The sequence below is a fragment of the Trichococcus flocculiformis genome (genome assembly GCF_900113645.1).
GTDB classification, from domain to species: domain Bacteria; phylum Bacillota; class Bacilli; order Lactobacillales; family Aerococcaceae; genus Trichococcus; species Trichococcus flocculiformis.
Map to the genome: position 1 here is coordinate 1 of NZ_FOQC01000001.1, position 57,671 is coordinate 57,671.

The window sequence follows — 57,671 nt, forward strand, 5'->3', positions numbered from 1 at the left end:
ACAGAGTATTCGTCTTCGGTTTTTCAAGATTGCCGGGAAACTGATCCACAGCGGAAGACGCATGATGCTAAAACTCAGTACCCATCATGTCTATCAAGACGAATTTTTTCATATCTTACGGCAAATTCAATCCTTGTCTTGGTGAGATCCCGCTAATTTAAAAAAATCGTTCGAACAAAGGGATTAGTATGCCCAAAAACACAATAACAATCGCACTCCGTGCTTCTTTTCGTCTCTAAGAGACATTTTGAAAGGGAAAAAATAACAACTCTGCCAAAAATCCAATACTGCAGATGAAATAGGGTTATTCATGTCAAAGTTTCGGGTAGTATGAATAATTCAGGGTGATATTACATGACGAAAGATGACAAATACAAACTGACGGCTTCTGGGACAAAGTTGTTAAAAGTGTTGGTAAATCCAGATAGTTTAGGTAAATGTGTAACTGAGTGTGCAATCTCGCTAACGTGAATTACGGAGATGCCGAAAGCAAAATTGCGTTGGGCATAATTATAGCTGCATCCAAAGATGGCTTGAGCAACGAGCTGACTTTTCAGCCGGTTGGATGCCGCATCCAGAAATGGATTGGGCTGTTAGTCAAAAAAGACTAACAGCCCAATTTGTTCGGAACTGACTAGATTCGGTCTAGGGAGATAGGCCGCCCTAAAATGGGGCACCCTTTAGTTGTCGTACATTTTTGTTCGATAGCTAAAGGGGTTGCGAATGTGAGCATAAATGCCTATATGATTAAATCGAAAAAAACATACCGCTAAGCGCGTTTTGATATTTGATATATAAATTGCTCATAGGCGGGTATTTCTTTCGATGTGGAATATTTGGACGGTCAATGCGATGGAACTACAGGCGAAAGGTTAGCTATCGAATTCAGTCGCGATATGCGACGGTATTATTTGATCTCGGTAACGATTTGTTAATGGTTTCAGGGGACTGTAACGCACCGACCCCTTTTGATTATGAGGTAGCGCGATCACCTGACTAGGCATTCCCCCAGCTCAGAACAGCAGCAGGATGACGCCCTAAAATGGGGCCCCATAGTAGGGTTACCCAAAATTGGGGAGACCTAACAAGGTGTCGTTAATTCTAACAGAATGTTCCATGGGTTGCGGAATATCACGCAGCCTTAAAGATCGGTCAAAAACTGGATAGATTTTTCTGGCCAAACCTTTAGCTCAAACAGGAGAATGTGTGTTTTCTGGTATAATTAAGGAGTAAGTAAGAAAGGTGGTGAACAACATGGAAACATCATATAAATTGGTAGATAGCGTAGACGAGGAAGGGAAATCGATCCTTGTATTTATAAACCCGAATAACCCTAGTAATATCGAAGTAGTCAATCCAAGAGACATTAACAACGAACGAACAAGGTAACAAAAACTGAACAAGCTGATTCTACGTATAAATGCACATCTATTTTCTTGATACTGCATCCAGCTGAATATGTTCAAAACTTCCGTTACTCCTTAATGGATAGCGTTTTTTTATTTTGGGTTGCGGGAAATTACGCAGGGTTGCACAAAACTATGCCGGCCTCTAAAGAGAGTCGTGGTTCCAGATGATCTTGGATGCGAGAGGGTGCTGAAATTTCAGCAAGCCCAAGAGAGGTTACCCAAAACTGGGGAGACCCCGGAAATTTTTCCGACAAGTTCCGTCGCGAAACGCGACTGATCTTTATTCCAGTTTTGGAAGAAAGTGAACCGGCTCAAAATTGAGCGGGTTGCGGACAAAAGTGTCTGTCACTGAAAGGGTGACCCAAAATTGTCCTACCCTAATGCACCGAATTAGTGCACTAGATTCGACCTGTGAAAAGCTGAGTACCTGAAATGGGTATGCAGATATGCTCAAAACTGAGCCGACCTTACAGATGCCTCCAAAATTGGAGAGGTCTATCATTTATTGGTCGATCTTTTTTGAACAACCAACCCGCGACCTAACATAACGTTACCCCAGCCGTTTGAAATAAGATGCCGTTAAAATTAACGAGATCTAAAGTTCAGCCGAAAATTCGGCCGAACTAACGGAATCGCAAAGCGCGACTGCATCCAGGAACCATCTCAGATTTGAGACGCTGAAAGCCGAAAGCAGAATTGCGTTGGGGTGTCCAAAATTGGACAGGCCTAAGCTATCGTACAAAAATGTGCGACAGCTTGCAGAGCCGAGCTGACTTTTCAGCACGGGTCATATTAGATTGGGCTAAAGCCAAAGTTGGCTTTCAGCTGGACAGAACGAAACGTTCCCAACTGTATCTATGAGTCCTTAAAATAGGGAGTCATGCAATGATCGGGCCTGCATAGTTTTATGCCACCCCTGCCGTCGTTTAAAACGACGTCGTCTTTTGGCCAGAACTAACGAACCCTGTCAAATTTGACGAAGTTCAGATCTGGTGGCGTAAAATTGCGCTGGGAGTATCCAAAATTGGATGGTCCTATGAGGCCCTGAAATAGGGCGGCCTTCACAAGCTGAGTCGGTGTTTCACCTGGTCTGGGTGTCGGTGATCTGCAGACCCCTTTTGAATTGCTGTAGTTAATTGGAAAGGCGTCTCATTTTGGCTATTGTTATTTATTTGTATTTTGTCACTAGTGTTGCATAAACTTTTAAAGTGCTTTCCATAAATTACTTTCGGGAAAAAATGCAAAAAAATTCTTATGCTTACGCAGAAAGATGACTTTCTCCAGATTGTAATAATAATGAACTATATCAATGTATTTTTATTTCTTCCTGTAGTTGCAAGCGTCCCTTTATTTTGATTCGGTCGGTTTTCCCCGAATCCTAGTCTCCCAAAGCTCACTAGCTTTCCATAGGAAAGCGAATAGATAGCGCTGGATTGTCAGGGCAGAAAGATCAGAGTGTGTTTCCAACTTTACCAGATAGGTGAGAAGCTGCGCCATCAAAGCAAGATAGATTTGGTTTTTTAGGCCATTTTCTTCCTGCGTGAAGAATTTTTTGATAGTCGTCTGCTGCTTTAGTTGCTTGAAAAACAGTTCTATCTGCCAACGAGAACGGTACATCTGACTGATTTCTTCCGCTGACAAATCGAACCGATTGGTAATGATGCGCAGCCTATTCTCCTGTGTATCCGTTACTTCCACTAAACGATACGGTTCTGTTAGATATCCATTCTTTCCGCCCAAAACGACCATCTGATCTTGGAGGATGTCTCCTCCCGGAGGGACCTCGTATTCGGACATTACATGTACAAGGGTATTCTTCTTGATGCGAGATACGAAGAAGAATCCACCATAGGAAAATTTATCGAACAACTCGAAGTCCATATACCCCCGGTCAAAGATATAGGTGGCCAGCTTCTCGTCAACCACGATTTCCAGTTTATTGACATCATGCACGGAAGCATTCGTGAGGACTGCCTTGTCTGGGTAGGCGTCGCCTTTCCCTATATAAGCGAGACGGAGGTGCAATTTTATGCCTGACTTGGTGCTCCGAAACTCGGCCCAAGGATAGCGGTTTTTATTCAGAGAGACAGTTGTCGAATCGACGATGAACGCTTTAGGAAGCTTGTCATTACGCTTATTTTGGTTAGCGAGAGCTACCAAAAAGTAAAATATTTCCTCCAGAATGGCAGAATCAATCCCACGGATTTTCCGAGAAATCTGTGAAGAACTGAGAGACTCTAAACCAATCGCGGCTTGAAAGTCTGGGTTCAACAGGGAAGCTTGTATATCCCGGAGACTGGCTCTTTGGCTGTATACAGCATTGAGCATCAACTTGAGAAAACGGTCAAAAAAAAGTTTTTTGACATAAGCATCCGTCGGATCGATTTTTTCTTGAAGTCCTACTGGTAGATTTTCAAAAGAGACAGGTTCAGTCCATTTACAAAATGAAGTTTTTCCTATATGCTTATCCATAGTAGTCGTCCTTTATAGTGGTCTTGGATAAGTCATCTTACCAACCATTGTAAAGGACTTTTTATTTTTGTCTAAAAATTCGGTTTGTTTATTTTTTAATGCAACACTAGTGGTATTTTGTTAATATAAAAATAAACAATTCATACTTTTGAGGAGTTGCCTAGTGGAGAATGCCATAGATAACCAAAAAATTACATTTAAAATTGCTGGAAATGAGTTGCAAAAGGAAGAAGGCTACAATCTAAGGTTTATTTTAGAATCTCTTTCCAGTTTTGAAACTTTGCTGGATAAAACCTATTTACATTTTGAAAATAAAAGTAGAATGTCTGAAAATGATAAAGAAAATTTAAGTATCAGATTGGTTGAGGTGAGGGAGGGGTCTTTCATTGCTGATTTAGTTATTCAGATGAGGGATCTAGCCTTGCCGATTGCTCCGTTAGTAGCAGAAAATTCCGAGCATATTTGGAATGCCGTTAAAACATCTTATTCTTATATTAAAACAGTACTAAAAGCGCGAGAGGAGGGGAAAGAAGTGGAGTTGAATATGGATAATACTCAGCAAGGTATTCAAGTTGTAAATACAGGTTCGGGGAATGTTACGATCAATATTAATCCAGAGATTCCACCTCTTGCGTCGAAACTTGCACCAACATTTTCGGAAATGGCCAAAAAAGTTGATGGGGAAAATGTATCCTCAATTCAATTTTCAAGTGAAGATCATGTTGAGGTGACTTTCACAGAAGAAGAAAAAGTCCTCTTTAAAAAAAGAAATTATTTAGACGAAACCGTTTTTGAATTAAGTGGGAAAATTACGGGATCGTATTTTAGTTCATTATCTGGTCAGATTCAAATTTTAGAGAATCAACATGGAATTCCTGCAGGTGTATACCGGTTTAAAGCAACTGAGAATTTTCGTGATGAGGATCAGTGGAAAAGTATGTATTTAGAGGAAAAACGTTATTCATGTCAAAAGCGTATATCTCTTGATCCAACAAAAGGGTTTGAAGAAAAAGTAGAAGAGCTGCAGATTCTCGCTGTAATTGATGATGTTTAAATAGATGCAATAAAACTTCTGCCCCGTGGTTTTTAATGTCTAAATCCACGTCTATATGCACGTCTATTTGATTCTTATCGTTTAGCATTACTTATTCGGTTGAAATTTTATCTTCTATAATATAAGCAATTTTTTTGTAGTCGGTTGGAATTGATTGCAATCGCCACGGATATACCCATCGTCTCCATCAAATTAAATTAACAGACCCTAGGAAATTTGATACAGAGCCATTTCTGTGTTTTCTAAGGTCTGTTTTTTTGATCATGCAATGGATCATGTAAGACTAAAAATTCATATATGCATAAATATTCATAAGCACGGGTGTATCAATAACTCAAAGAGGCTAGCTAGAGGGAAGAGATGAAATGATGAGAAAAACAAAATATTATATAACAACGAGGACGAATCGGAAAAATTTCCTTTTGAAATACGGTGACTGGATGTTTAAGTATGTTCCGGAGAGCAAAACCTGGGAAGCATCCGATTATTGGTACGAAGAAATCATCATGAACGCTTCTGCAGATTTTGAGGAGATAACCGAGGAGCGCGCGAAAGAGATAATCGCGGACGACGGTGTCTTTTAAATTTGAACACAAAAATGAGTAGCTAATTTTTAAAATTAGCTACTCATTTTTGTGTTCAAAATAAAGTGGAGCAACCTCTAAGGAAACTCCATATTACAATTATTGGCAAAAAGGGGAGGCGGGGGCACAGAGCGGTTTAAGTGTGTGTGTATATCCGCGAATGGAACTTTCCAAACTGCCACGCGCATCACAACCGCGAGATAAACGCTCGCTGGACAAGCTATGGGTGTTCCCGGAAGATCGGTATTTCAATGCCGATATAGTTCGCCTGTTTATTTTTGCTTCTTTTTCAAGTACTCCGCACGTAATTTTTCAAGTTGTTGCTTTTTGTCAAATTTGGCAGGCGTCTGTTTTTCATGATACTTCGTCACAGCTGCCTGACCTTTGTAATCCAATTGGTATTTTCCCATTTTGTTCACCTACTTTTCTCGTCCTTGAAGATAATCTCTTCAACAAATAGATTATACCTTATTTTAGTGGAGTTAACCTTATTACTTTATTGTCACTGAATATAATGAATTCACTCTACTGAAGTCGGTAGGTGGTCGGCTATCTAAATGTTATTTTTTTGTCCAAGCCTATTTCTGCTGCAGTCCAATCGAAATATACAGTTGTCGTGACAATTGGCTTTATTCGTAGGGCTTCCAGTTTCAAAAAGTAGTTGACATTATTCCCTGCAGAACGTAATGTGTGAATAATATATTATATTTGGATGAAGAGAGGATGAGGATTCGGGTGAAGAAATCGGTTTTGACTTTCCGCAATGCCAAGCAGAAGAATGAGCGTTTGACGATGCTGACTGCCTACGACTATTCCACTGCCAAACTGATCGATGCTTCGGGCATCGACTCGGTACTGGTGGGGGATTCGTTGGGGATGGTGATGTTGGGCTATGAAGACACCTTATCGGTAACGATGGAGGATATGATCCACCACACCAATGCTGTCGCCAGAGGGGTAAAGGACGCCTTGGTCGTAAGCGATCTGCCGTTCATGTCTTATCAGACATCCGTCTATGATGCGGTCGTCAATGCCGGCAGGCTGATCAAGGAAGGCCGGGCACAGGCAGTCAAACTGGAAGGTGGTCTTGAAGTCTGTCCGCAGATCAAGGCAATCGTGGAAGCTTCCATACCAGTCATGGCGCATCTCGGTTTGACGCCGCAATCCGTCAATGCTTTCGGTGGATTCAAGGTCCAAGGCAAAGATGAGGAAGCGGCGCGTAGTCTGATCGAGCAGGCGAAGGCTGTCGAAGCGGCTGGCGCCTTTGCGGTGGTGCTGGAATGCATCCCAGCCAAATTAGCTGAGTTGATCACAAAGAGCATTTCGATACCGACCATCGGCATAGGCGCGGGGAACGGATGCGACGGCCAGGTGTTGGTCTATCAGGACATGCTGGGACTCTACTCCGATTTCACGCCGAAATTCGTCAAGCGTTATGCAGAAATAGGGCCGCAGATGGAGAACGCCATCGAAGACTATATATCTGAAGTGAAAAGCGGCGCGTTTCCGGCAGCGGAGCACACCTTTGCGTTGTCAGATGCGGTCATCGAAAAATTATATTAGAGGAGTAATCACGAATGAAGATTGCAGCAACGGTTGAAGAAATCCGCAGTGCCGTGAAGGCCTGGAAAAAGGAAGGTTTGTCGGTTGGCTTTGTTCCGACGATGGGCTATCTCCATGAAGGCCATCAAAGCTTGATGCAGAAAGCCGTCAGCGAAAATGATCGGGTGGTCGTCAGTATTTTTGTGAATCCGATGCAGTTCGGTCCATCCGAAGATTTGGAAAGCTATCCAAGAGATCTGGAAAAGGATGCCTCTTTGTGCGAAGCCAGCGGAGTGGACCTGATTTTCCATCCCGAGCCGAAAGAAATGTACCATCCCGATTTCAGCAGCTTTGTGGATATGCATGGTCTGACGGAGAGTCTATGCGGGAAAAGCAGACCGGCCCATTTCCGGGGCGTCTGCACAGTCGTGACAAAGCTATTCAACATCGTGCAGCCGGACTGTGCCTATTTTGGACAGAAGGACGCCCAACAATTGGCGGTTATCCAGCAGATGGTCCGCGACCTGAATCTGGACGTCACCGTCATCGGCTGCCCGATCATCCGGGAAGCGGATGGATTGGCTAAAAGTTCGCGCAACAGTTACCTGTCAGCAGATGAGCGTAAGGCCGCACTGGTGCTGAGCCAAGCGCTCGAAGTCGCCAAGCAGTTGCTTGCGAACGGAGAACAGAATGCTGCCAAAATCCGCAATGCGATTTCGGAAACGATCCAAGCCGAACCGATCGCGAAGATCGACTATGTGGAGTTGGTGGATGCGCGCACGCTGCAGCAAGTGGACACTGTCGAGCGACCTGTATTAGTGGCTTTGGCGGTATATATCGGAAAAACGCGTCTGATCGATAATTTTATCACGGAATAAGTGGGGGGAAAAACAATGCAACTCAATATGCTAAAAAGTAAAATACACCGCGCCGTTGTTGTCCAGGCGGAGCTTTCCTACGTGGGCAGCATCACTGTCGACAAGGATCTGCTTGACGCCGCAGGGCTGATCGAATATGAGAAGGTCCAAATCGTCGACATCGACAACGGTGCCCGGTTCGAAACTTACGTCATCGCAGGCGAACGCGGCTCGGGCATGATCTGCTTGAACGGTGCCGCTGCCCGTTGCGTTCAGGTGTCCGACAAAATTATCATCATGGCTTACTGCATGATGGATGAACAGGAAGCGAAGGAACACAAACCGCTGGTGGTGTTTGTCGATGAGCAGAACGCCATCACAACAGTCACACGCTATGAAGAGCATGGCAGACTCAGCATGTAGGCTTGTCTATATAGGAACAAAAAGAAGCGCAACCGCATCCGGCCAATCAGCCCTGATGCGGTTGCGCTTTTCCTATCTCACGGATTGCAGCGTAAATTGAATATCTTTGATGGAGAGTTGCAGTTTTTCGTATTCCTCATCATCCAGCGGCAAAGGGATCTGTTTCTCCAAGCCGTTCCTGCCGATGATGCAAGGCATGCTGAAGGCCGCTTCGCCGTGGCAGTTGTATAAGCCATTGACAGTTGCGGTCACAGGGAAGATGCTTTTCTCGTCTAGCATGACAGCGCGGGCCAAGGCCGCTGCGACTTCCCCGATGCCTGAATTGGTCCAGCCTTTCCAGTTGAAGACATCAGATGCCGTGTGGACCACTTCTTGGCTGACGAATTCCTGGTCCAATGGTATCGCGGGCATTAATAAAGCATCGCTTTGGGAAAGGGTGAGCGCACCCACAGTCGTGCTGCTGAAAGCCGGGAAGGCGGTACTGCCGTGTTCGCCCATGATGTATCCGCTGACGTTCTTTGGATCGACCTGATAGTGGGCAGCAACAATCTGACGGTAGCGGAAAGTATCCAAAGTCGTTCCGGTGCCGAAAATCTTGCCTTTCGGATAGTTGAACTCATTTTCGGCGATGTAGGTGATTGTATCGACCGGATTCGTTATCAGGATGATGATGGCATCTTTTGTGTACCGGGTGATGCCTGTCATGATTTTGCGTATTTCAATGGCATTCTCTTTGCCCATCAACGCTCTTGGCGGCATATCTTCACCCGGGCGCGGCTTCTCACTGACGCCCGCGGAAATGATGATGATGTCGGCATCGGCGCAATCCGCGTAATCGCCGGCGTATATTTTACTGTTTGTCCGGTAGCTGGCGGCCAACGCATGGCGGTGGTCAAGAGCCTCGCCTCTTGCCGTGTCCTTGTTGCTGTCGATCAGGATGATATCGGAAAATAAGTTGAGGTGACTGCAGTCGGTCAATACCTGGGAACCGACATGGCCGACCCCGATGATGGCTAATTTTGTCTGGATCATAGGTCACATTTCCTTTCGTTTTGAGATGTTGTCATTTATGGCTTGGTGCATTTCCGCAACAGAATAGAAGGTTGGCTCCAGCACCATTTTTTCATCCTCCTGCTTGCGGCGATGGTTGTACCACAAGGTAGTCCAACCGGCAGCCTGACCGCCGATGATATCCGTTTCATACGTATCCCCGATGAAAAGCAGCTCGCCGGGAGTTGCGTTCAAAGACTCCTGAACATGCGCGAAGGCTTCGGCATAGGGTTTTGGGCAACCGATATTTTCGGAAATGAAGATGCGTGCTGGCGGCACCCATCGCTCCAGATTCAAGGCGTTGAATTTTTTCATCTGGTGTTTTTCAGGACCGTTTGTGAAGACGGCAATTGGTATATTTCTATTTTCCAGTTCATTCAAAAGCCGCTCGATACCGGGACTCAACACAATCTCCCCTTGCCTTTTTTGATAGGATTTCTGGAAGTGCATCGCTTCTTCGGCGGTGAGCGGAAGACCCAAGTCGGCGAATGTATGCTGTGTGCGCATGATGTGTGACTCGGCTAGCGTCAGCTCCCCGCTGGAGAATAGGTCGAAGGCGTTGTCACAATGCTCGCGGAAAAGAGCGAAGCTGGCTTCGTTACTGTAGTTGTTCCTAAAGCTGTAATCTGCCAATGTTTGGAAGAACGGCCTTGATGTGTCGTATAGGGTATCATCCAAATCGAATAGAATAGTAAACATTATTGAAACAGTTCCTCCCTTTTGTTATTAAAGTCAGTATAGCATCCAAAATCGGTATTTAAAATGAAATAAAACAAGGACAGCCAGTGCGTGAAGGGTACTGGCTGGCTTAGCAAAGCTCTTTTTGTTGCAAATTAAAATTACGTACAGTATAATAGCATACAATAATGTCATACGATCATACAATAATGGAAGAGGCTGCGGACATCAAGAGTAAAATGCCCATTTGAAAGGGGTGTTCGCCGAAATACAGCATTGGCTGTGTTGGGGTCAGGATTAAGAATCCTGGCACTGTCAGAACGATTTGCCCAAAATCGTTTGTGGAGTACTTTCGGTATTGCGGGCAGAAGGAAGCTGGATTATAGGGCCTTTTGCTTTATAGTCTATTTTTTTGCACAAAAACGGACTGAATTATCGTTGTTATGACGCTCTATGGGTAGAAAGGTGGACAAAAACGTAGTTGGACAAGAGGGTTGTTTAATTTTTTTGAGCATGTAAATAGGACTATAAACATTAGGAGGAACTAGAGATGAAAGTAAAAACATGGAAAACAACAATGGCGGCTTTGATGGGTTTGTTTATTTTAGCGGGTTGCGGTAACGGAACTACTGAGGATTCATCGGCAGCAGATGGTTCGGCTGAATCGGATGCATTCGTAGTCGGAATGGAAGCGGGATATCCGCCTTTTAACTGGACACAAAATGATGACAGCAATGGCGCAGTGAAAATTGATGGCGCTGACGGTTACGCAAATGGCTATGATGTTCAGATGGCCCAAAAAGTGGCGGACGGCTTAGGCAAGGAATTGGTCATCGTCAAAACAGAATGGGATGGTCTGGTTCCGGCATTGGTTTCATCTAAAATCGATGCAATCGTTGCAGGTATGTCTCCGACAGATGAACGCAAAGAAGCAATCGATTTCTCGGATTCCTACTATACAACTGAATTGGTAATGGTCGTAAAATCTGATGGGGCTTATGCAAATGCAACAACTTTGGCTGACTTCGCTGATGCAAAAGTCACTGCACAGTTGAACACGTTACACTATGGCGTCATCGATCAGATTGAAGGCGTGCAAAAGCAACCGGCAATGGATAGTTTCACATCTATGCGCGTCGCATTGGAGTCAGGCACAATCGATGCTTATGTCTCGGAACGCCCGGAAGCAATCAGCGCTTCAGCAGCCAATTCAGCTTTTAAAATGATCGAATTGGATCAAGCGGATACGTTTGAATTATCCGTGGCTGATTCAGAGATCGCAATCGGCTTGATCAAAGAAAGCGAATTGAAAGATCAGATCAACGAGATTCTGAGCGGTATCACCGAAGAAGAACGAATCCAAATGATGGAAGAAGCAATCAAAAACCAACCATCAGCTGAATAATTCTGGTGGATGGGACATCAAAAAGGGGCATAAATTAAATGGAGTTTAGTTGGGTTATCCGCATCATCGAAGAAAACTGGAGACAGTTTTTATCAGGTGCGTGGACAACATTATATATAGCTTTAATCGGGACCATCATTGGGTTGGGAATCGGTCTTATGATTGGTGTCATCCGTACGATTCCGGTTGCTGAATCGGGATGGAAAAAACATGTGTACAATATGGTGAATTTTTTGCTGTCATGCTACATCGAAATTTTCCGTGGTACGCCGATGATCGTTCAAGCAATGGTCATCTATTATGGCGCGGCTCTGGCGTTTGATATTGACATGAACCGTATCTTCGCAGCGTTGCTTATCGTATCGGTCAATACAGGTGCTTACATGTCGGAGATTGTCCGCGGTGGAATCATTTCCATCGACAAAGGGCAATTCGAAGCAGCCCAAGCAATTGGGATGAACCACCTGCAAACGATGCGCAATGTCGTCATGCCTCAGGTCATCCGGAATATCTTGCCGGCGACAGGGAACGAATTCGTCATCAATATCAAGGATACGTCCGTGTTGAACGTCATCTCCGTTTCGGAATTGTTCTTTACGACCAAATCGATTTCCGGAAATAATTTCCGTTATTTCGAATCATTCTTCGTGGCTTCACTCATTTACTTCGTCATGACCTTCACGGTGACACGCATTCTGCGTGCCATCGAAAGAAAAATGCAAGGCCCTGATAATTATCAGATGATGGGTGCGGGTCAAGACCAATTGACTACACCAGAATTAATGGCTCGCAAAAAACAAGCAGAAAGAGACAGAGCAAATTAATTGCCACGGGAGGAATCATTTGATGGAAAAAGTAATCGACGTACAGCATCTGAAGAAGAACTTCGGTCAGCATGAAGTGCTGAAGGACATCGATTTCAGTGTGAATAAAGGGGAAGTTGTTTGTATCATCGGTTCATCAGGGTCCGGTAAATCGACGCTATTGCGCTGCATCAATCTACTTGAAAAACCGACAGCGGGAGAAATCATCTACAACGGCGAGAACGTTTTGGACTCGAAGCATGATATCTTCAAGTACCGCAGTAAATTAGGGATGGTATTTCAGCAATTCAATTTGTTCAACAATTTGGATGTGCTGCATAATTGTACTGTAGGACCTGTGAAGATTCTGAAAAAGTCCCAACAGGAAGCCGAAAAAATCGCCATGGGTTATCTGGAGCAGGTCGGAATGGGTAAATTCATCAATGCCAAACCGGAGCAGCTGTCAGGCGGCCAAAAACAACGCGTTGCCATCGCCCGCGCGTTGACGATGGAGCCGGATGCGCTATTGTTCGATGAGCCGACATCGGCTTTGGATCCGGAGATGGTGGGCGAAGTATTGAAAGTCATGAAGGATCTTGCCAACAGCGGCTTGACGATGATCGTCGTGACGCATGAAATGGAGTTTGCGAGAGAAGTTTCCGATCGCGTCATCTTCATGGATCAAGGCGTCATTCTGGAGCAGGGAGCCCCTGAAGAAATCTTCTATCATCCAAAAGAGGATCGGACGAAGCAATTCCTGGAGAGATATCTTACAAAATGAAAAAAAGAAGAACGGTTCTGCACTAAATGCAGGTCCGTTCTTCTTTTTTATTCATTTCTTCCTATTCGATGATGATGACATCGTCTGCAGCTGCAAAGGGTGCCTGTTCATTGATGTGATCGTAGAACATAACGCCGTTAAGATGATCGATTTCGTGCTGGACAACAATGGCTGTGTATCCTTTGTAGCGCGCTTTGTGGGTCACACCTTCGGCATCCTGATAGGATACCGTAATGCGGCTGTGTCTGACGACAAATCCCGGAACTTCGCGGTCCACTGAAAGGCAACCTTCTCCGCCCTTAAGGCAGGCGCTTTCGATGGAGTGGCTGATGATTTTAGGGTTGAACATCACTTTAGCCAATTCAGGAGGATCATCTTCATATTCCCCTGGTATCAGCAGCGCAATGATGCGTTTGGATACGTCGATTTGCGGCGCCGCCAAACCGACTCCTGCGCGCAAGTTGAGTTGCTCGGCGATTTTTTCGTCCTGACTGTTCGAAAGGAACTCCATCATTTCTGCGGCGACTTTCCGATCCTCCGCAGATAAAGGGAAAGCGACCAAGTCGGCTGACTTCCGCAATGTAGGATGACCTTCACGGATGATGTTATCCATAGTGATCATGCATGCATTCCTCCTTTTACTGGTTTTTATATTGAAATGATTGGACTTGCAAACTGCAAAACACTTCACGTTACATAGTACACGTTTCGAAAAAAAAAAGCTAGACTCATCTTTTCTCTTGTAATATAGAATGGGTATGTGTAAAATAGAAAAATGAAAAAATGATTACACAATGGTGTGAGGTTTTTTTAACTCTATAGCGAAAGAAGAGATGATTTTTATGACAGCTGCTAAAGATTATATTGAAAAAGTCTATAAAAAGGTTGAAGATAGAGGCCCGCATCAAAAAGAATTCTTACAGGCGGTAAGAGAGTTGTTCGATACGATCGAGCCTGCTTTGGAAAAAAATCCGCACTATATAAAATGGAACATTCTTGAAAGAATGGTGGAGCCTGAACGCATCGTTTCCTTCCGAGTTCCTTGGATGGATGATAAAGGGGATGTTCAAGTCAACAAAGGATTCCGCGTCCAATTCAATTCGGCTATCGGACCCTATAAAGGCGGTCTGCGCTTTCATCCTACCGTCAATGAGAGCATCCTGAAATTTTTAGGTTTTGAACAGATCTTCAAAAACAGCCTGACCGGATTACCGATCGGCGGCGGAAAAGGCGGATCCGATTTCGATCCTAAAGGCAAATCCGATGCTGAAGTGATGCGTTTCTGTCAATCATTCATGACTGAGCTGCAAAGACATATCGGCCCTACGCTGGATGTTCCTGCTGGCGATATCGGTGTTGGTGGACGTGAAATCGGTTATATGTACGGCCAATACAAACGCTTAAACGGTGCTGAAACAGGTGTTCTTACCGGTAAACCAGTCGTCATGAACGGAAGTTTGGCGCGTACAGAAGCGACTGGATACGGCTTGGTGTACTATACACAGGAAATGCTGAAAGCAAATGGTAAATCGTTTGCCGGTCAAAAAGTAGTTGTTTCCGGAAGCGGAAACGTAGCTATCTATGCTATCCAAAAAGTTCATGAATTTGGCGGAACTGTTGTAGCTTGTTCCGACTCGAACGGTTATATCTACGATGAAACAGGTATCGATGTCGAATTGCTACAGGATATCAAAGAAGTTCGTCGCGAAAGATTGACGGTCTACGCTGCCGAAAAAGCGACAGCGGTATACAAAGACGGCAGCGTCTGGGACTTCGATCTGAAATATGATATTGCCTTGCCTAGCGCTACGCAAAATGAAATCGATAAAGACCAAGCTGAAAGATTAGTAAAAGCTGGCGTTTATTGTGTCAGCGAAGGCGCGAACATGCCGAGTACGTTGGAAGCTGTGGAAGTCTATGCGGACAATAATATTTACTATGGTCCGGCTAAAGCGGCCAATGCAGGGGGAGTCGCCACTTCGGCACTCGAAATGGCACAGAACAGTGCTCATAGCCATTGGACATTCGAAGAAGTTGACGGTAAGCTACAGGCTATCATGGCAAACATATTTAAGACAGCTGAAAAAACAGCTGAAGAATATGGCATACCGGGAAATTATTTGGCAGGCGCCAACATCGCGGCGTTTGTGCAAGTTGCCGATGCCATGATTTATCAAGGCTTAGTGTAATAAAGCGCAGTACAAATTCAAATAAAAAAGGTCATTTCTTAAAATTGAAATGGCCTTTTTTCTGTTCATGAGATGAATGAGGAGTTATTTTAATCAAATTTTCATAGTGATGAGATTGTGATTTCATGAATGAATGGAACAACTGGATATGATCCGAGAAAAGATAAAAAATCAACTGTGAAAAACGGAAGAAAATCGATATTTAAAAAGAGGTAGTTGTAACGAATGGACTGTTATACTTTTGAAAGCCCATGCCATCAATGCTTGCTGTTTTGTGTAACAACAGTTTTGTTTTGGTTATAATACAGAATCTTTGTATCTGATTGCGACAATCTGTAAACATACATAATAATGATGTTTCAATATAAAACAAAATAGCGTGATTTTATCCTCGTTAAAAAATGAACAATAAAGAATTGCTAAACGCTTACAATTAAGCAGTGGTGGATTTTCTGTGCACAAAAAATGAAAACTGTCCTTTTACCTTGCATATATCTCGGATGCGTGGTAAATTATTCATGTAACAACTGTGAATTGATACAGTTGAAATCATCTGTATAAACCTCATCCAAAGAGATGAAATATCAAGGGAATAGAGAGGAAAGTGTTAGCATGGCTACAAAACAAACAAAAATCGACATTGACGCATTACTAAGCAGCACGAACACAGATTTTCGCATGGTCCAAATCATGGACGAAGAAGGGAATATTGTAAACCCTGATCTAATGCCAGATCTTTCTGATGAACAATTGGTTCAATTCATGACAGATATGGTATGGTCCAGAATTTTACATGAACGTTCAACTGCGTTGAATCGTCAAGGTAGATTAGGTTTCTATGCGCCGACAGCCGGCCAAGAAGCGAGCCAGCTAGGCAGTATTGCAGCAATCGAAAAAGAAGATGTATTGTTGCCTGGTTACCGCGATGTTCCTCAATTGGTCAAGCATGGATTACCATTGACGCAAGCTTTCCTTTGGTCGAGAGGTCATGTGGATGGCAATAAATATGCTGACGACATCCAAGCTTTACCACCGCAAATCATCATCGGCGCACAATATGTGCAAGCTGCAGGAGTAGCATTGGGATTGAAGAAACGCAACAAGAAAAATGTTGCCATCACATATACTGGTGACGGCGGAAGCTCGCAAGGGGATTTCTATGAAGGAATCAACTTTGCCGGCTCCTACAAAGCACCTGCCATCTTCTTCATTCAAAATAACGGATGGGCGATTTCAACGCCTCGCCACGTGCAGACCGCTGCTCAAACTTTAGCGCAGAAAGCTATGGCTGCCGGAATCCCTGGTATCCAAGTCGACGGGATGGACATCTTGGCTGTCTACGCGATAACCAAAAAAGCAAGAGAATATGCTGTTGCCGGAAATGGGCCTGTCTTGATCGAAACAATCTGCTACCGCTTCGGTCCGCATACTTTATCAGGTGACGATCCGACACGTTACCGTGACACTGCCGAATTGGAAGGCTGGCAAGCAAAAGATCCATTGATCCGCATGCGCAAATTCTTGACGGCAAAAGGTCTATGGTCTGAAGAAAAAGAAAATGAAGTCATCGAATCAGTCAAAGAAGAAATCAAAGATGCCATCAAGGAAGCTGACCAAGCTCCTAAACAAAAAGTATCTGACTTCTTGAAGAGCATGTTCGAAGAACCAAATCAAACTTTAGCAGAACAAATCGCATACTACGAAGCAAAGGAGACTAAATAATCATGGCACAATTAACTATGATCCAAGCCATCACTGATGCGCTTGCAATTGAACTTGAAAACGATCCAAACGTTCTGATCTTCGGAGAAGACGTTGGTAAAAACGGCGGTGTATTCCGTGCGACACAAGGACTTCAAGAGAAATTCGGCGAAGATCGCGTGTTTGATACTCCTTTAGCTGAATCCGGTATCGGTGGTTTGGCATTCGGTCTGGCCTTAGAAGGTTTCCGTCCTGTCGCGGAAATTCAATTCTTCGGTTTTGTATTTGAAGTAATGGATACAGTTGTAGCGCAAGCTGCACGTACACGTTACCGCATGGCGGGCACGCGTAATCTGCCTATCGTTTTCCGCTCTCCTTTCGGTGGCGGAGTGCACACACCTGAATTGCACTCGGATAACTTGGAAGGCTTGATGGCCCAATCACCAGGTTTGAAAGTGGTTATCCCTTCGAACCCATACGATGCAAAAGGTTTGTTGATTTCAGCTATCCGTGACAACGATCCCGTTGTCTTCTTGGAGCACATGAAATTGTACCGTTCATTCCGTGATGAAGTTCCTGAAGAAGCGTACACGGTTCCTATCGGCAAAGCTGCCATCACAAAAGAAGGATCTGACGTGTCTGTTATCACTTACGGCGCAATGGTCCGCGAAGCTATCAAAGCTGCAGAAACACTTGAAAAAGAAGGCATTTCGGTTGAAGTAATCGATTTGCGGACGGTTGCTCCACTTGATATCGAAACGATCATTGCCTCAGTTGAAAAAACAGGCCGTGTCGTAGTTGTCCAAGAAGCGCAGCGTCAAGCTGGTGTAGGCGCAATGGTCATGTCCGAAATTTCTGAACGTGCAGTGTTATCGTTAGAAGCTCCTATCGGACGTGTAGCTGCTCCAGATACTGTCTTCCCGTTCGGCCAAGCAGAAAACATTTGGTTACCGAATGCTACTGATATCGAGAATAAAGTAAGAGAAACTTATCATTTCTAAGAGCTGAAAGCTTGGACAAATACAATTCCATATCCCATAGAATTGTATTTGTCCGCTTTTGTGCGTCGGAAATCAAAAATAGACAAATGAAGGGAAGTTAAGAAAATGTCTTTTAAATTCAAGTTGCCTGCTCTAGGCGAAGGTATCATGGAAGGTGAAATCGTTTCTTGGTCAATCAAAGAAGGCGACACCATCAATGAAGATGACACATTATTAGAAGTTCAAAATGATAAATCAGTCGAAGAAATCCCATCCCCAGTATCTGGGAAAGTTTTGAAGATTGTTACACCGGTAGGTACGGTTGCGGTCATCGGAGATGTATTGGTGGAAATCGACGCTCCAGGTCACGAGGATGAAGGTTCTGCAGCTCCTGCACCAGCAACAGCTTCAGCGGCATCAACTCCAGCAGCACCTGCAGCTTCAACAGGCGGACTGTTCCAATTCAAATTGCCTGCTCTAGGCGAGGGTATCATGGAAGGCGAAATCGTTTCTTGGCCTATCAAGGAAGGCGATATGATCAACGAAGATGACACCTTGGTTGAAGTTCAGAACGACAAATCTGTTGAAGAGATCCCATCTCCAGTGACAGGTAAAGTTGTCCGCATCGTAGCGCCAGTAGGTACAGTTGCGGTCATCGGTGATGTATTGGTTGAAATCGATGCTCCAGGCCAAAACGGTCCGGCTTCAGCAACACCAAAAGCAGCGGCAGCACCTGCAGCAGCTTCAAATGCACCAGCCTCATCAGGCGTAGTTGAAGCAGCAAATCCAAACAAACAAGTCTTGGCTATGCCGTCTGTTCGTCAATACGCACGCGAGAAAGGCATCGACATCACTTCGGTTGCGCCGACTGGAAAAGGCGGCCGTGTACTGAAGGAAGATATCGATAACTTCAGCGGAGTAGCTCCAGTGGCAGCAAAAGCAGTAGCTCCAGCAGTCCAAGCTCAAGCTTCAGCACAAGCAGCAGTCCAAGCGGCTCCTGTAGCAGCTGCTCAAGCAACACAAACGGCAGCACCAGCTCAACCATTCTCTTCCAATATGGGCGAAGCGGAAACACGCCAAAAGATGTCTCCGATGAGAAAAGCGATTGCGAAAGCAATGGTCAACAGCAAGCATACAGCGCCTCACGTAACCTTGTTTGATGAAGTTGAAGTGTCCAAATTATGGGATCACCGCAAGAAATTCAAAGATGTTGCTGCAGCGCAAGGAACAAAACTTACTTTCTTGCCGTATGTCGTTAAGGCTTTGGCAGCGACTGTACGTGACTTCCCTATCCTGAACGCTTCAATCGACGATGCTGCACAAGAAATCGTATTGAAGAACTACATCAATATCGGTATCGCTACAGACACAGACAATGGTCTATACGTGCCGAACGTTAAAGATGCAAATACAAAAGGCATGTTCAAAATTGCCGATGAAATCAACAACATGGCTGCTCAAGCCCACGACGGCAAACTGGCAGCTGCAGACATGAGAAACGGTTCTGTAACTATCAGCAATATCGGTTCTGTTGGCGGCGGATTCTTTACGCCAGTCATCAACTACCCTGAAGTGGCCATCCTAGGTGTTGGAACGATCGCGCAACAAGCTATCGTCAATGCAGAAGGCGAATTGGCAGTCGGTCGCGTTATGAAACTTTCATTGAGTTTCGACCACCGTATCGTTGACGGCGCAACTGCTCAAAAAGCAATGAACAACATTAAGAGATTATTGGCTGATCCAGAATTATTATTGATGGAAGGGTGAAAATAGACAATGGTAGTAGGCGATTTCGCAGTTGAATTAGATACAGTTGTTGTTGGAGCGGGACCTGGTGGCTATGTAGCTGCCATCCGCGCTGCACAATTAGGACAAAAAGTAGCAATCATCGAAAGAGAATGGATCGGAGGCGTTTGTTTGAACGTCGGTTGTATCCCTTCAAAAGCATTGATTTCTGCTGGACATCATTATCAAGAAGCTTTGGATTCTTCTGTTTTCGGCATCACAACTGAAAATGTGAAACTGGACTTCTCGAAAACGCAAGAATGGAAAGACAACAAAGTCGTCAAAACATTGACTTCCGGTGTCGAGTACTTGCTGAAGAAAAACAAAGTTGAAATCATCCGTGGAAATGCATTCTTCAATGACGGAGAAACATTGCGTGTCTTCACCGAAGATGCAGCACAAACATATACTTTCAAAAATGCGATCATCGCTACCGGTAGCCGTCCGATCGAAATCAAAGGTTTCAAATTTGGCGGACGCGTTATCGATTCCACTGGCGGATTGAATTTGACTGAAGTTCCTAAGAAATTAGTCATCGTCGGTGGCGGTGTCATCGGTACTGAACTGGGCGGAGCGTACGCTAACCTAGGTGCTGAAGTGACTATTCTTGAAGGTTCTCCGCAAATTTTACCGACATTCGAAAAAGATATGGTCAAATTCGTTGAAAAATCATTCCAAGAAAAAGGTGTCACAGTCGTCACGAAGGCAATGGCTAAAGAAGCCATCGACAACGGAGACAGCGTAACCGTTAAATATGAAGCGAACGGTAAAGAAGAGGTTATCGAAGCTGACTACGTAATGGTTACTGTCGGTCGCCGTCCGAATACGGATGACTTGGGTCTTGAAGTAGTCGGAGTTGAAATGACTGACCGTGGTTTGGTCAAAGTCGATAATCAAGGCCGTACAAATGTAAAACACATTTTTGCGATCGGCGATATCGTTCCTGGTGCTGCTTTGGCTCATAAAGCCAGCTACGAAGCTAAAATCGCGGCTGAAGCAATTGCGGGACATCCCTCTGCAATTGATTACCGTGCTATGCCAGGGGTTGCCTTTACGGATCCTGAATTAGCTACTATCGGCTTCACTGCTGCCGAAGCAAAAGACAAAGGTATGGATGTCAAAGCATCCAAATTCCCATTGTCAGGTAACGGACGCGCATTGTCATTGAACCAGACAGAAGGCTTTGTTCGTTTGGTTACGACAAAAGAAGATAACGTTCTTGTCGGCGCGCAAGTTGTCGGTGTGAATGCCAGCGAAATCATTGCTGAGCTTGGGTTGGCGATTGAAGCCGGAATGAACGCAGAAGATATCGCGTTGACGATCCACGGTCATCCATCCTTATCCGAAACAATCATGGACGCTGCCGAATTGGCTTTGGGCATGCCGATCCACATCTAATTCCAAAATAGTAACAGGTAAAGAGAATCCGGATCCGGATTCTCTTTATTTTTTTTGTCAGGTATAATATAGTAGAAACAAGAATAGATGGAGGGAATAAGATGCAACATTATGACTATCCGTTCGAAGTGGAGTGGTCCAAAGAAGAGATTGTTAAAGTCATCTCCTTGTGGAATGCTGTCGAGCGCGCTTATGAAAGTGGAATCAGTAAAGAGGATTTTATGCAAGCTTACCGTGAATTCAAAACGGTGCTGCCTTCAGTCGGGCAGGAAAAGAAATACGGCAATCAGTTCGAGAAAGAATCGGGTTATTCTTTGTACAAAGTGCTACAGGAAATAAAGAAAAGTGAAAAGAATAAAATCTTTCTAGGGGAGCGTTAAACGACTGGATAAGTCGCGGGTAGAGGAGCGGTAGAAGGGAGGAGCCGGATGGATCAGATCGATAGAAGGCATAGCCTGATCAAGTCTTGGTTACATGAAGCTGCAGACTTGCTGCGGGAATCGTTCAACAAGGAGCTTGAGATTAAAGAAAAAACATCGCGAACGGATCTGGTAACAAACATGGATCGGGAAATCGAGGTGTTCCTGTATGAAAAAATCACTGCGCATTTCCCGGATGAGCGTATTTTGGGAGAAGAAAGCGTAGGACACGATATACAGGATCTGGATGGAATTGTCTGGATCATCGATCCAATTGATGGCACACTTAATTTCATCAAGCAGCGAGCGAATTTTGCCATCATGATCGGCATCTATAAAGACGGTGTTGGTCATTTAGGCTATATTTATGATGTCGTAAGAGACGAGCTCTATTTTGCGATACGCGATAACGGGGCTTATTGCAATGATCGTAGACTGCCGCGGGTGGAGGATCTACCGTTATCGGAAGGGCTGGTCGCAATCAGTAATCGATTGGTTGTTTCCGATGCGGACGAAGCGCGTAGAATCGCCAGAAACAGTAGTGGGTTGCGCGTCAATGGCTCTGCCGGACTGGAAACGGCTTGGGTTGCTTCTGGAAAATTAGTGGCTTATATCGCGCCTTCCTTGGCACCGTGGGATATAGCGGCAGGGTTGGTCATAGCTGAAGAGGTAGGTTTGGTCTATAGACAAGTTACGGGAGAAAAAATAAATCTGCTCCAGAATAATGCGGTAATTGTAGCCAATAGCTTTGCTTTCCTGGAAATTCAAAATGAATGGCGCTTCATTTTTGGACCTCATTCAGTATAAATTGAAGTGGACAAGATACAGATCAGTGTATTTTGTTCACTTTTTTTGATTGACGAAAGATGTTAGAATTCCTCACATCAAAAGGCAAGGGTTATGCGATTCTATTATCATATGTTGAAAAAAGATATTATTTTTCTCAGAAAGAGAATGAGACTAAAAATAATAAATGTGAGAAAGATGATTAAAATGATAAAAAAATGAGTATATGAGAGTTTTTTTAATGTTTTTTAATGAGAACGAATCTCATTTTGGTATCGGCGGAAGGTGGTTCTCTCATTTTTCTAATGAAAAATCTTACAAATCTATGTAAGGTTTCTCCGATTGTCAGTGCTTGTCTGCGGTATTTTTTTTAGCTAAAACATTTACATTTGATTAAATTATGGTTATAATCTTCGTATTAAGTGAGATGTATGTGAAACAGATGATAAACGGGGGTAATAAAATGTCGGATTTTAATCAAAATGCCATAGCTTCTTTTAGTTTGCATGGTCATCAATATGACTACTATAAATTAAAAAAATTAGAAAATAATGAAAAAATAAAAATTTCTAAATTGCCTTACTCGATTCGAGTTCTTCTGGAATCGTTGTTACGTCAAGTGGGAGAAAGCGGCATCAAAGAAGAACATGTTGTCACTTTATCTAACTGGAGTGCAACGGAAACGAATGAAGGCGAAATACCTTTCAAACCATCCCGCGTTATCCTTCAGGATTTCACAGGGGTACCGGCAGTCGTTGACTTGGCTTCATTAAGAAAAACGGTTCATGATTTAGGCGGAGATCCAGCGCTCATCAATCCGGAAGTGCCTGTTGATCTGGTCATTGATCATTCTGTGCAAGTTGATAACTTCGGGTCACCACAAGCCTTGATCGCGAACATGAAGATGGAATTCCTGCGTAATCAAGAGCGTTATCAATTTTTGAGTTGGGCCCAAAAAGCCTTCGACAATTACCGGGCTGTGCCGCCCGCTACCGGTATTGTCCATCAAGTCAATATTGAGTATTTGGCGTCAGTCGTCACGGAAAAAGAAATAGACGAAAACAGAAGCTTGGTTTTTCCTGATACATTGGTGGGTACGGATTCCCATACGACTATGGCGAACGCTCTAGGAGTATTGGGTTGGGGAGTCGGCGGAATAGAAGCGGAAGCCAGCATGCTTGGCGAGCCTTCCTTCTTCCCGGTTCCTGAAGTAGTGGGTGTACGTTTCATCAATTCGCTGCAGGAAGCAGCAACCGCAACTGATCTGGCCTTGAAAGTGACTCAGACGTTGCGCGAAATGAAAGTAGTCGGCAAATTTGTCGAGTTTTTTGGTCCTGGGTTATCTTCCATGACTTTGGCAGATCGTGCGACCATTGCCAACATGGCACCTGAATATGGTGCGACTTGCGGCTTCTTTCCGGTCGACGATGAAGTGCTTAACTACTTAACGCTGACAGGCAGAGATGAAAAGCATGTTTCTATAGTAGAAGCATATGTTAAGGCAAACGACTTATACTACCGTGTCGAGAATCCGGAGCCGGAATATACTACAGTCGTAGAAATAGACTTGAGCACAATCGAGGCCAATGTTGCAGGTCCGAAGCGTCCACAAGATTTGGTACCTGTGTCAAAATTGAAAATAGATTTCCAGAGATCATTGATTGCGCCAAAAGGCAATGCCGGATTTGGACTATCCGAAGAGGATGCACAAAAAGAAGTTTCATTTGTCCTCGATGGGGAAGAAGTGAAAATGAAGACGGGAGACGTAGCGATTGCTGCAATCACAAGCTGCACGAACACATCTAATCCATATGTAATGTTGAGTGCCGGATTATTGGCGAAACGAGCAGTCGAGTTGGGGTTGAACGTGCCGAAATACGTCAAGACTTCGTTGGCTCCAGGATCCAAAGTAGTTACCGCCTATTTGGATAATGCTGGTTTACTTCCTTACCTGGAAGAACTGGGCTTCAATACTGTCGGGTACGGTTGTACGACATGTATCGGAAATTCAGGGCCGCTTTTGCCGGAAGTGGAAGAAGCAATCAAAAACAGTGATTTGTTGGTTTCTAGCGCACTGAGCGGAAACCGTAACTTTGAAGGGCGGATTCATGCTTTGGTCAAAGCGAACTATTTGGCATCACCGCCATTGGTAGTCGCTTATGCGCTGGCTGGTACGATGAACATCAATCTGAAATCCGATCCGATCGGAAACGGTAAAGATGGTCAACCCGTCTACTTGGCTGATCTGTGGCCGGAAAGACATACTGTGGAAGCGATGATCCGAGATTTTGTAACACCTGAGATATTCAAAGCAGAGTATTTGCATGTTTTTGATGATAATGCTGAATGGAACGCAATCGAAACAAATGATGATGCTTTGTACCAATGGGAAGAGGGATCGACTTACATTGCAAATCCGCCATTCTTCAACAATTTATCGCCTGAACCAAAAGCGATTGAATCCTTGAAGGAATTGGCAGTTTTGGGTAAATTCGGTGATTCGGTTACGACCGATCATATTTCTCCAGCAGGAAGCATCGGAGTCAATACACCGGCGGGGCAATATTTGTCTTCGAAAGGTTTGGGAGTCCGCGATTTCAACTCATACGGAGCTAGACGTGGAAACCATGAAGTAATGATGCGTGGAACGTTAGCAAATATCCGTATCCGCAATCAATTGGTCCCTGCCAAAGAAGGCGGTGTCACTATCTACTGGCCGACAGGTGAAGAGATGAGTATCTTTGATGCATCCGAAAAATACCGCGAAGAGAGTGTTGGGCTGATCATCCTTGCCGGTGATGATTACGGAATGGGTTCATCCCGTGATTGGGCTGCCAAAGGTGTCAAGTTGCTCGGGGTCGAAGCGGTCATCGCGAAGAGCTATGAAAGAATCCACCGTTCGAATCTTGTCATGATGGGCATATTGCCTTTGCAATACCAAGCGGGTCAAGATGCAGAAAGCCTCGGGCTGGACGGATCGGAAAAAATTACGATTGATTTGAACGATAGTGTCGGTATCCATGCTGAAATTCCTGTGACGGCAGTCAAATCAGATGGTCAAGAAATCAAATTCACGACTATTGCCCGTTTTGATTCTGAAGTGGATATGACTTACTACCGTAACGGAGGCATCCTGCCGATGGTAATCCGTAAAAAAATGGGGCTTGCTTATTAAGCAGCAAGCCATCCAATTTGCTGAAGAGAGGTTTTTGAGAGGAGAGAAAAATCATGGAAGTACATAAAGGATTAGCAGATGTTGTCGTATCAGAAACCTCCCTAAGCGCAATTGTTGAGGGACAATTATCCTATTCAGGATATAATATCGACGAATTAGTGGAAAAAGATGCATCGTTTGAGGAAATCATCTTTTTGTTGTGGAATTCAAGAATGCCTAGCCGTGAAGAATTTGCGCAGTTGCAGCACGATCTTCACACGCATATGGCCTTATCTGAAAGTGTCATTGCTTGCCTGAAAATACAGTGCCGTCAGAATCTGCACCCGATGAGTGTCTTGCGTACGACGGTCTCACTATTGGGCGTATTCGATCCGTATGCGGAAGATATGGATGAACGTTCTGTCTATATTCAAGCAATCTCGATACAAGCTAAAATTCCGACGATTGTCGCCGCATTCGCACGATTACGCAAAGGTTTGGATCCGATTGCGCCTCGCGAAGACCTTTCGTTCGGAGCCAACTTCCTGTATATGTTGACAGGCGAAGAAGCGAATCCGGATTTGGTCAGAGCGTATAATCATTGTCTGGTACTCCATGCCGATCACGATCTTAACGCATCAACCTTCACCGCACGCGTTGCAGCTTCTACGCTGACGGATGTCTATTCGTGTATCACAGGTGCCATCGGAGCTCTCAAGGGTCCCTTGCACGGCGGAGCGAATGAGCGCGTATTCGATATGCTTTCCGAAATCGCTGAATCCGAAACCAGAGATGTTGCTGGCTACTTGAAAACAAAATTGGACAATAAAGAAAAAATCATGGGATTCGGTCACCGTGTCTACAAAACGGAAGACCCCCGCAAGAAACACCTGAAACGCATGGCAAAGGAATTGACCCAGGAATTTGGGAAAGAAGATTTATATGATCTTTCTTGCGAAGTAGAGGACTATCTGTTGCAGGAAAAAGGCTTGATTCCGAATGTGGATTTCTACTCTGCCACAGTTTATCACTGCTTTGGGATAGAACATGACCTCTTCACACTGTTGTTTTCGATGAGCCGTGTTGCCGGGTGGTTAGGACATGTATTCGAGCAGAAACGTGAAGCGACTTTGATCCGTCCACGTTCAAAATACGTGGGACCCGTTAATCTGACCTATATCCCTTTGTCTGAAAAAGAAACTATTGGAGGTACTGCGCAATGACAGTTGGCGAAAAAATTGTTATGAATGAAACAGGTTTGCATACACCTGATTTTCCGATCATCCCTTTCATCGAAGGGGATGGAATCGGTCCGGAAATTTGGCAAGCATCCAAAAAAGTATTTGAGGCTGCAGTTGAAAAGGCCTATGGCGATTCCCGTAAAATAGTCTGGAAAGAAGTGCTTGCGGGCGGAAAAGCTTTTGATTTGACCGGTTCATGGTTGCCCGATGAGACCATGGATGTCATCAGGGAGCATTTGGTGGCCATCAAAGGACCGCTGACGACACCGATCGGTGGAGGGATCCGTTCCTTGAATGTCGCTTTGCGCCAGACGTTGGACCTATTCGTTTGCTTGCGTCCTGTCCGATATTTTGAAGGCGTACCGACCCCTTTGAAACACCCTGAAAAAACTGACATGGTCATCTTCCGCGAGAATACTGAAGATTGCTATGCAGGGATCGAGTTCGAAGCACAAAGTGAAGAAGCGAAACGGATCATCGAAATTCTGCAGACCCAATTCGGTGTGGATAAAATCCGCTTCCCTGAGACATCGGCAATCGGTGTCAAACCGGTTTCGATCGAAGGTTCGGAACGGTTGATCCGCAGCGCCATCCAATATGCCTTGGAAAATGGCCGTACTTCGGTGACGTTGGTACACAAAGGCAACATCATGAAATTCACGGAGGGCGGTTTCAAGAAGTGGGGCTATGCTCTAGCGGAACGTGAATTTGGCGATAAAGTCTTCACTTGGGCCCAATATGACGCCGTAAAAGCTGCGGACGGCAGAGCGGCAGCTGATCAAGCTTACGAAGATGCGGTTGCGGCAGGTAAGTTGATCATCAAAGACCGGATCGCGGACATCTTCCTGCAGGAGATTTTGATGAACCCTGAGAACTATGATGTCATCGCGACCTTGAACCTGAACGGTGACTACATTTCCGATGCATTGGCTGCTCAAGTCGGCGGAATCGGGATTGCGCCAGGAGCGAACATCAATCAGAACACAGGCCATGCCATCTTTGAAGCGACTCACGGTACCGCGCCGGAATATGCTGGTTTGGATGAATTGAACCCTTCATCGGTGTTGCTATCAGGCGCTATGTTGTTCGATTACATCGGCTGGAATGAAGTCAGCGACTTGATCACCCGTGGCATCGAGAAGACGATTGCGAACAAAACGGTCACACGCGATTTCTATTACCTGATGAAGGATGAAGCTGCCCAAAAAGTCAGCTGCTCCCGATTCGCGGAACTGGTCATCGAAAACATGTAGGAACCCTTCGGAAAAGCAGAGGCATAATCACTCCGGATTATGCCTCTTTTTGCGGACAATTCCAGAAACGAGACAGCTTCTAGAATCCTTGCCGCCTAAAGACATCCATGGTGCAGTGGCAGCCGGAAGAAAAACTTTTTTAAGAAAGCCGTTACATTGAACTTTTTTCTTTCCAAATGGTTCTGGAGGTGATAGACTGGACAAGTTGATAGTTGTCTTCATGAGTTTTCAGCGGGTTTTCACCTATTCCGCAAATGAAAGCTGATGGGAAGTTCAAATTCAGAATTGTGATCGACTATATAATGGCAGTAGCGGTTGGCATATCAAACAGCAGTGAAAAACAAGTAAAATTTTGGAGGAAAACAACAAATGGAATTTAGAAAAGATATTCGTAATGTTGCAATCATCGCCCACGTTGACCATGGTAAAACAACATTAGTAGATGAATTGTTGAAACAATCGGATACATTGAACGCTAGAACTGAGCTCATGGAACGCGCAATGGATTCCAACGATATTGAGAAAGAACGTGGTATCACAATCTTAGCAAAAAATACTGCGGTACAATATAAAGGCACACGTGTCAACATCATGGACACACCAGGACACGCGGACTTCGGTGGTGAAGTAGAACGTATCATGCGTATGGTTGATGGCGTAGTGCTTGTTGTGGATGCTTATGAAGGAACAATGCCACAAACACGTTTCGTACTAAAAAAAGCTTTAGAGCAAAAACTTATTCCAATCGTTGTAGTAAACAAAATTGACAAACCGACTGCTAGACCAGCCGAAGTTGTGGATGAAGTCCTGGAACTATTCATCGAATTAGGCGCGGATGATGAACAATTGGAATTCCCGGTTGTTTACGCTTCTGCGATGAATGGTACATCAAGCATGTCAGACGATCCAGCTGATCAAGAAGATACAATGGACAACGTGTTCAATGCGATCATTGAACACATACCAGCTCCAGTTGACAATTCAGCTGAACCGTTACAATTCCAAGTAGCTTTACTTGATTACAGTGACTTTGTTGGCCGTATCGGTATCGGACGCGTATTCCGTGGCACAATCAAAGTTGGAGATCAAGTATCCTTACTTAAATTGGACGGATCATTCAAGAATTTTCGTGTATCAAAATTGTTCGGTTACTTCGGTCTGGATCGCGTCGAAATCGAAGAAGCAAAAGCGGGCGATTTGATTGCCATTTCCGGTATGGAAGACATCTTCGTCGGTGAAACGGTGACTCCTGTCGACCATCGCGAAGCTTTGCCGGTTCTGCATATCGACGAACCTACATTGCAAATGACTTTCTTGACAAACAACTCTCCTTTCGCAGGCCGTGAAGGTAAATGGGTTACTTCCCGTAAGATTGAAGAGCGTTTGATGAAACAATTGCACACTGATGTATCCTTGCGTGTTGATCCAACCGACTCTCCCGATGCTTGGGTCGTTTCCGGACGTGGCGAATTGCATTTGTCCATCCTGATCGAAAATATGCGTCGTGAAGGCTACGAATTACAAGTATCCCGTCCAGAAGTTATCATCAGAGAGGTTGATGGCGTAAGATGCGAGCCTTTTGAGCGTGTTCAAATTGACACCCCTGAAGAATATATGGGTTCCGTAATCGAAACGATCAGCCAACGCAAAGCTGAAATGCAAGATATGCAAAACAGCGGCAACGGCCAAGTCCGTATCATTTTCCTTGTTCCTTCACGTGGACTGATCGGTTACTCTACTGAATTCTTATCCATCACTCGCGGATATGGTATCATGGCGCATACGTTCGAAGCGTATTTGCCAGAGTTGCCAGGAAAAATCGGCGGACGCAGCAAAGGCGCACTTGTTTCTACTGAAACAGGCAAAACAACAACCTACGGCATCATGGGCGTTGAGGATCGCGGAACGATCTTCATCGAGCCTGGTGTGGATATTTACGAAGGTATGATTGTCGGCGAAAACGCTCGTGATAACGATATCGCTGTAAATATCACAAGAGCGAAGCAAATGACGAATATCCGTTCCGCAAATAAAGATTCTACTAACGTAATCAAACGTCCGCGTACATTGACGCTTGAAGAATCGCTTGAGTTCATGGGAGAAGATGAGTATTGCGAAGTAACACCTGAAAGTGTGCGACTGCGTAAACAAATTCTGGATAAAAATGAGCGTGAAAAAGCTGCTAAACGCAAGAAAAAAGCAGAATAAACCTATAACAATTTCTAAGAAAAGCTGAACGGGTTCGTTCAGCCCTGAAAGAAATTTAGGAAATCTGTCCTACTGAGCATCGAAGAGCGCAATAGGACAGATTTATCTAATTTCCGAAGGGCTAACCCGTGAAGCTGGACATCATTTTAGATGCATGAAACATGTTGCAATCTTGTGAAACACCTACGGTGATGCACTTCTGAGTTGAAAAAATTTATAAATTCCTATATGCTGAAAAAAGGTTTCGTGGCAATGGTTGCCACGGACCTTTTTCTCTTTTATCAGCCGGAATCGACTGGTTGTAGGCGACAGCCTATTTGTTTGGTATAATATACTTGAATGACCATATGTTTTTTGTATCGACCGCAAGAGCTGCGGGGGAGTTCATGATAGAATGCATTAACTTTTGATGGGAGGAATTAAAATGGATAGCATCAATAAAACAACTGCTTTGGAAATCTTGATGCAAGACGCTGAAAAGATCTACAAATTAATCAATAGCCAAAAAGAACACCTTTGTTTTGCGAACTGTCCGGCCTTTGAGGATGTGGTGGATACGCAAATGTACGGATTCTCACGTGAAGTTGATTACGCCGTAAAATTGGAGATCATCTCGAAGGAAGATGGACACAAGATATTGAGTGACTTGGAGGCTTCCTTGAACGCCATGTACACGAATTATTTTGATCAATCGAAAAACGATTCCGCCGACAAAGGGGTTTAGTTGTCCATATGATTAAAAATGCAATCAAGAAAAAATTCTCCTGTATGGATTGGCGCCTGCTGATTCCATACATCATCCTGTCGGGTTTCGGGATTCTGATGGTTTACAGTTCCAGCAGTTATCGAGCCATGACTGATTACAACAATTCGGAATATTTTTTTTATAAGCAAATCATTTTTGCTTCATTGGGTTTGCTGGGTGCGCTGATTGCTTCCTTTCTGTCCAAGCGAATATTCAAAAATGAGAAAACTTTGCGTTATGGTTTGAGAGTTCTTTTCGCCATATTGGCTTACTTGCTTTTATGGCCGGGTACCGCAACAAAAGGCGCGCGCGGCTGGATTTACTTCGGGACAATCGGGTTCCAACCTGCGGAATTCATGAAATTGAATCTGATTCTTTATCTGTCCTGGTTCATTTCCAAACACCAATCCCGCATCAATGCTGTTTTTTACGATACGATGAAGAAACCGCTCCTGATAACGGCGGCAGCAGTGATGATGGTGTTCCTGCAGCCCGATCTTGGTGGTGCTGCCATCATCGCCTTTATCTGTCTGGTCATGTTCCTCCACTGCGGCATCAAAGTCAAATATGGCATCATGACTTTCGGGGCTATCGGAGCGATATACGGACTGATCATCGTCGTGGTGAGGACATTCGGAAGCAGCATCCCTTTCTTCCATTCCTATCAGATAGAAAGGATCACATCATTCATCGATCCTTTTGCCGACATACAGGATTCCGGTTATCAAGTAGTGAATTCTTACTACGCTTTGAGTAGGGGGGGCCTTTTCGGTGTAGGCATCGGTGAAAGCATCCAGAAATCGGGCTATCTGCCGGAACCACACACCGATTTCATCTTGTCCATTGTAGGGGAAGAGCTAGGCTTGGTGGGAGTTGCGTTCGTTTTGGTGCTGTTTTTCTATATGGTCTATCGCATTTTTAAGAATGCGATCAAAATCAAAGATCCTTTTGCCCAACTGGTCTGTACCGGGATCGGTACGATGTTCCTGATACAGGGAGTCATCAATGTCGGTGGTGCGACCGGCTTGATGCCGTTGACTGGAGTCACTTTTCCGTTCGTCAGTTATGGCGGATCCAGCTTGTTGGTATCGGCCGTTTCGATTGGACTGGTCAACAATATGTACATCAATGATCAGATTTCCAAACAACCAAAATAAACAATAAAAAGAGCCGATTTTCGGCTCTTTTTATTTGAGTGGTTGCCCCGGTGGATAAACGTCCGGAATGCTTTTTGTATCTGACAAAAATAGAGTATAATAGTAGGTACCATGGTATTCTTTACCATATTCAACAATCAGAATTCACAAGGAGGGGTAGGCGTGAAATTTTCCATCAAAGTAGTGTCATTGTTCATTGTATTTATATTCATAGCTTATGCACTCCCTCTTTATTTGGACAATGATGAACGTATTGCGCCAACTTCAAGCATCGCGAGGAACGAGCAAACGGCCATTGATGAAAATGAAGGGTATCCTTTGCCGGTTACCGGCTATGAATCCTACATCGGTCAATCTATTACAGCCTACACAGCGAAGCACGGGCAGCCGAATCGCATTGGAAGAGCCTATGATGACAGTGAATGGTGGGTATTCGGGACAAATGCTGCGGACTATATCCAGATTGGTGTCAAGGAGGATGTCATCCGCTCCCTGTATATTTTGGGAAGCAAAATCGAAACGGGTATGTACACAATCGGTATGACCCAGGATAATGTACTCGATGAGGGTTATCTGGCAAGAGATTTTCATCTTACTGTCGGTGATACGCCTTATGAGTTAGCTCTATCGAAGCAACAAAAAGAAAGTACGCCGTTGATTCAGTTCGAGAACGACAGCTTTGTTATTTTGCTGTTTGATGATGTGACGAAGACAGTTTATGGGATGTATTTCCTTTCGAATGAGGCATTGTTGGATTTGGAATATTATTCTGTCGTTTCGGAAAAGGCATACGAAGTCGAGCATGATGACTGGGAGCGAAACATGGCTGCGGATTTGGAAAATATCCTTCAAATCAAAAGTATATTGGGCATATTGCGGGAGCGCAGGGGACTGACGATGTTCGAGGAATCCGAAGAGTTGATTATCGCTGCAAACGAGCTTATGCCGAGTGAAACAGACATCAATGATTTTACGGCAGCCTTCACTTTATCGGATCAACGCATCGAAAGAAAATTAGTAGATGTTGTCCCGGATAGACGAACGGCCTTTGTTTTTGATGATGACTGTTACAGTGTTCCCGCGCTTTTCCTGAAGGCTCTACAAGTGGATAATGTGATTTTCGACGACTATCTGACTCGTTACGCCGTCACAAGCAATGAGCACTATCAGTTGATCCTATTGAGCGAACAGCCTATCGAACCCTAAATAACGGTTGAGTCGGCTGCATTTTCGAGCTATACTACAAAGTAGACGTCATCAACATACACGAGGCAGGAGAATCAGATGATAATCAATGAAGAATACTTCGCGTTGGAAGACCAAGTACTCCAGCTGGTGGAAACAATCTGCAGCGGAGAAACTATGGCATCTTATAAGGAAGCAAGGCGACTTCTTTCACAAAATAAAGCGGCTAACGCCAAGATTAAGGCATTCAATGAAGCGAAAGAAGCATACGAGAGGGTAGAAGCCTATCCTGATTTTGCGCCGGATTATGCTGAAATAAAACAGCGCGTTTACCAAGCCAAACGAATCATGGACTTGGATGAATCAGTCTATCGCTTTCGGACAGCGGAACGCGAATTGCAATTGCTTTTGGATAAAGTTTCCGAGCGGTTGGCGCATGCCGTTTCACCAGATATATTGGTTTCTGCAGGAGACCCATTTTTTCAATCAGGGGATTCTAACATGCCTGCAGCTTGCCAGATACATATTTCCAGTAGGGGGTAAACATATGAGCTTAGAAGTGACCAAAAGGCAAGGCATCGTCGTCTGGGTCTATACCTTGAGACAAATCAAAAATTTAAAGAGATACGGTTATATCCATTATGTTTCCAACAGAATGAAGTATGTCCTGTTGTATGTCGACCAAGAAGAGGCGCAAACCACGGCCGAAAAATTGAACAGTCTGCATTTTGTCCGGAAAGTGGAAGTGTCGCATCGTCCTGAGATCGACATGACCCTGAAGAATGCTCTTCCTGACAGGAAAGATCGTAATAATCCTGAAGTGGAATACCACGAGTCGACTTTTGAAACAAAGACTTATTCTTTTTAGTGGTGATCGGAAATAAAAAATACTTTTTGTAGGTGAGTGCAGATGCGGGTTATCGCAGGAGAATATAAAGGACGCAGATTAAAAAGCGTTCCTGACAGCAATACGCGGCCAACAACGGATAAGGTAAAAGAGTCCTTGTTCAACATCATCGGTCCATTTTTTGAAGGCGGAGTCAGCTTGGACATGTTCGCGGGCAGCGGGGGCTTATCGATCGAAGCAGTATCCCGCGGGATCGATCGAGCGGTGTTGTTCGAAAAGAACCGAAAAGCACTTGATACGATCAAGGAAAATATCGCAATCACGAAAGAAGCGGAGAAATTCACTATTTATGCAGGTGATGCGCGGAAAAATCTGCGTGTCTTCGCGGTGGAAAATCCGAATATACAATTTGCGCTGGTCTTTCTTGATCCGCCGTATGCTGATGAAAAGACAGTTGCTGACATCAATGAAATGATCGCCTTGCAATTGGTCAATGAAGAGACCGTATTTGTCTGTGAAATGGCAAAAGAAAATACGTTGCCTGAACAGATCGGCCCGTACGGAAAATGGAAACGTGCCGTTTATGGGACCATCGCTATCGAAATGTTCGACTACAATCAGGAAGGGTGATCCCATGAAAAAAACAGCGCTATTTGCGGGGAGTTTTGACCCTTTGACGAACGGGCACATCGATACGATTTCGCGTGCAGCGATTGTTTTCGACGAAATCGTTGTTGCAGTATCGACCAACACATCCAAGCAGTCTTTATTTGACGGTGAGGAAAGAATCCGGTTGGTCGCCGAAGCTTTGCGTGACTTTCCGCAGGTCCGCGTCGTCCGCCATACCGGGGGGCTTACCATTGAAATGGCAAGGGATGTCGGCGCCTGCGCGCTTTTGCGAGGGGTGCGAAACGTGAAGGATTTCGAGTATGAGCACAGCATTGCCTCGATGAACAAGTTGCAGGCCCCAGATCTGGAGACGGTGATCCTGTTGTCTTCGGAAAACTATCGCTACCTCAGTTCCAGCCTGATCAAGGAAGTCGCGATGTTCGGCGGGGATGTATCCACCTTGGTGCCGGCCAACATCAACGCCGCTATCCTTCAGAAATTCCAGGACAGCGCGTTCAAGGGTAAAAAAATATCGGAGTGAATCGAGTATTTGCATAAGGTTGGAAGAGGAGCCGTTGGGTTCTTTTCCCAACCTTTTTGTTTTGGTGAGCAGATGGATCATTATTTCGGACGGCTGAATGTTTCTGCGTCTTTTTGCGTATGTTGTCAATGGATGCGAAAGGAGGGATAGTTTGGATGCTATTCGGGAATGGCTTGCTTGTCATAAACAGGAAGTGATCCGGTTTGCCGTCTTGTTTATGTTTATCGCCCTATGTCTCTTTGGCTTGGGCAGATTGATATACGGCAGCACGGCAGGAACCGACACAGGGGAGCTGCTGTTGGATGAAACCTACCTGGCGGTAAGCGCTGCTGAGTCTAATCAGTCGCCAGAGCAGCCGGAAGAGTCGGAGCCGGTCCAGGAAATTATCATCGTCGACATCAAAGGGGCCGTAAAAAATCCGGGTGTATACCGGGCTGAGGCCGATATGCGCGTCATTGACATCATTGATTTGGCGGGTGGCTTGAGTGAAACGGCTGATGCCGACACAGTGAATCTATCACAGCGTGTTGCGGATCAGATGGTCATCTATATTCCTGCTGTCGGGGAAGAAGCGGATCGGCCGATTACGGTGGCGGAAAATCCGCTGGCCGAACAAGAGAGCGGAAATGGGGTGGCTGGAACCGAGAAAGTGGACATCAATACGGCGGATGCGGTATTGCTGCAAACATTGAATGGCATTGGTGAAAAAAAAGCCGCGCTCATCATCGCGTACCGTGAAGAGAACGGCTCTTTCCAGACGATCGAGGATATAATGGAAGTTTCAGGAATTGGTGAAAAAACCTTCGAGGGGTTAAAAGATCTAATCACGGTCGGCGCAAAATAAAATTGAATCAAGAGAGCAGCTCTTGTATACTTAATTTTATATATGGATGGAGGTAACTACTGCATGGAAAGAATTCCTTGGAATCAATATTTTATGGCACAAAGCGTATTGCTCTCGCTGCGGAGCACATGTAAACGCTTGGAGGTCGGAGCCACAATCGTCAGGGACAAGCGCATCATAGCCGGAGGATACAACGGGAGTGTTTCCGGCGATGTGCACTGTATCGATGAGGGCTGCTATGTCGTGAATGGGCATTGTGTCCGCACTATCCACGCGGAAATGAATGCAATCCTCCAGTGCGCCAAATTCGGCGCCCAGACAGAGGATGCGGAAATATATGTGACGCATTTTCCTTGTCTACAATGCACGAAGATGATTTTGCAGGCTGGGATCAAGAAAATCTACTATTTGGAAGACTATCACAATGACTCCTATGCCATTCATCTTTTGGATGCAATGGATATTCCTTATGAACAAGTCCCCCTCGATCCGGATTATTTTTATCAATTACTGAAACGAAAAGATCAACAAGATGATGACTCTGCTGCTTGTTGCGGTCATCATGACTGACCATTAAAGGCTATCTGCTTTTGCCTGCCTTGCTCGTCTTCCCGATAACTATAATTGGTTTCGACAAAAATAATTATTTTGCATGGTTACTGCTAATCGTTATGTTTGTTCGTCTCATTTTAATGCAAGAAAAGAGTCTGAATATTATTGCTGGCGCGGTTGTGATCGCAACACTTGCAAGCTTGTTGCTCCATTACTGGTCAAATGCATCTGAGTTCACTTATCCGGAAGCGGAGAGAATCAGAACGGCTGCGCTCCAGTTGGACCCGAACGATATGCGGATCAACGGCGATTTGTTGACAGGGGAAGCCTTGTTGCAATCGGAAGACAAGGAAGAAACCGTTTATTTCTATTACACGATCGAAACGCAAGAGGAGAAGTTCAATTGGGAACAACAGCGATTTCCCCAGCAGGTCGTTGCCACAGTCCGGCTGGAGGAGCCGGAAGCTGAACGGAATCTGCACCAATTTGATTTTGAGGATTATCTGAATGCGAAAAGCATCCATTGGGTCGTCACGGTCGAAGCGATGCAGTTCCGGAGCGAGGATCGTTCTTTCCGGGCCTGGCCAAGCAGCATCAGGAGATCCATCATCTTGATGTTGGAAAAGTTGCCTGCTGTCCAGACGACCGACTACATCCAAACCATGTTATTCAATCAGTCGCATGCTATTGCGGGGGACACTTTGGATGCCTATCGCGGGATCGGTTTATTGCATCTTTTTTCCATCTCCGGTATGCATATCCAGCTCTTGTTGACCCAGGCGCGCTTTATCCTGCTGCGGATGAAAGTCAGCCACGAGACCACAAATAAGCTGCTGGTTGTGTTTCTGCTCGCTTATGGCGTATTGACCGGATGGGGAATCGGTGTCTTCCGGGCTATCTGCACGCATTTTATTCTTTTGATGGGGAAAATCACTGGGCATCGGATTGAAGCGAAGGATGCCTTTGCGCTTACGGTGATGATTGTTGTTTTATACAATCCGCTGCTGATTTATTCGGCAAGTTTTCAATTGAGCTATCTTTTGGCCGGAGTATTGTATTTCGTGGCTCCGGTCAGCTCGGAATGGGAAATGAACGGGCTATTGAAGGACGTCTGTTTGACGGCACTGATGACATTGGCGTCCTTTCCGGTCGTCGCCTATCATTTTTTTGAGGTTTCGTGGCTCGGGATTTTTGTGAATGTGATCTTTTCGTTCTTTTTTTCTTGGTTGCTTTTTCCGCTGTTTTGGTTGTTGTTCTTTGTCGTGCTTTTTTTTCCGGGAACTCCGTTGCTGGGATTGCTTTGCACCGTGTCCGATAGCTTGCTCACCTTGCTGGAAAACTTCGCTGGAGCAGCCGCGGATTTGGATTTCGCGTCATTGGTTACTGGAAGACCACCCGCTGTTTATTTTGCGCTGGTCTGGATCGCTTTGATTCTGCTCTTGCTGAGCGTTGAAAAGAAACAAAGGGATATCCGGGTGCTCGGTTTCCTGATGGCGGCGGTCGGTTTGTTTTTTTTCGCCCATCAGCTTGATCCTTCCGGAAAAGTCGTCATGCTTGATGTGGGGCAGGGGGATGCCATTTTGATCATAACGCCTTTTCATCGTCGGGCTGTGCTTATAGATACGGGTGGCATGCTGACTTTTGAAAAAGAAACCTGGCAAGTCCGAGAAACAGCGACCACCGCCGGCGAAAAGCTTGTGTCGATCATAAAAGCGGAAGGCGTGAAAAAATTGGACAGGGTCTTTCTGACGCATGCCGATCAGGATCATGTCGGTTCGTTGCGGGAACTAGCCGAAGGGTTGCCGATCGATGCGGTTTATTTCCCTAAAGGAGCGGAGGGGAATGCGGCTTTCGCCGCAGTGCTCCTTGAACTGCAAAGCCAGCATCAAGTGGGTCTCTTCCCTTTATTGGGCAAGGTCGATCTAGAGATTGATGCCGATTTTGTTTTTCACATCCTGGCACCTTTAGCGCCGGGTGAAGGCGGAAATGAGGATTCATTGGTCATCCAAACCAGCATAGGCGGTTTGGATTGGTTGTTCACAGGCGATCTCGGAGAAGAAGGTGAAGAGGTGCTGATGCGGACTTATCCTGATCTGAAGACCGATGTCCTGAAAATAGGTCATCACGGTAGCGCAACATCCAGTTCGGAAGGTTTCTTGGATCATGTCCAACCTGAATTGGCCTTGATATCGGCTGGAAAACAGAACCGGTATGGACATCCGGATGCGCAAATACTGGAACGTCTGGAATTGCGGAATATCCCTATATTTCGTACGGATCGACAGGGCGCTATCCACTTTTTGTATGGGTCAGAAGAAACAGAATGGCGAACCATTTTGGAGAACAAAAAATAAAAATGATGAATGGTGGTCCAAACGTGAATTATACAACGGAGATGTCCAAAATAAAAAAAGGTCAGCTTCAGCCGGTCTATTTATTTTTGGGCAAAGAAGATTTTTTTATAGAAGAAGCGAAGCAGCTGTTGCTGCGTACGGTGGTTGACGAAGCCGACAAGGATTTGAATGTCGGCATATTCAATATGGATGGGACGTTGTTGGATCGGGCTCTTGAAGATGCGGAGTCGCTGCCTTTTTTTGGGGAAAGACGTTTGGTCATTATCGAGAATCCGCTCTTTTTGACGGCCGAAAAACCCAAAAATGGACTGGAACATGATCTTGGTTGGCTGGAGAGCTATCTGGAGAATCCGGCGCCTTCAACGGTTCTGGCTATTTTTGCGCCTTACGAAAAATTGGACAGCAGAAAAAAAATAGCAAAACTTTTGACGAAGAAGGCTGTCACTGTGGATGTTTCTCCATTAGCGGAGAAAGAAGCCCGTAAATTTTTAGGGGACATGATCAAAAATGAAGGTTACCAGATGAACCGCGACGCACTCGAATTATTTTACGAGCGGATCGAAAATCAACTGTCGCGGGGAATGAGAGAGTTGCCCAAGCTATTTCTTTCTGGATTTGAAGACAAAAAAATCACCAAACAAATGGTGATCGACTTGATTCCTCGAAATCTGGAACAGAATATATTTGAATTGGTGACACAGGTTCTGAACAAGAACACGTGTCTGGCTATCCAGATCTATCGGGATCTATTGCTCCAAAAAGAAGAACCTATCAAAGTCAACGCTATCCTTTTAGGGCAATTCCGGTTGTTGCTGCAAGTGAAGCTGCTTTCAAAAAATGGGTACCAACAAACCGACATCACCAAAGTATTGAAGGTCCATCCTTATCGTGTGAAACTTGCTTTCCAACAAGTGAGGCACCTATCCGAAAAAGTCCTGGCGGATGCTTTTCAGGGATTGGTCGAGACGGAATACAACATGAAGACAGGGCAAGGGCTGAAGGAAATACAATTTGAGTTATTTCTGATCCGCTACGCAAACGCAATGCCCAAGCAGTGAAAAATCATACGAAAAAGGCCGAAGACGGACCAGCTAAGCGGGTCTGTCTTCGGCCTTACGTTTTGAAGTCTCTTAAATCAAAAAATTATTTTGCTAATTTTTTAGTTAAACGAGAAATGTCGCGAGACGCTTTGTTTTGATGAATTAAGTTTTTAGAAGCTGCTGAATCGATAGATTTAACTGCTGCCTTCAATAATTCTTCGCTATTTTCAGCGCCTTCTGCTACTGCAGCTTCAAATTTCTTGATAGCTGAACGCATAGCGCTCTTTTGAGCGTTGTTTTTTAGGTTAGCTTTTTCGCTAGTGCGAACACGTTTGATTGCTGAATCGATATTTGGCATTGGGTTCACCCCTCTTTCCTTATTTCTATAACTATTAGGCTGTTTTGCCAACATGCCATATTATACATAATTTTGAGGGGTTGTGCAATAAAAAATGAAAGAGATTCCCTTTTATTCCTTGCGACACGGAATTTCTGTACACATATTTCGTAATTTTTGCGTCAGAATCAGCCAAGGCCATGGTAAAGACTCCAGAGTGTACGAAAGTATGTTTGGGTGGTAAAATAATTGTAACAGTGAGTGAAGAGGTGAATCAGCTATTATGAAAGATCATTTTGAATTAGTTTCCCCATACAAACCAAGCGGGGATCAGCCGGAAGCCATCAAAGAGCTTGTTGATGGGTTGAATCTGGGCAGACGGGCGCAAACGTTGCTGGGTGCTACGGGGACCGGCAAGACTTTTTCGGTAGCAAACGTCATCCAAGCAGTGAACAAGCCAACGCTCGTCATAGCGCATAATAAAACGCTGGCAGGTCAACTGTATGGCGAATTGAAGGAGTTTTTTCCGAATAACGCCGTCGAGTATTTTGTCAGCTACTATGACTATTATCAACCCGAAGCGTATGTTCCCTCGAGTGACACTTATATAGAGAAAGAATCCAGCGTAAACGATGAAATCGATAAACTTCGTCATTCTGCCACCAGTTCCTTGTTGGAAAGGCACGACGTGATTGTGGTCGCTTCCGTTTCCTGCATCTATGGTCTGGTGAACCCGTTGGACTACAAAGAGCATACGCTATCGTTAAGGCAAGGAATGGAGATGGAACGGAATGAACTATTGCGCAGGCTTGTTGAAATGCAGTTTGAACGCAATGATATCGATTTTCGGCGTGGAACGTTCCGTGTGCGCGGGGACGTTGTTGAAATTTTTCTGGCATCCCGCGACAACGAGGCCATTCGAGTCGAATTTTTTGGTGATGAAATCGATCGGATCAGAGAAGTGGATGTGCTGACCGGAGAAATCAAGAACGATGTCGACCATTTTCCTGTTTTCCCAGCCACTCACTTTGTGGCGAATGAAGAAAAAACCTTGCATGCCGTCGATATGATTCGGGCAGAATTGAAAGATCGCCTGAAGGTGTTGCGCGCTGAAAATAAACTATTGGAAGCCCAACGGTTGGAGCAACGCACCAACTACGACATGGAAATGTTGATGGAAATGGGATATTGCAACGGAATCGAAAATTATTCCAGACATATGGACGGGCGTGCTCCCGGAGAACCTCCGTATACGTTGCTTGATTTTTTCCCGGATGATTATTTGACCGTCATCGACGAGTCGCACATCACGATGTCTCAAATTCGCGGCATGTACAACGGAGACCGTTCGCGAAAGGAACAGTTGGTGGCATACGGCTTCCGTCTCCCGAGTACTTTGGACAATCGCCCATTGACGTTGAAGGAATTCGAGGAGCGGGTCAACCAGATCATTTATATTTCAGCGACCCCTGGCCCATACGAGTATGAACAAAGCCCATATGTTGCCCAACAGATCATCCGTCCCACCGGTTTATTGGATCCGATTGTGGAAGTGCGGCCAATCAAAGGTCAGATCGATGATCTGATTAGTGAAATCAATTTGCGCGTCGAACGGAATGAGCGGGTCTTCATCACAACTTTGACGAAGAAGATGTCCGAAGATTTGACTGATTATCTGAAGGAAGTCGGCATCAAGGTAAATTATCTGCACAGCGAAATCAAAACGATGGAGCGAGCGGAAATCATCCGTAATCTCCGTTTGGGAGAATTTGATGTGTTGATCGGTATCAATCTGTTAAGAGAAGGGCTGGATGTTCCCGAGGTTTCGCTCGTTGCCATCTTGGATGCCGATAAAGAGGGTTTTCTGCGCAGTGAACGTTCACTTGTTCAGACAATTGGTCGAGCAGCAAGAAACGAGAACGGAAAAGTAATCATGTACGCAGACCGCATAACAGATTCCATGGAGCGGGCGATTAACGAAACCAACAGGCGCCGTGCGACGCAGGAAGCCTACAATGTTAAGCATGGTATCACGCCAAAAACAATCATCAAAGAAGTGCGTGATCGCATCCGTATCTCTCACGCTCCTGAAGAAGGCGACGGTGACGTAAGCATTCTAAGCATCTATAAAGCAATGACGATGGAACAACGCCGCGAAGCACTCGATCAACTGGACCGGGATATGCGGGAAGCGGCAAAAGCCCTCAATTTTGAAAAAGCTGCCGAAATCCGTGATATGGTACTGGAGCTGAAAGCCGAATACAAAGGATTATAAAAAAAGTGATTTTCACTTGCAATCGGTAAGGAATTACGATAAAATAATCCTTGTATTATATATACGACCTTCAACTTGGTTAAACGATTCACCAACGTTCTACTCAGTTAAAGGTAACTTTATGAAAGAGGTGAAAAAAATGGCAATTTCAAAAGAACTTAAAAATGAAATCATCAAAGAATACGCTATTCACGAAGGAGACACTGGATCCCCTGAAGTGCAAATTGCAGTTCTTACGTATGAAATCAACCACTTGAACGAGCATGCACGCGTTCATAAAAAAGACCACCATTCTTACCGTGGTTTGATGAAAAAAGTTGGACACCGTCGTAACTTGTTGGCTTACTTGCGCAACAAAGACGTTGCACGCTACCGTGAACTGATCCAAAGATTAGGTTTGCGTCGTTAATTTCGTGGCTAAGACATATTAAGCGAGATTCCACTGTGAATCTCGCTTATTTTTTGGGATTTTTCGGACAATGAGTGCAAAAATGCTGAGCAATCAGCTATAATGGAATGAGGCTCCCGCTCTACAGACCGCTACTATACAAATGTGAGCTTATAAGCGTCGGTAGGTTGACATTTGTTTAGTAGTTGGTAGATGGGAAGCATCGCAAAAGGAGAATGATAACATGTCAGAAAAAAAAGTGTTCCAAATGGACTGGGCAGGTCGTTTGCTGCAAGTCGAAATCGGCCAATTGGCTAAGCAAGCCAATGGTGCGGTATTGGTCAGATACGGGGATACTGTCGTATTGACGGCTGCTGTCGGTTCAAGAGAACCAAAAGATACCGATTTCTTCCCATTGACTGTGAACTATGAAGAAAAAATGTATGCAGTCGGTAAAATACCTGGAGGATTCATCAAGCGTGAAGGTCGTCCAAGTGAAAACGCAACATTGACTGCACGTTTGATTGACCGTCCGATTCGTCCGATGTTCCCTGAAGGGTTCCGCAACGAAGTGCAGATCACAAACGTTGTTATGTCCGTTGAACAGGATTGCGCACCGGAAATGGCTGCCATGTTCGGTTCTTCATTGGCATTGGCGATTTCCGACATTCCGTTCTACGGACCGATCGCTGGAGTGAATGTTGGCCGTGTAGACGGCGAATATGTTTTGAATCCAACCGCTCCACAAAATGAAGCATCCGATATCGAGTTGACCGTAGCCGGTTCGAGAGTTGCCATCAACATGGTTGAGAGTAGCGCTGCGATGGTTAATGAAGAAGATATGCTTGGGGCATTGATGTTCGGCCACAAAGCAATCCAGGAATTGTGCGATTTCCAAGATAAAATCGTAGCCGAAGTCGGCAAGGAAAAAATGACCGTCAAGCTTTTGACTTTAAACCCTGAACTTGTGGCGGAAGTGACCACTGCTTACGGTGAAAAAATGACGACAGCCATCATGACAGAAGAAAAATTGGCTCGTGAAGCCGCTATTGAAGATGTGAAAGCTGAAGCAATCTTGTTCTTCAACGAAAAGTATCTGGATGACGCCAACTTTGCTCAAATCTCCAAAGAAGTACGCCAAATCGTGGAAGACATGGAAAAAGACGAAGTGCGCCGTTTGATCACAGTCGACAAAATCCGTCCAGATGGCCGAAAAATCGATGAAATCCGTTCATTGGCTTCCGAAGTCGGCTTATTACCGCGCGTACACGGTTCCGGCTTGTTCACGCGTGGACAGACGCAAGCGTTGTCTACTTGTACATTGGCTCCACTGGGCGAACATCAGATCATCGACGGCCTTGGCATGGTCGACAGCAAGCGATTCATCCACCATTACAATTTCCCGCAATTCTCGGTCGGCAGCACTGGTAGAGCAGGAAGTCCTGGACGCCGCGAAATCGGCCATGGTGCTTTGGGTGAACGTGCGTTGAAACAAGTTATCCCGACAGAAGCTGAGTTCCCTTACACAATCCGTTTGGTTTCGGAAGTATTGGAATCCAACGGGTCCTCTTCACAAGCAAGCATCTGTGCCAGTACGTTGGCAATGATGGATGCGGGTGTGCCGATCAAAGCACCGGTAGCGGGTATCGCGATGGGCTTAGTGATGGAAGGCGAAAACTATACAGTTTTGACGGACATCCAAGGACTTGAAGATCACTTGGGCGACATGGACTTCAAAGTTGCCGGAACAAGCGAAGGTATCACTGCGTTGCAGATGGACATCAAAATCCAGGGGATCACAGAACAAATCCTGACTGAAGCGTTGATGCAAGCGAAGAAAGCGCGGATGGAAATCCTTGCTGAGCTGACCAGCACGATTGCAGCCCCACGCGAAGAACTGTCCCAGTATGCTCCGAAGATCGAAATGATGCAAATCAAACCAGATAAGATCAAAGTCGTCATTGGTAAAGGCGGAGATACAATCAACAGCATCATCGAAGAAACCGGCGTGAAGATCGACATCAATCAAGAAGGTAACGTGAGCATCGCTTCAGCTGATACTGCGATGATCGCCCGCGCTAAACAAATCATCGAAGAGTTGACGCATGAAGTCAAGGTCGGTGAAATCTACGAGGGTACTGTAAAACGTATCGAAAAATTCGGTGCATTCGTTGGAATCACAAAAGGCAAAGATGGCATGGTCCATATATCTGAATTGGCTAACGAGCGTGTCAAAGAAGTTGAAGATGTCCTAGCCATCGGAGACAAAGTGAAAGTCAAGGTCATCGAAATCGACAGACAAGGCAGAATCAATCTTTCCCGTAAAGCGTTATTGCCTAAGGAAGAAAAATAAACTGCTGGTTATAAATTGAAACGGTTCAGAACACTCTTCTGTAAAGAAAAACTTCTAAAGGCTGTTTTGAAGCGGAAAAACAGGCACTCCCCCACAAAGGGAATGCCTGTTTTTTGTTGGCGGTAGACTTGGGCCAGATAAGTGATAAAAAGCTTGCCACAATTATTCTAATAATCCTGACTTGTAGAGTAATATTGATTAATTATAGATTTTAATATTAAATCAATGAATTTTTTTCATAAAAGCGTTATTATAAGGTAAAGAGAAATATATTTTTACGCCAACAGTAAACAGATATATTTTTTACCTATATCGTCCTCGTTAATGTAAGCGCTTTTAAATTTTTTGTGTAGTTCGTGAAGCTTCTGTGTAAGTTTTTGTAACAAAGAATGGTATCATCAATATTATCGAAAAACCTGTTGCTCAATCACAAATAAGCACAAAATCGATACTCGGACAGCGCGAAGAAGCAGAGAAATCAAACGGAGCAAGCAGCAAAGTGGCTGATCTGGTTCCATTTGACAGAAGGAAACAACAATAAAACAGTAAAGGATGAGTGCAATGGTGCCAGAATCTATTTTCTCGCAGGGTCAAATGCCGACGCTTAAAGAAGTGTTGGCTTCAAGGGAACAACGTGCCTTTTTTGAAGAGGAAATCAGCAAGACGAACGCAAATCAGACATTGATCTCCCTTAAATGCAATATTCCTGGACCCGTTAAATATAATGCCATCGTAAGACAAATTTCTGAAATCGGTATCCAAGAAGTTAAAAATGCAATCCAAAAAAATAAGTGGAAAGTTACTTATGAAAAATTGATGGATTTGGATACAGGACCAGAGTACTTTGTTGTCGTTGATACCTATCCAACAGCCGTGAAGCAAGCCGCCATCATGATAGAAGACGGCAGTTTACTCGGGCAGCTGTTCACGATCAATGTATTCTATCTCGAAGAAGGCAAGATGATCGAGGTGCAGCGAATGGAAATTGGCTATGAACCGAGAAAGTGCATGATTTGCGGGGATGAAGCCTTCGAATGCGAAAATAAGAATGTACATACCAGGGAAGAAATCCAGAAAAAAATCGAATCCATTCTGCAGGAGGATGGGAGAGTCCGTTTGGATTAATAGCCTTATTAATACCCGTATTTCCGTTTTAGACAAATAAAGGCATAGCTTATGAGCGTCTAAACGGATAAAACTAAATCAGTATCCATTTCGCATTCCAATCAGAGACCTTCGATAAGGACTCTGATTGGAATGTTTTTTACGTAAATAAAAAATAGATTAAAAAATTCTAATAAAGTGTGGTAAAATGCTTAAGTGAAGGATCTTTAAATCCTAAAAAATAGGTAATACAGAAAATGAATGAGTGAGGGATCAATGATGAAAGAGTATAATGTTGCCATTGTAGGTGCTACGGGTGCCGTTGGAGAAAAAATGCTGGGCTTGTTGGAGAATGCTTCTTTTCCGATAAAAAGTCTGAAGTTGTTGGCTTCTAAACGTTCTGCTGGGAAAGTTAAGACATTCCGAGGACAGGAACTGCAGATTGAGGAAACGACTGACGAGTCATTTGAAGGCATCGACATTGCATTATTCAGCGCTGGGGGTGGCATAACGAAGCAATTCTCCCCTGCCGCGATCAAAGCTGGAGCCGTTGTCATCGACAATACGAGTGCTTTTCGTATGGATCCGGAAACGCCATTGGTTGTTCCTGAAGTGAATCCGGAAGACTTGCGCAAACATAAAGGACTGATCGCTAACCCAAACTGTTCCACTATTCAGATGGTGGTAGCTTTGCAACCACTCCGTGAAAAGTTTGGTTTGGATCGTGTCATCGTTTCCACGTATCAAGCGGTAAGTGGCGCAGGATTGCATGCATTGGAAGAATTGAAAGCTCAAACCCAAGCAGTCCTGAACGGTGAAGAGCCGGTTGCGAATATTTTACCTTGTGGTGGCGATAAGAAGCATTTCCCGATCGCATTCAATGCTTTACCGCAAATTGATGTGTTCAGCGAAGGCGGCTACACGTATGAAGAGTGGAAAATGATCAATGAAACTAAAAAAATCATGGGAGACAACGAAATTAAAGTCTCTGCTACCTGTGTGCGTATCCCTGTAATGTCCGGACACTCGGAATCCGTCTATTTCGAAGTGGACGACAAAAACGTTTCTGTCGCAGATATCTGGGAAGTGTTGAAAGATGCTCCAGGAGTTGTGCTTCAGGATGACACAGCTAATCAAGTTTATCCCACAGCACGTGAATCAGTCGGAAAGAATGAAACATTTGTCGGACGTATCCGTAAAGATGTGGATGTCGACAATGGTTTCCATATGTGGGTTGTTTCCGATAATCTATTGAAGGGCGCTGCTTGGAATTCTGTGCAGATTGCGGAAAAAATGATTGAAATGGGTCTACTGTAGAACCTTTGAATAACGGATGAGCAAAGCCTCGTCAACTGAAGAATCGGATATGACTGGGCCTGTCAAAGGATGGACTGGGAAGGGTGTTTGGTTAAACCTCGTTCCCGTTCCGTTCCTTTTGGCAGGTCTTTTTTCGTGCAGAAATTTATTTTACATTTTAACTTGTAGAGTGCTTCAATGTAAGTGTTCCACACACTTGCAAAATGTTTGATGCATCTAAGATATTGTCTAGCGGTCCAAGCCTGCCTCTCGGAAATTAGATAAATCTGACCCATTGCGCTCTGCGATGCTCATTCAGGGCCAGATTTCCTAAATTTCTTTCGAGGCAGACCGGGCTTGTCCCGCTTTTCTCACACTTTCAGAAAACCGGAACAGAAACTGAAGCAAATGCTACAATTTTGCCGATAATCATGTATAATGTAACAGAGAGGATATCGGTCACGTTTAGCCGGATGCGAAGAAAACGCATTCGCTTGTAGACTCTGAAGACAATTCGGCAAAGTAGCTGCGCTGATTTTCAGGGACGAAAATACGGAGGAAGGCATTCAAACGATCAATATAGATAACAGCATAGAAAGCTGAAAAATAAGAGGTGGTACAATGAGTAAAGTAAGAATAATTTCTCTCGGAGGTGTGAGAGAAAGCGGTAAAAACATGTATTTAGTGGAAGTGGACGATTTAATTTTTGTATTGGATTGCGGTCTTCTTTATCCGGAAAATGAATTATTGGGAATTGACGTCGTCATCCCTGATTTTAGTTACCTGGAGGAAAACAAAAATAAGATAGCGGGTATTTTCCTGACGCATGGTCATGCGGATGCCGTAGGAGCATTGCCTTATTTGTTGCAGAATATCGATGCACCCGTGTTCGGTACAGGATTGACGATTGCGTTGGCTAAATTGGCGGTCGATTCCACCGGATTGGCTACGGGATTTGAGGATTATCACGTTATCGATGAGAACACCGAAATTGAATTCGAAAACACCAGTGTCCGGTTCTTCAGAACCACGCATACCATCCCTGATTCTGTAGGGATCTGTGTGAAGACGGAAGAAGGCAGTGTCGTCTATACAGGTGATTTCAAGTTTGATCAAAGTGCATCCCCGATGTATCAGACCGATTACGGCAAAATTACGGATATCGGAGAAGGCAGAGTATTGGCGCTGTTGAGCGATTCCGGTGATGCCGAATCGACTACGGAAAACGTCAGTGACCGCAAGATTGAAGAAGAAATGCTGGATACTTTCATCAACGCTGAAGGCCGTATCATCGTCTCCTGTGTTGCAAGCAACATTTTGCGCATCCAGCAAGTTTTTGATGTCGCTCTCCAAGCGAATCGTAAAATCTTTTTGACAGGACCGACTTTGGTTGAAACAGTCGATGTCGCCATGAAATTGGGGAAACTGGTCTTGCCGACTCCAGATCTGCTTGTGAATGTGAAGAACATCAATGATTACCGTGATGGTCAAGTGTTGATTCTGGAAACCGGCAACAGTGGGGAACCCTTGGAAGCTTTGCAGCGGATGTCCAAAGGCAGACACAAGCAAGTGAACCTTAAAGAGGGTGATTTGGTTTATATCACGACTACACCTTCAACAGCTATGGAAACGACAGTCGCAAAAACCAAAAATTTGATTTATCGTGCCGGTGCGTCCGTGCGTGAAATATCAGGAACATACAAAGCATCCGGACATGCTTCGCCGAACGATCTGAAATTGATGATCAACCTACTGAGACCTACTTATTTCGTGCCTGTCCAAGGTGAATACCGAATGCAAGCTGCACATGCCCAATTGGCGAATGAAGTCGGCATTCCGTTCAAAAATATTTTCATCCCTGGTAAAGGTGACGTGATCGAATATGCCAAAGGCCGTATGCACATGACGGGACAGGTCCCAGCCGGGAATGTTCTGATCGATGGGATCGGGGTTGGCGATATCGGCAACATTGTCTTGCGCGACCGTAAACTATTATCGGAGGATGGGATCTTCGTGGTCGTTGTGACGATCTCCAGAAGATTGAACAAAATTTTGTCGGGTCCGGAAATCGTTTCGCGTGGTTTCGTCTATATGAAGGCGAGTGAAGAGCTTGTCAAAGAAAGTTCGAATATCGTCCGGGAAGTAGTGGAAGATAACCTGCACACGAAAGACTTTGATTGGGCCAAGTTAAAACAAGAGATACGTGATTCGTTGAGCCGTTATCTTTTTGAAAAGACGAAGCGCAAACCGGTCATTTTACCGATCATCATGGAAGCATCCAATTATCAGAAGAAGAGCTGATGCCCGTTTGCCGTAAAGGCAATGAAACGGATCGTTGTTGAAAAGGAGAGATTCATCTTTATGGGTTCTAATAGTACGAAGGCTTGGATCGAGGCAGCTCTGTTTGCTGTCCTCGCAATCGCCTTGGCATATGTGGCCATGCCATTTGGAGAATACACTATTGTTTTTGCTTTGTTGCCGTTGCTTTTCATTTCTCTCCGCAGAGGAATATTGCTTGGACTGGTTTCTGGAATACTGACCGGCCTCGTTTTGTTTGCGCTCAAAGGAGAGGGAGCGGATGTTGCTGCAGATATCCTGAACCAAGCCGCACCGTTCGTTTTCGTGGGCATCGCCGGTTTTTTCGCGAAATTCACGCAACGCACATTGAACAATAAACGTTTCCCGAATGCAGCCTTGAATATAGTGACGGCATCCTTTTTCGGAACGCTTGTCTATTTTGTCTGGGTGCTGATCTCGGACATATTCCTCAGTGAGGAAGCAGTTCCAGCTGGTGTTTCTGCTTTTGCGCATTTTCTTCCGGAACAAGCGCTATCGTTTGCGGCAACTTTTGCCGTCAGCGCAGTCGTTCTGGTGTTGATTGCAAAATTCGCTCCTAAAGCGTACATTCCAAAAGGCAGCCGTTTCCTGAGCAGAAAAGAAAAATCGAAACTATTAAATGATTAAAAAATAGAAGGCGAAGGACGGATTTGAATTATCCGGTCTTCGCCTTTCTGTTTTTGTGGGCTCGTGTGCTATGATATGTAGGTAACATGTTTTGTCATTTTATTGATTTGGAGTGGTCTTATGGGTATTTGGTCAATGATATTTACGGCAATCATCGTTTTAAATACAATTGGTGCAATCATCACCGTCTTTAAAGAAAAAAGAGATGTCGCTGCCACCTGGGCCTGGCTGTTGACGTTAAACCTCTTGCCGGTGGCGGGTTTCATCATCTACCTCTTTATAGGGAAAAAGATGTCAAAAGAAAACATCTATGATATGCGCACGCAAAAAAGCTTGGGCATGTCCCAGTTGGCGAAGGTCCAGATTGAAATGTTGGAGGATGAGGATCTGGCGCAAGGTTTGGTCGAAACCGACTATGCACAAAAAACAGCTATCCTGTTCCTGGAAAGTGATGAATCCATTTTGACGAAAGGGAATAAAGTTGAAATATTCAAAACTGGCACAGATGTTTTCGATTCCCTTGTGCAGGACATCTATAAAGCAGAAGATCATGTGCATATGCTTTATTATACTTTTCGCTCGGACGACTTGGGGAAGCGGATTCTGTCGGCGTTGGAAGACAGGGCGGCAGCTGGAATTGAGGTTCTGGTCGTTTACGATGCAATGGGCTGCAGAGGGAATGATCCGAGATTTTTCAATAATCTTGAAAAATTAGGCGGAAAGACGGAAGTATTTTTTGGTTCAAAAATACCTTTCGTTAATTTGCGGATGAACTATCGGAATCATCGCAAAATAATGGTAGTGGATGCAAAAGTTGCTTATCTCGGCGGGTTCAATATAGGCGATGAGTATCTAGGGAAAGGGGAACTCGGCGAATGGAGGGATACGCATATGAAAATAGAAGGCAATGCAGTCTTGACGCTTCAGAGCCGTTTCTTCATGGACTGGAATGCGGTTGCCAAAGAAAAGAACAGGAAAGATTATGCAGAAGCCTATTTCCCGATCGCCGATAAAAAAGGTAACACGGCCATGCAAATTGTGGCAAGTGGACCGGATGACGAAGATCAGACGATCAAGATGGGTTTCTTGAAGATGATCAGCCAAGCTAAAGAATCCATTTATATACAGACTCCTTATTTTATACCTGACGAGAGTCTGCATGAAATGCTCAAAATCGCAGTCCTATCCGGTGTAAAAGTCAAAATCATGATACCCTCGAAGCCGGATCATCCTTTCGTCTATCGGGCAACGGAGTATTTTGCCAAAGACATCGTCGAGTACGGTGCGGAAGTCTATATGTACCAGAATGGTTTCCTGCATTCAAAGGTGATGGTGGTCGATGATGAAATTGTATCGGTAGGCACGGCAAATATGGATGTGCGCAGTTTCAAATTGAATTTTGAGATCAACGCTTTTATTTACGATCGTGACGTAGCTGAAGAATTAATCGCAAATTTTGATGAAGATCAGAAGAGTTGCATCCGTGCAACCCATGATTATTTCGCAAAACAGTCGAAGGGGCGGAAATTCAAGCAAGCTTTTTCCAGATTACTTTCACCGATACTGTAGACCGAAAGCGTATGGAAATTGATCGACAATCAGAATTCAGAAGAAAGGCCCACAAGCAGTCAAAACAAGCGAGAATGCAATTGTGTGAGATGCATTCTCGCTTGTTTCAGTTGTCATAGTTTTTTACGTTAATGACTTTACCTTGTGCTCCTGATTTCTATAGATGGGTATGCCACCAACTGATTGAATTTAACCAAGTTGGATAGCCAAGACTTGACTGATGTTCAGTAGATAAGTCACTTTTTTATCGGCAGTTGTGAACATGATTTGTCTTTTTGGAGTTACGCGGGAATTGAAAGAACCCCAAACGAGTGATCTGGTATACGATTTCGGTCCATGCTTTTCTTCAATCACGACATACACAGGGTTGTTATTTTCAAAAGCCTGGTTAGCAAAACGGATAACTTGATGAATCGGCATTACTTTGTCCAAGATGGCTTCATTGATGGAATGGACGGATGAGAGCGGGCGCAAGTATGATTTATTTGAAGGATTCTCATTATTAGTGGATACTGGGTAGATGTAGTTTTGCATGTATGTTCCTCCGAACGTGTGTTTGTCTTGTGTCTTTATTATAAGAACATCTGTTCTTGTTTGCAAGCTTTTTATTTTGCGATCGAACAAAAATTTGAGAGTGCAGATATGTAACTCCACCCACAATTATGTCATATCGGCCGAATATGCCCCTATTTCTTGCATTTTCGAGTAAAGTAGTAGTATGGAAAAGAACGTGTCGGGAGCACATTAATTTTGCAGGCGAGGGGAAAATTACATCTATTATCCGGCGGAATTATCGAAAAAAATAGGCTATATAAAAGACTCTCCAAGAAGGTTCTGGATCGGTGCAGCGTGCTTGGAGAGTGCTGTTCACAAAATGTTCATTTAATATTTTTGAAGAAATTTCAGAAAGTTTCTTCCTATTAATGAAACTGTAATGATTGTTGAAACCACTGGGAATTGCGTATAAATAGATTTGAACGGCCTTTACATTAACTGTATAATGAAAATACTGATCGGAAAGTTTTTTTCCTAAGGAGAATCAAATGAAGGACGGAGGTGGAATGAAAGATGCAAATATTTGATGAAGTAAAAAAGATTGAGCAGGAAGCAGCTGATCTGGAATTGGATTACCAGAATAAGCTACGCAAACTGGAACAGAACACGCAAGATAAAATAGGCGAAATGAAAAGGAATATCGAAAAGGAATTAGCTACTTTTCAATCCGAAGAACTTGCGAAAAAATCAGAACAACTGGCAATTCTTAAGAACGCTTCCGCAGAAAGTGAAAAATCGGAAATCGAGAAGTTGCAAACTCGGTTTAAAGCGAAAGAAGAAGAACTTGTGAATGCCGTAATTGGGGAGGTGATGAGGAAATATGGCAATCGCTAAAATGAAAAAAGTTACTCTCATTTCTTTTCACGAAAAAAAAGAGCAGTTATTGACGGCTATCCAGACATTGCAAAGCTTAGAAGTCATCGATTTGCCTGCTGCAAAAGAAAATTTACAATCCTTATCGCCTAAAGAACGAGAGTCAATTGAGCAAAACATCAAGAAAAACGAAAGTTATCTGGAGAATGTCACGGAAGCCTTATCTTTCCTGAAGTCGTATCTGAAGAAAGAGTCTTTGATCAAACAGTATACAAACCCTCGACAATCCTTGTCTTTGGAAGAACTGGAAAAGGCTGTGGGCGAATTTTCTTCCGACAAACTTCTGGATAAAGTGTTGGGTCTGAAAGCCGAACAAAAGAAACTCGAAGATGCTAAAAAACATCTTTATGAACAAGAGGATTTCCTGCTTTTATGGAAAAAATTATCATTCAATCCGAGAGATACAGCAGTATTTGAACACATCGCAGTCAAAGTGGGCACGATTCCTCAGACGCTCTCCAACGATTACATCACAAACGTGACTTCCAATCCCTTGGTCTATACGGAAGAAATCTTCCAGAACAAAGATTCATTTGGAGCGGCGATTTTCTATGATCCGTCACATGTTATTGATGTAAACGCTTTGTTGGACAGCAATCATTTCCAAGCTTTAACATATGAGTATGATTTGCCGCCTGCAGAGGCATTGGCCGATGTTCAAAGCCGCATACAGGATAACCGTGAAGCAAACAAACAGCTGTTGGCGGATCTTTCCGAAATGAAAGCAGAAGAGTGGCAGTTGATGCTACTGTCCGAATTTTATTATGCAAAACTGCAACGGATCAAGAGCCAACAATTATTGATCAATGAGAAACATCTCTTCGTAATCCAAGGATGGCTTGAGGAAGATAAAGTCAATGAAATCAAGCTGGCGCTGACTGATACTGTCGCAGAGAATGAATACGCACTAACGGTTGATGATGCTGACGATTCGGATGTTTCGGTCATTCCAACCGTTTTGAAGAACAATAAGCTCGTCACTCCTTTTGAGAGTATCACTGCCATGTACAGCTTGCCGAAATATGACGAAATAGACCCGACGCCACTATTGACGCCTTTCTATCTTTTATTCTTCGGAATGATGATTGCGGATGTCGGATACGGTCTGTTGCTCCTTATCGGAACATTGCTGGCATTGAAGTTCCTGAACTTCAATAAAGGTATGCGCACCAATCTTCTGTTCTTTCACATCCTGTCCTATCCAGCTATATTGTGGGGGTTGGTCTACGGCTCCTTCTTTGGTCTTGAACTGCCGTATGTGCTCCTGTCTACGAGCAATGACGCCAATACGATCTTGTTGATTTCGGTAGTGTTTGGTGTAGTCCAGATCATGTTCGGTTTGGGCATCAAAGCCTATCTGTCCTTGCGCGACAAAAATCCGCTGGGTGCGATTTCCGACAGTATCGGATGGTTGGGGATTTTTGTGGGACTCATCTTTATCCTGTTCGGACAGATGCTTATCCCGAGCCAGGTCCTTGTGACCGTCGGAGCAGCCGTCGCCATCACAAGTGCTGTCGCGATCGTGCTTGCTACAGCTATGGCATCGGATAACAAAGCGTTGGGTGCAGGTGCCGGGTTGTACAATTTGTATGGAATCACCGGTTATATTGGCGACATGGTCAGCTATACGCGACTGATGGCCTTAGGGGTATCAGGTGGTAGTATTGCGGTTGCCTTCAATATGATCATCGACTTCTTGCCGGTATGGGCGAGATTCACCATTGGCGCGGTGCTTTTCGTGTTGCTCCACAGCATCAATTTCGGCTTGTCCATGCTGAGTGCTTATGTGCATGGTGCTCGACTTGTGTTCGTTGAATTTTTCGGAAAATTTTATGAGGGCGGCGGAAAAGCATTGGAGCCGTTGAAAACAGAAGAGAAATATATTTACTTAAAAAATAAAAAAGAAGCTTAGTTACTGGAGGAATTATAAAATGGAAAATATGACATGGTTACAATATTTCATCGACAACAATGGTGGTATGATGTTCGCAGCTTTAGGCGTCGCTTTGGCTGTTGGATTGGCTGGTACGGGTTCGGCAAAAGGGGTTGGTATGACCGGTGAAGCGGCGGCTGCTTTGATTAAGGAACAACCGGAGAAATTCGGTAAATCACTGATTTTGCAACTGTTGCCAGGTACGCAAGGGTTGTACGGTTTCGTTATCGGATTCCTGATCTATCTGCAAATGGCTCCTGAAATGTCTGTTGCACAAGGTTTGTATTATCTGATGGCTGGTCTTCCTATCGCAATCACTGGTTTGACTTCAGGTATCGCGCAAGGCCGTGTATCTACAGCGGGTCTGCAAATCTTGGCTAAGAGAGAAGAGCACAACACAAAAGGGATTATCTATGCTGCCATGGTTGAAACGTACGCAATCCTAGGATTCGTTACATCATTCTTATTGGTATTGAACGCTTAATTCTCAAAAGCTCCAGAAGAATGAAAGAAAAAGTAAGGAGATGAGAAAGCGTGAAAGATCTACAATCCTTGTCTGAACAGATTCTGAACAAGACAAAAGCAAAAGGACAAAGCAAGCTGGAGGCTGCTGAAAAAATTTCTGCCGCAAAGATAGAAGAGAGCAGATTGACTCTGGTTGAACAACAAAAGGCGCGCAAAGCTGCCATTTTGAAAAAAGTTGGCAACGATTTTGATCGTGAGCAACAAACGCTGAAGAATAAAGAACGCAATGCTGTTTTGAAAGAGAAACAGGTCATCTTGAAATCGGTCTTCCAACAGGCTTTAGAAAAAATGAACACGTGGGATGAAACCCATTTTGCGCAATTCCTGAACGGTGTGCTTGCTCAGGCTGGCGATTCGAAAGCCTACAGCATTGTTCCGGGCGCAAAATCGATCGCCCACTTTAAAGGGAATGCGTTGCAGCAGCTGTTGGTCAAATATCCAGCTGTCAAGATTTCTGAGGAGTCCATTCCGAATAAAGCCGGATTCATCCTGCAGGAAGGCGGAGTCGATTACAACTATTGCTTCGATGATCTGATCGAAGATGTAAAGAACGACTTTGCAGCAGAGCTGGCGACTTTAGCATTCCAAGACGAAAAGTAAAGGAGGGGCACTATGCAAGAGATTGATTACAAAGGCGTCAATACGATACTTCGCACCTATGAATTAAAATTATTGGCGGAAGCGGATTACGATCGGATGCTGAAAGCCTCTTCTCTAAAAGATGCCTTGGATGTTCTGAAAGGTACCGGTTATGAGTTTGATGAGAAAGAAACACTGATGAATAAAAATTTTGAAGGTTTTCTCATAAAACACCTGGCGGAAGTCTATCAGGACTTGTTCAGCATCACGCCGGTTGCTGAGATTGTGGAATTATTCGCGTTGCGCTATACCTATCACAACCTGAAAGTGTTGCTGAAACAACGTTTTTCGGGTGAAGATCTGGAGCAGCTGTTGATCCCTATCGGCAAATATTCCATAGCCAGTCTGAAGAAATTGGTCGAAACCGGCGACGGCAACGACGAACATCCGATTCTGATAGAAGGGGTTCAAGAAGCGCTCCGCGATTTCGATGAAGGGCATCGTATCGAAGCGGCTACTATCTTTATGGACACTTATTATTTCAGGCATCTGCGTTCCATCAGCGACAAACTTCAACATCCGAGCATCGCGAAAATGGTAGATGGCATGATCGATCTCTATAACCTTTCGACCATTATCCGAAGTCTGAAACAAAATAAGCCCCGCGGTTTTCTCTATACGGTTTTATCCAGTTCAGGTTCAATTTCGAAACGCGATTTGATTGAAGAATCGATCAACGGACCAAGCGCGGTCATGCGCAAGCATTATTTCAGCAAAGAATACGGCGCGCGCTTATCCAATATGATTTCCGATACAACAAATGAAGTAGACACACAGAAGCTGGATAAACTCGTTGATGAACTGACCTATGAAT

At 44.5% G+C, this 57,671-nt stretch carries 49 protein-coding genes, 1 pseudogene and 1 riboswitch (1 of these 51 running past the window's edge); of the genes and pseudogenes, 43 read left to right on the top strand and 7 right to left on the bottom strand.

Features of this window, described 5'->3' with window-relative positions:
• A partial coding sequence (locus BMZ71_RS15415) for a transposase (protein ID WP_177187434.1) occupies positions 1-145 on the top strand: 145 nt, incomplete at its 5' end.
• 2,611 nt (positions 146-2,756) lie between these two features.
• On the opposite strand, the gene BMZ71_RS00010 is transcribed toward BMZ71_RS15415, so the two are convergent.
• Positions 2,757-3,881 carry an IS4 family transposase gene (locus BMZ71_RS00010; RefSeq protein ID WP_093234103.1) on the bottom strand — a complete coding sequence of 375 codons (1,125 nt, stop codon included), beginning with the start codon at positions 3,879-3,881 and terminating at the stop codon, positions 2,757-2,759.
• A gap of 163 nt (positions 3,882-4,044) precedes the next feature.
• Here BMZ71_RS00010 and BMZ71_RS00015 point away from each other — a divergent pair, with 163 nt between their 5' ends.
• Together BMZ71_RS00015 and BMZ71_RS00020 are read left to right on the top strand one after the other, a co-directional pair.
• Positions 4,045-4,935 (top strand): hypothetical protein, encoded by an 891-nt coding sequence (locus BMZ71_RS00015; protein ID WP_086988379.1) that lies wholly within the window; start codon positions 4,045-4,047, stop codon positions 4,933-4,935.
• A gap of 365 nt (positions 4,936-5,300) precedes the next feature.
• Positions 5,301-5,519, top strand: a complete 219-nt coding sequence (locus BMZ71_RS00020; protein ID WP_068560214.1) for a hypothetical protein — start codon at positions 5,301-5,303, stop codon at positions 5,517-5,519.
• A gap of 272 nt (positions 5,520-5,791) precedes the next feature.
• Here the strand turns inward: BMZ71_RS00020 and BMZ71_RS14770 are convergent, their stop codons facing one another.
• A complete protein-coding gene (locus BMZ71_RS14770; protein WP_177187433.1) occupies positions 5,792-5,938 on the bottom strand; it encodes a hypothetical protein in 147 nt (48 codons plus the stop codon).
• Positions 5,939-6,242: 304 nt separating this feature from the next.
• Here BMZ71_RS14770 and panB point away from each other — a divergent pair, with 304 nt between their 5' ends.
• The 3 genes from panB to panD are packed head-to-tail and all read left to right on the top strand — an operon-like array spanning position 6,243 to position 8,341.
• Complete coding sequence (panB, locus tag BMZ71_RS00030) at positions 6,243-7,082, top strand: 3-methyl-2-oxobutanoate hydroxymethyltransferase (RefSeq protein ID WP_370684629.1); 840 nt, start codon at positions 6,243-6,245, stop codon at positions 7,080-7,082.
• 14 nt (positions 7,083-7,096) lie between these two features.
• A complete protein-coding gene (panC, locus tag BMZ71_RS00035) occupies positions 7,097-7,939 on the top strand; it encodes a pantoate--beta-alanine ligase (RefSeq protein WP_086988382.1) in 843 nt (280 codons plus the stop codon).
• Between the two features lie 15 nt (positions 7,940-7,954).
• Entirely contained in the window at positions 7,955-8,341 is a 387-nt protein-coding gene (gene panD, locus BMZ71_RS00040) for an aspartate 1-decarboxylase (RefSeq protein WP_086628237.1), read from the top strand.
• A 72-nt stretch (positions 8,342-8,413) separates the two neighbouring features.
• Here the strand turns inward: panD and BMZ71_RS00045 are convergent, their stop codons facing one another.
• Entirely contained in the window at positions 8,414-9,373 is a 960-nt protein-coding gene (locus BMZ71_RS00045; protein WP_086988383.1) for a lactate/malate family dehydrogenase, read from the bottom strand.
• A gap of 3 nt (positions 9,374-9,376) precedes the next feature.
• The gene (locus tag BMZ71_RS00050; protein ID WP_068562524.1) at positions 9,377-10,090 is read right to left on the bottom strand and encodes an HAD family hydrolase; all 714 of its coding nucleotides are present in this window, start codon (positions 10,088-10,090) and stop codon (positions 9,377-9,379) included.
• A 184-nt stretch (positions 10,091-10,274) separates the two neighbouring features.
• Positions 10,275-10,429: riboswitch (Lysine riboswitch) on the top strand.
• 217 nt (positions 10,430-10,646) lie between these two features.
• Here BMZ71_RS00050 and BMZ71_RS15505 point away from each other — a divergent pair.
• Both BMZ71_RS15505 and BMZ71_RS00065 read left to right on the top strand, forming a co-directional pair.
• Positions 10,647-12,298: pseudogene (locus tag BMZ71_RS15505) on the top strand (ABC transporter substrate-binding protein/permease).
• A gap of 19 nt (positions 12,299-12,317) precedes the next feature.
• On the top strand, positions 12,318-13,058 hold the full coding sequence (locus BMZ71_RS00065) for an amino acid ABC transporter ATP-binding protein (protein ID WP_369813501.1): 741 nt from the start codon (positions 12,318-12,320) through the stop codon (positions 13,056-13,058).
• A gap of 61 nt (positions 13,059-13,119) precedes the next feature.
• On the opposite strand, the gene def is transcribed toward BMZ71_RS00065, so the two are convergent.
• The gene (gene def, locus BMZ71_RS00070) at positions 13,120-13,680 is read right to left on the bottom strand and encodes a peptide deformylase (protein ID WP_086988386.1); all 561 of its coding nucleotides are present in this window, start codon (positions 13,678-13,680) and stop codon (positions 13,120-13,122) included.
• Positions 13,681-13,900: 220 nt separating this feature from the next.
• Between def and gdhA the strand changes: the two genes are divergently transcribed.
• The 22 genes from gdhA (at position 13,901) to holA (ending at position 40,064) form a co-directional block, all read left to right on the top strand.
• Positions 13,901-15,247, top strand: coding sequence for an NADP-specific glutamate dehydrogenase (gdhA, locus tag BMZ71_RS00075; RefSeq protein WP_086988387.1), 1,347 nt, complete (start codon positions 13,901-13,903; stop codon positions 15,245-15,247).
• Between the two features lie 612 nt (positions 15,248-15,859).
• Positions 15,860-16,969 (top strand): pyruvate dehydrogenase (acetyl-transferring) E1 component subunit alpha, encoded by a 1,110-nt coding sequence (pdhA, locus tag BMZ71_RS00080; protein ID WP_068562530.1) that lies wholly within the window; start codon positions 15,860-15,862, stop codon positions 16,967-16,969.
• A 2-nt stretch (positions 16,970-16,971) separates the two neighbouring features.
• The gene (locus BMZ71_RS00085) at positions 16,972-17,949 is read left to right on the top strand and encodes an alpha-ketoacid dehydrogenase subunit beta (protein WP_068562531.1); all 978 of its coding nucleotides are present in this window, start codon (positions 16,972-16,974) and stop codon (positions 17,947-17,949) included.
• Between the two features lie 105 nt (positions 17,950-18,054).
• Positions 18,055-19,695, top strand: coding sequence for a 2-oxo acid dehydrogenase subunit E2 (locus tag BMZ71_RS00090; protein ID WP_086988388.1), 1,641 nt, complete (start codon positions 18,055-18,057; stop codon positions 19,693-19,695).
• Positions 19,696-19,704: 9 nt separating this feature from the next.
• On the top strand, positions 19,705-21,111 hold the full coding sequence (gene lpdA / locus BMZ71_RS00095) for a dihydrolipoyl dehydrogenase (RefSeq protein ID WP_068562533.1): 1,407 nt from the start codon (positions 19,705-19,707) through the stop codon (positions 21,109-21,111).
• Between the two features lie 101 nt (positions 21,112-21,212).
• On the top strand, positions 21,213-21,491 hold the full coding sequence (locus BMZ71_RS00100) for a UPF0223 family protein (RefSeq protein WP_068562534.1): 279 nt from the start codon (positions 21,213-21,215) through the stop codon (positions 21,489-21,491).
• 48 nt (positions 21,492-21,539) lie between these two features.
• Positions 21,540-22,337 (top strand): inositol monophosphatase family protein, encoded by a 798-nt coding sequence (locus BMZ71_RS00105; RefSeq protein WP_086988389.1) that lies wholly within the window; start codon positions 21,540-21,542, stop codon positions 22,335-22,337.
• Between the two features lie 442 nt (positions 22,338-22,779).
• Positions 22,780-25,491 (top strand): aconitate hydratase AcnA, encoded by a 2,712-nt coding sequence (acnA, locus tag BMZ71_RS00110; RefSeq protein WP_086988390.1) that lies wholly within the window; start codon positions 22,780-22,782, stop codon positions 25,489-25,491.
• 53 nt (positions 25,492-25,544) lie between these two features.
• Positions 25,545-26,693, top strand: a complete 1,149-nt coding sequence (locus tag BMZ71_RS00115) for a citrate/2-methylcitrate synthase (protein WP_086988391.1) — start codon at positions 25,545-25,547, stop codon at positions 26,691-26,693.
• Positions 26,690-27,964: an NADP-dependent isocitrate dehydrogenase gene (gene icd / locus BMZ71_RS00120; protein WP_086988392.1), complete on the top strand. Its 1,275-nt coding sequence runs from the start codon at positions 26,690-26,692 to the stop codon at positions 27,962-27,964. Before BMZ71_RS00115 ends, icd begins: the two co-directional genes overlap by 4 nt.
• Before the next feature lie 369 nt (positions 27,965-28,333).
• On the top strand, positions 28,334-30,172 hold the full coding sequence (gene typA / locus BMZ71_RS00125; protein WP_068562539.1) for a translational GTPase TypA: 1,839 nt from the start codon (positions 28,334-28,336) through the stop codon (positions 30,170-30,172).
• Between the two features lie 424 nt (positions 30,173-30,596).
• Entirely contained in the window at positions 30,597-30,896 is a 300-nt protein-coding gene (locus BMZ71_RS00130; protein WP_068562191.1) for an Fpa/YlaN family protein, read from the top strand.
• Positions 30,897-30,904: 8 nt separating this feature from the next.
• Positions 30,905-32,074: a putative lipid II flippase FtsW gene (gene ftsW / locus BMZ71_RS00135; protein ID WP_068562190.1), complete on the top strand. Its 1,170-nt coding sequence runs from the start codon at positions 30,905-30,907 to the stop codon at positions 32,072-32,074.
• Between the two features lie 162 nt (positions 32,075-32,236).
• Positions 32,237-33,280 (top strand): CAP-associated domain-containing protein, encoded by a 1,044-nt coding sequence (locus BMZ71_RS00140; RefSeq protein ID WP_177187435.1) that lies wholly within the window; start codon positions 32,237-32,239, stop codon positions 33,278-33,280.
• A 78-nt stretch (positions 33,281-33,358) separates the two neighbouring features.
• A complete protein-coding gene (locus BMZ71_RS00145) occupies positions 33,359-33,802 on the top strand; it encodes a YlbF/YmcA family competence regulator (RefSeq protein WP_086988394.1) in 444 nt (147 codons plus the stop codon).
• 4 nt (positions 33,803-33,806) lie between these two features.
• Positions 33,807-34,127: a YlbG family protein gene (locus BMZ71_RS00150; RefSeq protein ID WP_086988395.1), complete on the top strand. Its 321-nt coding sequence runs from the start codon at positions 33,807-33,809 to the stop codon at positions 34,125-34,127.
• Between the two features lie 42 nt (positions 34,128-34,169).
• A complete protein-coding gene (gene rsmD, locus BMZ71_RS00155; protein ID WP_086988396.1) occupies positions 34,170-34,736 on the top strand; it encodes a 16S rRNA (guanine(966)-N(2))-methyltransferase RsmD in 567 nt (188 codons plus the stop codon).
• A gap of 4 nt (positions 34,737-34,740) precedes the next feature.
• Positions 34,741-35,256 carry a pantetheine-phosphate adenylyltransferase gene (gene coaD, locus BMZ71_RS00160; protein ID WP_068562185.1) on the top strand — a complete coding sequence of 172 codons (516 nt, stop codon included), beginning with the start codon at positions 34,741-34,743 and terminating at the stop codon, positions 35,254-35,256.
• A gap of 151 nt (positions 35,257-35,407) precedes the next feature.
• Positions 35,408-36,100, top strand: coding sequence for a helix-hairpin-helix domain-containing protein (locus BMZ71_RS00165; RefSeq protein WP_245734351.1), 693 nt, complete (start codon positions 35,408-35,410; stop codon positions 36,098-36,100).
• A gap of 63 nt (positions 36,101-36,163) precedes the next feature.
• A complete protein-coding gene (locus tag BMZ71_RS00170; RefSeq protein ID WP_068562184.1) occupies positions 36,164-36,670 on the top strand; it encodes a ComE operon protein 2 in 507 nt (168 codons plus the stop codon).
• A 161-nt stretch (positions 36,671-36,831) separates the two neighbouring features.
• Complete coding sequence (locus BMZ71_RS00175; protein WP_177187436.1) at positions 36,832-39,006, top strand: DNA internalization-related competence protein ComEC/Rec2; 2,175 nt, start codon at positions 36,832-36,834, stop codon at positions 39,004-39,006.
• A gap of 23 nt (positions 39,007-39,029) precedes the next feature.
• Complete coding sequence (gene holA / locus BMZ71_RS00180) at positions 39,030-40,064, top strand: DNA polymerase III subunit delta (protein WP_086988443.1); 1,035 nt, start codon at positions 39,030-39,032, stop codon at positions 40,062-40,064.
• Between the two features lie 85 nt (positions 40,065-40,149).
• On the opposite strand, the gene rpsT is transcribed toward holA, so the two are convergent.
• The gene (gene rpsT / locus BMZ71_RS00185; RefSeq protein WP_068562182.1) at positions 40,150-40,404 is read right to left on the bottom strand and encodes a 30S ribosomal protein S20; all 255 of its coding nucleotides are present in this window, start codon (positions 40,402-40,404) and stop codon (positions 40,150-40,152) included.
• Between the two features lie 262 nt (positions 40,405-40,666).
• Between rpsT and uvrB the strand changes: the two genes are divergently transcribed.
• The 8 genes from uvrB to cls all read left to right on the top strand — a co-directional run bounded on the left by uvrB (position 40,667) and on the right by cls (position 52,332).
• On the top strand, positions 40,667-42,658 hold the full coding sequence (gene uvrB, locus BMZ71_RS00190) for an excinuclease ABC subunit UvrB (protein WP_086988398.1): 1,992 nt from the start codon (positions 40,667-40,669) through the stop codon (positions 42,656-42,658).
• A 139-nt stretch (positions 42,659-42,797) separates the two neighbouring features.
• Complete coding sequence (gene rpsO / locus BMZ71_RS00195; protein ID WP_068562194.1) at positions 42,798-43,067, top strand: 30S ribosomal protein S15; 270 nt, start codon at positions 42,798-42,800, stop codon at positions 43,065-43,067.
• Between the two features lie 223 nt (positions 43,068-43,290).
• Positions 43,291-45,399, top strand: a complete 2,109-nt coding sequence (gene pnp, locus BMZ71_RS00200) for a polyribonucleotide nucleotidyltransferase (RefSeq protein WP_086988399.1) — start codon at positions 43,291-43,293, stop codon at positions 45,397-45,399.
• A gap of 561 nt (positions 45,400-45,960) precedes the next feature.
• Positions 45,961-46,524 (top strand): citrate lyase holo-[acyl-carrier protein] synthase, encoded by a 564-nt coding sequence (gene citX, locus BMZ71_RS00205; RefSeq protein ID WP_068562179.1) that lies wholly within the window; start codon positions 45,961-45,963, stop codon positions 46,522-46,524.
• 255 nt (positions 46,525-46,779) lie between these two features.
• On the top strand, positions 46,780-47,820 hold the full coding sequence (locus tag BMZ71_RS00210; protein ID WP_086988400.1) for an aspartate-semialdehyde dehydrogenase: 1,041 nt from the start codon (positions 46,780-46,782) through the stop codon (positions 47,818-47,820).
• 600 nt (positions 47,821-48,420) lie between these two features.
• Positions 48,421-50,100 (top strand): ribonuclease J, encoded by a 1,680-nt coding sequence (locus BMZ71_RS00215; protein WP_086988401.1) that lies wholly within the window; start codon positions 48,421-48,423, stop codon positions 50,098-50,100.
• A gap of 60 nt (positions 50,101-50,160) precedes the next feature.
• On the top strand, positions 50,161-50,763 hold the full coding sequence (locus BMZ71_RS00220; RefSeq protein ID WP_177187437.1) for an energy-coupled thiamine transporter ThiT: 603 nt from the start codon (positions 50,161-50,163) through the stop codon (positions 50,761-50,763).
• Between the two features lie 120 nt (positions 50,764-50,883).
• Entirely contained in the window at positions 50,884-52,332 is a 1,449-nt protein-coding gene (gene cls, locus BMZ71_RS00225; protein WP_086988403.1) for a cardiolipin synthase, read from the top strand.
• Positions 52,333-52,521: 189 nt separating this feature from the next.
• Here cls and BMZ71_RS00230 read toward each other — a convergent pair whose 3' ends face one another.
• Positions 52,522-52,866, bottom strand: coding sequence for a hypothetical protein (locus BMZ71_RS00230; protein ID WP_068562174.1), 345 nt, complete (start codon positions 52,864-52,866; stop codon positions 52,522-52,524).
• A 534-nt stretch (positions 52,867-53,400) separates the two neighbouring features.
• Between BMZ71_RS00230 and BMZ71_RS00235 the strand changes: the two genes are divergently transcribed.
• The 5 genes in view from BMZ71_RS00235 to BMZ71_RS00255 are tightly spaced (at most 50 nt apart) and all read left to right on the top strand, a layout consistent with a single transcriptional unit that may run on beyond the window.
• The gene (locus BMZ71_RS00235) at positions 53,401-53,721 is read left to right on the top strand and encodes a hypothetical protein (RefSeq protein WP_068562173.1); all 321 of its coding nucleotides are present in this window, start codon (positions 53,401-53,403) and stop codon (positions 53,719-53,721) included.
• A complete protein-coding gene (locus BMZ71_RS00240) occupies positions 53,708-55,672 on the top strand; it encodes a V-type ATP synthase subunit I (RefSeq protein ID WP_086988404.1) in 1,965 nt (654 codons plus the stop codon). Before BMZ71_RS00235 ends, BMZ71_RS00240 begins: the two co-directional genes overlap by 14 nt.
• Before the next feature lie 28 nt (positions 55,673-55,700).
• Complete coding sequence (locus BMZ71_RS00245) at positions 55,701-56,177, top strand: V-type ATP synthase subunit K (protein ID WP_370684630.1); 477 nt, start codon at positions 55,701-55,703, stop codon at positions 56,175-56,177.
• Between the two features lie 50 nt (positions 56,178-56,227).
• A complete protein-coding gene (locus tag BMZ71_RS00250) occupies positions 56,228-56,818 on the top strand; it encodes a V-type ATP synthase subunit E (RefSeq protein WP_086988406.1) in 591 nt (196 codons plus the stop codon).
• Between the two features lie 12 nt (positions 56,819-56,830).
• On the top strand, positions 56,831-57,671 hold the 5' portion of the coding sequence (locus BMZ71_RS00255; protein ID WP_086988407.1) for a V-type ATPase subunit. 167 nt of this gene lie beyond the right edge of the window; only the first 841 of its 1,008 coding nucleotides appear in the window; its start codon is at positions 56,831-56,833; its stop codon lies off the right edge, out of view.

Coding starts and splice junctions, on each gene's coding strand:
- rsmD (WP_086988396.1), top strand. CDS start 34,170: ATGCGGGTTATCGCAGGAGAATATAAAGGACGCAGATTAAAAAGCGTT.
- panC (WP_086988382.1), top strand. CDS start 7,097: ATGAAGATTGCAGCAACGGTTGAAGAAATCCGCAGTGCCGTGAAGGCC.
- BMZ71_RS00115 (WP_086988391.1), top strand. CDS start 25,545: ATGGAAGTACATAAAGGATTAGCAGATGTTGTCGTATCAGAAACCTCC.
- ftsW (WP_068562190.1), top strand. CDS start 30,905: ATGATTAAAAATGCAATCAAGAAAAAATTCTCCTGTATGGATTGGCGC.
- rpsO (WP_068562194.1), top strand. CDS start 42,798: ATGGCAATTTCAAAAGAACTTAAAAATGAAATCATCAAAGAATACGCT.
- BMZ71_RS00210 (WP_086988400.1), top strand. CDS start 46,780: ATGATGAAAGAGTATAATGTTGCCATTGTAGGTGCTACGGGTGCCGTT.
- BMZ71_RS00220 (WP_177187437.1), top strand. CDS start 50,161: ATGGGTTCTAATAGTACGAAGGCTTGGATCGAGGCAGCTCTGTTTGCT.
- BMZ71_RS00230 (WP_068562174.1), bottom strand. CDS start 52,866: ATGCAAAACTACATCTACCCAGTATCCACTAATAATGAGAATCCTTCA.
- BMZ71_RS00010 (WP_093234103.1), bottom strand. CDS start 3,881: ATGGATAAGCATATAGGAAAAACTTCATTTTGTAAATGGACTGAACCT.
- panD (WP_086628237.1), top strand. CDS start 7,955: ATGCAACTCAATATGCTAAAAAGTAAAATACACCGCGCCGTTGTTGTC.
- pnp (WP_086988399.1), top strand. CDS start 43,291: ATGTCAGAAAAAAAAGTGTTCCAAATGGACTGGGCAGGTCGTTTGCTG.
- BMZ71_RS00130 (WP_068562191.1), top strand. CDS start 30,597: ATGGATAGCATCAATAAAACAACTGCTTTGGAAATCTTGATGCAAGAC.
- coaD (WP_068562185.1), top strand. CDS start 34,741: ATGAAAAAAACAGCGCTATTTGCGGGGAGTTTTGACCCTTTGACGAAC.
- BMZ71_RS00105 (WP_086988389.1), top strand. CDS start 21,540: ATGGATCAGATCGATAGAAGGCATAGCCTGATCAAGTCTTGGTTACAT.
- BMZ71_RS00045 (WP_086988383.1), bottom strand. CDS start 9,373: ATGATCCAGACAAAATTAGCCATCATCGGGGTCGGCCATGTCGGTTCC.
- rpsT (WP_068562182.1), bottom strand. CDS start 40,404: ATGCCAAATATCGATTCAGCAATCAAACGTGTTCGCACTAGCGAAAAA.
- BMZ71_RS00050 (WP_068562524.1), bottom strand. CDS start 10,090: ATGTTTACTATTCTATTCGATTTGGATGATACCCTATACGACACATCA.
- panB (WP_370684629.1), top strand. CDS start 6,243: ATGAGGATTCGGGTGAAGAAATCGGTTTTGACTTTCCGCAATGCCAAG.
- BMZ71_RS00090 (WP_086988388.1), top strand. CDS start 18,055: ATGTCTTTTAAATTCAAGTTGCCTGCTCTAGGCGAAGGTATCATGGAA.
- pdhA (WP_068562530.1), top strand. CDS start 15,860: ATGGCTACAAAACAAACAAAAATCGACATTGACGCATTACTAAGCAGC.
- icd (WP_086988392.1), top strand. CDS start 26,690: ATGACAGTTGGCGAAAAAATTGTTATGAATGAAACAGGTTTGCATACA.
- BMZ71_RS00240 (WP_086988404.1), top strand. CDS start 53,708: ATGGCAATCGCTAAAATGAAAAAAGTTACTCTCATTTCTTTTCACGAA.
- BMZ71_RS00100 (WP_068562534.1), top strand. CDS start 21,213: ATGCAACATTATGACTATCCGTTCGAAGTGGAGTGGTCCAAAGAAGAG.
- BMZ71_RS00235 (WP_068562173.1), top strand. CDS start 53,401: ATGCAAATATTTGATGAAGTAAAAAAGATTGAGCAGGAAGCAGCTGAT.
- BMZ71_RS00215 (WP_086988401.1), top strand. CDS start 48,421: ATGAGTAAAGTAAGAATAATTTCTCTCGGAGGTGTGAGAGAAAGCGGT.
- def (WP_086988386.1), bottom strand. CDS start 13,680: ATGATCACTATGGATAACATCATCCGTGAAGGTCATCCTACATTGCGG.
- typA (WP_068562539.1), top strand. CDS start 28,334: ATGGAATTTAGAAAAGATATTCGTAATGTTGCAATCATCGCCCACGTT.
- BMZ71_RS00150 (WP_086988395.1), top strand. CDS start 33,807: ATGAGCTTAGAAGTGACCAAAAGGCAAGGCATCGTCGTCTGGGTCTAT.
- acnA (WP_086988390.1), top strand. CDS start 22,780: ATGTCGGATTTTAATCAAAATGCCATAGCTTCTTTTAGTTTGCATGGT.
- cls (WP_086988403.1), top strand. CDS start 50,884: ATGGGTATTTGGTCAATGATATTTACGGCAATCATCGTTTTAAATACA.
- BMZ71_RS00020 (WP_068560214.1), top strand. CDS start 5,301: ATGATGAGAAAAACAAAATATTATATAACAACGAGGACGAATCGGAAA.
- lpdA (WP_068562533.1), top strand. CDS start 19,705: ATGGTAGTAGGCGATTTCGCAGTTGAATTAGATACAGTTGTTGTTGGA.
- gdhA (WP_086988387.1), top strand. CDS start 13,901: ATGACAGCTGCTAAAGATTATATTGAAAAAGTCTATAAAAAGGTTGAA.
- BMZ71_RS00245 (WP_370684630.1), top strand. CDS start 55,701: ATGACATGGTTACAATATTTCATCGACAACAATGGTGGTATGATGTTC.
- uvrB (WP_086988398.1), top strand. CDS start 40,667: ATGAAAGATCATTTTGAATTAGTTTCCCCATACAAACCAAGCGGGGAT.
- BMZ71_RS00145 (WP_086988394.1), top strand. CDS start 33,359: ATGATAATCAATGAAGAATACTTCGCGTTGGAAGACCAAGTACTCCAG.
- BMZ71_RS00170 (WP_068562184.1), top strand. CDS start 36,164: ATGGAAAGAATTCCTTGGAATCAATATTTTATGGCACAAAGCGTATTG.
- BMZ71_RS00085 (WP_068562531.1), top strand. CDS start 16,972: ATGGCACAATTAACTATGATCCAAGCCATCACTGATGCGCTTGCAATT.
- citX (WP_068562179.1), top strand. CDS start 45,961: ATGGTGCCAGAATCTATTTTCTCGCAGGGTCAAATGCCGACGCTTAAA.